This window comes from Bradyrhizobium sp. 14AA, assembly GCF_054185205.1.
Genome location: NZ_JAVAYM010000003.1, coordinates 286,914 through 342,896 on the forward strand (window position 1 = coordinate 286,914; position 55,983 = coordinate 342,896).

Sequence of the window (55,983 nt, forward strand, 5' to 3'; positions counted from 1 at the left end):
GCATATTCAACTTGCGAGCGGAGCGCCGGACCTGATCGAGGCAGCCATACGCGAACTCGGCGTTGAGACTGGCGGCATGGACACCTGCATCTCTCTTCTGCCAGAGACCGGTCGACCGTGGCGCCCCCGTTTCGACGCCAAGACGCTCGCCCAAGAGGAGCGGATGCTGCAAACAGCGGCCTATGTCCTGTGCGCGTATCTGAGCGGCATGCGCGACTGCGAAGTTCAAGCAATGCAGCGCGGGTGTCTCTCCACTACCCGCAGCGAAGATGGTCTGATCATGCGCCACCGCGTCCGATCGGTCGCCTACAAAGGCAAGTCGAGCCATGGCCAAGCCGCCGAATGGATCACGATCGAACCCGTCGCCAAAGCCGTCGAGGTATTGGAGCGCCTATCGTTCCCGGCGGCAACCGCCCGCGGACTCACGACACTCTGGCCGGTCCTGGCCGCTAAATCCGTGTGCAAGGATCACCTCTCTGCCGAGATCGTGCGGCAGCTCAATCTTTTCCGCGATCACCTCAATAAGCTGTTCGGCACGGTCAACGAGCTGGTTATTCCCACCAGCCCCGAAGGCAAACCTTGGCGCATCACAACACGGCAATTTCGCCGAACGATCGCATGGCATATCGCCAACCGTCCCTTCGGGACAATCGCCGGCATGATCCAGTATAAGCACGCCTCCGTCGCTGCCTTCGAGGGCTATGCCGGCTCCAGCAAGTCCGGCTTTCGCGCCGAGGTCGAGAGCCAGCGTGCGCTTGGACAACTCGATGATCTGCTGGTTTACTTCGATGAGCGACAGACTGGCTCGACGCTGTCCGGACCAGCGGCGCCGCGCATATCGAAGGCGCTTGATGCTGCGGCGGCAGAACTTGATCCCCTTCCAGTCATGATTGCAGATCGCGCGCGGCTCCGCACGATGCTCGCCAGTCTCGCGCGCACATTGCACGTCGGCGTGCTCGCCGATTGCTTCTTCGATCCCGGGACCGCCCTATGCCTGAAGCAGGCAACCAACGCCGACAACAAGACGCCGCTGACGGCGCTTTGCCAACCAAAACGTTGTCCAAACGCCTGCATCACCGCCAGGCACCGGCCAACATGGGCGCGTTCCGCAGATGAGGCGAGAGCCGTCCTCAAAGAGAAGCGGTTGTCCTCGCTACAGCGCTCCGCTCTGCAACAGGATCTCGCGCGCATCGAGGCTGTCCTCCACGATATCGACTGCAGCACCTGACGTCGGTACTCTAGGCCTCATGTTGTAACCGCGTCGGATCGCTCTCGTCGGCGTCCGTCCCGGCATAGTCGGAGCGCGCGATGCCCCGCACGGCCGCGCAACGGCTGATCGCCGTCCTCCGCTGTCGCTTCGGCTCTGCGAGTGCGCGGTCGCGCTTTCGGGCATCGCAGGTAGCTGCTCCGCCGCCGGGGACGGACCCCGGCCGAACGGGAGCACCCATCATGATGAGACAGCACAGAACCAAAGACGGCCGCCCTGTCGGGCGGCGGGAGAGGACGAGGAAGGCCGGAATCGGGCGGCCGGTTGAGGGAGTGAGAGAGGCTTGCTCCGCCGGCCGCGGAGATTCTCCCATGTCCCATACATCGAGTTCGGCAGACCGCGCCGATGTCTATACGCGCATCACCGCCGAGATCGTCGCCGCTATCGAAGCTGGTGCCGGCGAATGGCGCATGCCCTGGCATCACGACGGCACCGCCATCACCCGCCCTCAGAACATCTCGTCAGGCAAACGATACCGTGGTGTCAACGTGCTCGCGCTCTGGATCGCTGCGCAAGATCAGGGCTACGCCGACGGCCTCTGGGGAACCTATCGGCAATGGCTCGCCATCGGCGCGCAGGTACGCAAGGGCGAACGAGGAACGACGGTTGTTCTCTGGAAGCAGGCAAAGGCGGCTACTAACGACGATGCAGACGACGGTGACGATAACGTTCGTCACCGCGTCTTCGCACGTGCCTTCACAGTGTTCAATGTCGCCCAAGTGGATGGCTACGAACCGCAGATCGTCGAGAAGCTTCCTGAGAGCGAGCGCCTCACTCATGTCGACGCATTCATCGATGCACTGAAAATCCCGATCGTCACCGGCAATTACAATGCGCACTACCGCATCGACCTCGACACGATCTTCATGCCGGAATACGCAGTGTTCACGAGCTCAGCGGCCCAAGCCGGCACCTTAATACATGAGGCAGCGCATGCCACAGGCGCAAAGCACAGGCTCGACCGGGACCTTCAGGAACGGTTCAAGCGCGATTGGCTGCCGATCGAAGAAGCCACCGCCGAATTGGCAGCGTCATTCATCCTGGCAGATTTGGGTGTCGCCCATCATCCCAGGCGCGATCATGCCGCCTACGTGGCATCCTGGTTGCGCCTCCTCAAGGACGATCCTCGGGCCATCTTCACCGCCGCCAGCAAGGCCCAGCAGGCGGCCGACTGGATGCACGCCCAGCAGGGCAACACCCATCAACCTGACGACTGCGGCGCCACGTAGGCGCCGCAGTCGTTCCGGAGCTTCATCCGATCTCCAGATCGTGCTGTGCGCGGGAGAGCGAGAGGAGGTGCTGGAATTTTCGTGAGGGGGGAAGTTCAGAGAGAGTCTGGGCTGCCGCGACAAGGCCCTATTCGATCTTCGCCATCTGCGGTCTTTATGGTACAGATCCACTCGTCAAACTTGCAAAGCTGCACCGAGCGGTCCACACTCTGGGTATCTTTGGTCCTCGATCCTCGTGCGGTCGAGATACCGAACCGCCGGTCTTTTCGTCGTCGTTGCCACTTTCGACGATTTGTCCGAGTCTCGCCAAGACAGAGCCGGAGGAACGTATGTCGCGCTACATCATCGCCGATCCCGCCCAAGGTATGGGTTGGGGCCATATCTTCAGCGAAAAGGGAAGCGAACGCGAGCGCATGACCCGATTCGTGTTCGACAAGGAAACGGCCAGTCTCATCTATGTTGACGTCGATCGGATGGGCATGGCGCCGACCACCAACACGGAGATCGCCGACCTGGAGGACAGCCTCAAGAACGCCAACCCCGAGGCGCTGGAAGATCCGGAATCGTGGGAGCTGGTCGAGAGCGACGCGCTCCCAGCCTGGTGTGCTGAGGCGTTTCCTCTTATGGAGTGAGTGCCATGCATACCGAGGAACATTCTGACCTTCGCCGTTTCGCCGTTACCGTCGAGTTCCTGGCCGATCACGCGGTCTATGACGTTGAGCAATACGTGGTGGATGCCACGGATGCGCGCGAAGCGAAGCGAATCGCGCTCAAACGTTCGGAGAATAGTCGTTACGGTGTCGACCGCATTCCTGGCCGCAGACGGAAAGCGTACGCAAAACTCATCAGCAAAGATCCGTCAGAGCAAGTGGGTCGCGACGGTAAATTGCTTTTGCCTGAAGGCAGCAAAGTGACTGGATGTATCCTACTCACTGGTAGGGCCGACCTGACGACCCTGCCAAGCTACCTGCACGTCACAGGCAGTCTGAGCGTGGCCGGCACTAGCATCGAACAATTACCGCGCGGGCTCCGGGTCGGCCTGTCTCTTGACATTAGCGATACGGCCATCGCGGAGTTGCCTGAAGATTTGCATGTGGGCGGGTTTCTCTACGCCCGACGCACGGCAATCAAGCAAATCCCCCCGACGGTCAGGATTGGCCTCGAAGTAATCGGATTGGACGAGACGACCTGATTACCGAACTAGTGCGCTCAACTCCGCCATCGTTCAAGCGCTTCAACCCGGATGCTTCTGACAGGCCCGACCACGCAAGGGTGTCTCATTTCCAGCATCGTCCGAAACAGCTCGAAAAAGCCTGACGATAGCTATCAAAAGTAGTTTGCAGAACTGGCCAGCAGGTTCGTAATGGCCGATCTTGGCCTCCCTCGCGCCGAGCACGCCGCCTATATCTCTTCGTGGCTCAGGGTCCTGAAGCACGATCCGCGAGCGATCTTCACCGCGCGGCAAGCGCAGGCGGTAGCCAACTAGCTAGCTGAGGCTTGACTGTCAGGATAAGTCGCGGAATTGTGCGCAGCATTTTCCTGCGCTTCACTCGGCATCGTGCCGACCGTGCGGCACGCCGACTATATCGGTTCCTGGCTGGAAGTCCTGCGTGAAGACAACCGTGCGATCGTGCGGGCGGCCTCTCAGGCGAGCAAAGCCGCGGATTATCTGCTTGGCTTCCTGCCAGCAGATAGTCCAACCGCTTCGGCCGATTGTGCCGCGGCAGATCAGGAGGCGGCGTGAGCGGAGTTGAGCTGCCAAACAGAGGAAGAGGGCGCCGCCGAGCGCCACGACGGGTTGGAAGTCGAGAGAGAGGCTTTCGGACCGCCCGTCGTGGAGACAAAAAATGACCAAGGCAGTCCAAAAGATCACGCTGTCGCCCTCGCGTGACATTCCCTTCAACAAGCTGGTGCTGAGCCAGTCCAACGTTCGGCGCGTCAAGGCGGGCGTCTCAATCGAGCAGCTTGCCGAGAGCATCGCCCACCGAACGCTTTTGCAAAGTCTCAATGTCCGCGCCATCGTGGATGCCGCGGGCAACGAGACAGGCATGTTCGAGGTGCCGGCCGGCGGCAGGCGTTACCGTGCTCTCGAGCTCCTGGTCCGGCAGAATCGCATGTCGTTCTCGGTGAGCGGCGATCACGCGCGCCAGGAGCAGGTCTGCGACAATATCGGCCGGTCCGGCTCTGATGAGCCGTACCAGATCCGCCGCACGCTGACCGAGAATCTTTCAATTATCCACCCAGCGCGATATCGGTGAGGCGTGACAACCCGCACCATAGCCCGCCGCGCCCGCGCGCCCGCGTCAATCAGGCAGTCTTCGTCGTATGCATACCTGGGGTCTGAGCAAAGAGCTGAACGCGTCTCAGAAAATTATCGCAGCTAGCGTGCCAAGCGCGCCGAACACCAGCCCGATCAGCGAACCGGCTGTCGGCACGTCTCGAAAGAGCAGAAGCGCCAGAATCGGTTCCACAACTAGAATTGCTCCCACCGATACTGCGACAATGATCCAGATATTCTTGAGATACATGTAGCCGAGTGCGTATCCGCAGACGAGCAGGATACCGCCCACCGATATCAACAGGAACATCGGCAGGAGCGTTGTGAAATGCCCGCCAGCTTTCCCAAACTGCTTTGAGGCAATCAACTCGGCGACTATCGAAAGGGCTTCTCCAAAGAAAATCGCCCCCACCGCCACAATTTTCAATATTGAGCTCATCGCCTGATGCAAAAGCAAGGTGAAAGGTACCTTCTAATATTGGAATTTATCTGGCGCTGCCTTTTACAACTGGAGTCATTATCATTGCGAAGCCATCGCATTGCTCGCGATGTACTCCAACCAGAATTGCAAGGTGCTCGAAGTTGCAATCTCCATCCAATGGTCGACGCTTAAGAGCGCAATTTTGGGCATAGGCAGCGCATGATCCGGGCATCCGTACTCAAGAGACTTCATGGCCATGCCGCGGCTCCCGACGCTTGCCGCGGGTTCGCGGTCGCGCTGGCGACAACAACAGCCTATCGCAAGCGAGCGCAAGTGGTTGTGAAGGCTATTCCGACGTCACAACCTCGTAGGTGGGGTTTGCTAAGGGAGCCGGCCGCATGGGTTCAGCGCGCGATTCATGATCTCTATATGAACCACACCAGAACCAAAAAAGGCAGCTGCGGCTGGAATCGTCATGATGGCGATCGGACGTCTTGAGATGCGCGACGAATAGCCTGCTGGTGACCTTAGTGAGTAGGCCGCTCGAAGGTCCTGACCGGCTTGGCATCGCTGGGCTCGACGCCTTTGATCGCGAAGCCCCACACCTGGCCGCTGTCGGACTGGGTGACGTAGAGCCCGGTTGGAGCGCAGATCCACGCCATTGGTGGAGCACCCATGGTACGCGGCGGGATCATGACCTCGCCATGTCCCGTCAGCAGTGCGTGCGATTCCGAGTGTGATCAACCCGCCTCATAGAAATGGTCCACGACCTGAGGCCTGACAGCCTGAGCTTATGAAGTCATCCCCAAAACTTCCCGGAATCGCGAGCATTGTTGGCTCGGCGGCGCCCCCGAAGATTCCGCACTGGACCGTTCAAGACAACAGGTCAGGCCAAGCCGAAAGGTGCAGCGTCCGGAATTGTACCCCACCAAAACAGAGAGGCGACGGCATGTTTTGTGTGTGGCAAACTTCTTTGCCAATGTTTGAAAGGGACAATCCGTCCACCAGAGCCGCTCGCAGCGCTCACGCTCAGGAGCAGTCGGATGATTACGCCGGTTCGACGGAACTGGAGTCCAAAAGAAATGTTCAATGCTCTTACGCCGGCGATGTTCAGCGCCGAACCGTCGGTTGTGCGCGCACGTTGGAATAAATTGTGGCCTGACCTGTACACGGAATATGACGCCAGGCATTTGAAAACCGAGTTATCCGTCCGCAATCTGATCGCTACCGATGAAGCTCGGGCGTTTTTTACTGTCTGGGCCGCAGACGAAGAGCGTCACACCGATGGCTTTATCCGCATCATTGAACTTGTCGCCAATGGATCCGAGAGGAACCTCCGAGAGAGGTTGGAGGCTCGACCGCATGATTTCGGTGCGATCAATGACCACCTCGCCGACGAATTCTCTGTGATGGTTATGATCGCATTTGATGAGATGTGCACTTGCCACGCCTATGCCGCCGAGAAGCCGTTCTATACCGAACTTCGCAACGACATTTTCCATCATTGGCTGCGAGAGGTGATTGCCGACGAGGCGGTTCACTCGATGAACGCCGTTAACGTGATCCGCGCACGCTATCGCGACCGCGTTGGAGAAATTGGTGCAATGCTCAATAGGATAATCAGCGGCATTGATGATCTGAGCTATGCTGGCACCTTCCTGCTGGACTATTTCGGCGCCGTATACACGAAGGAATTGCTCGACAAATGCCGCGTCGCGATCCTGAGAAATGTGGAAAAGCCTCTCCCGGCCGTGGAGCGAGACAGATGGAGCCATCGCCCAAATTGAGGTCGACGCCGTGACCCCGTTGCGGAGTAATTCCGGCAATTTAGAATCCGCTCCGATTCCATCAGAATGGAAAAGGCTCTAGACGCTCCTCTTAGCATAGCAGTGCGGATCAGGTCGACCGCCGTGAGGTCGCCACGCTGAAGGCCGCCGAGTGGGACAGAAACTGACAGCAGCTCACACCTTGGTTCCTGCCAGGCGCTGCGGCCGTTTCGGCCAATGCACGCCCGGTGCCGCAGCAGCGGGATTCAAACCGCAAGAGAGAGAGGAAGAGGGCAGCGTGGAGTGCTACGACGGGTTGGAAGTCGAGAGAGAGGCTTTCGGCTGCCCGTTGTGGAGAACCGAAATGACCAAGGCAGTCCAAAAGATCACGCTGTCGCCCTCGCGTGACATTCCCTTCAACAAGCTGGTGCTGAGCCAGTCCAACGTTCGGCGCGTCAAGGCGGGCGTCTCGATCGAGCAGCTTGCCGAGAGCATCGCCCACCGCACGCTTTTGCAAAGTCTCAATGTCCGCGCTATCGTGGATGCCGAGGGCAACGAGACAGGCATGTTCGAGGTGCCGGCCGGCGGAAGGCGTTACCGTGCTCTCGAACTCCTGGTCAAGCAGAAGCGTATGTCCAAGACGCAAGCCGTGCCCTGCGTTGTTCGCGAGGGAGGCATTGCGGAAGACGATTCGATCGCAGAGAACGATGAGCGCGTCGGCCTGCATCCGCTCGATCAGTTTCGCGCATTCCGGACGCTCCGCGACCTCGGCATGAGCGAAGAGGACATTGCTGCGCGGCATTTCGTGGCGGCCGCAATCGTCAAGCAGCGCCTGCGCCTCGCCTCAGTCTCGCCGAAGCTGCATGAGGTCTATGCCGATGACGGCATGACACTGGAGCAGCTCATGGCATTCTCGGTGAGCGGCGATCACGCGCGCCAGGAGCAGGTCTGGGACAATGTCAGCCGGTCCGGCTATGACGAGCCGTACCAGATCCGCCGCATGCTGACCGAGAACACCGTGCGTGGGTCCGATCGCCGTGCGCACTATGTCGGCGTCGACGCCTACGAGCGCGCCGGAGGTCCGGTCCTGCATGATCTGTTCGAGCATGACGACGGTGGCTGGCTCCAGGACGTGGCCCTGCTCGATCGTCTTGTCACGGAGAAGCTCAAGCAGGACGCCGAGGTGATCGCAGCCGAAGGGTGGAAGTGGATCTCAGTGGCAGTCGATTTTCCATTCGGCCACACCAGCGGCTTGCGGGAATTGGAGGGAGCGCCGTCGTCGCTCAGCATCGAGGAGCAGGGCACGATCGATGCGCTCAATGCCGAGCGTGACAGGCTCGAAGCCGAGTACCAGGATGCTGACGAACTCCCCGATGAGATCGACCTCCGCCTTGGAGAGATCGAGGCGGCATTGCTCGCGTTCGAGGAGCGGCCAATGATCTACGATCCGGCCGAGATCGCCCGCGGCGGAGTCTTCATCAGCATCGATTCCGAGGGACGGCTCTCGGTGGATCGCGGCTACGTCCGGCCGGAGGATGAACCAACGGTCGTCGATACTGAGCACGGACAGGGCAGCACAACGATTGAGGGCGAGAATGCCGTTGGTCCGGTGCAGCGTACCGCCATCACCGTCGGTGGCGCACCAACCGAGCCGGCCGAAGAGGATGAGGATGATGCTGCAAGACCGCTGCCGGACCGTCTGATCACCGAGCTGACGGCCTATCGAACGCTGGCGTTGCGCGACGCGCTTGCCGAGCATCCCTCGATCACGTTCCTGGCGGTGCTGCACAGTTTCGTGCTGGCAACCTTTTACAGGTTTGCATCGTCCGCCAGTTGCCTCGAGATCGCGGTTCACACGCCGACATTTCCGGCCCAGGCTCCGGGATTGAAGGACAGCGCGCCGGCCAAGGCGATCGATACCAGGCACGAAGCCTGGAAAGCGCGGCTGCCCAACGATGCGAAGGAGCTTTGGGATACGCTCTGCGCATTGGACGGCAATGCGCAAGCAGCCCTGTTCGCCCATTGTGCGTCGTTCTCGGTCAACGCCCTCTATGAACCCGTGAACCGCTATGCCCAGGGGCGGGTATCGGCTGATGGGCTCGCGCGCAGGCTCGGCCAGGCCGACGTGCTGGCGCGGGCGGTCGGGCTCGACATGGTGCAGGCCGGCTGGAGGCCGACCGTCGACAACTACCTCGGCCGCGTCACCAAGCCACGTATTCTGGAAGCGGTGAGGCAGGCAAAGGGCGGAGCCTCGGCAGAACTGATCGACCATCTGAAGAAGGCCGATATGGCCAGCGAAGCCGAGCGCCTTCTCGAGGGCACGGGATGGCTGCCGGAGCCATTGCGCCTCACTGACGCTATCCAATCGGCAGGCCAGGACGCAGACGCGGGCCCGCTTCCCGAGTTCCTCGCTGGCGATGAGGACGGTACCGGCGCCGCAGACGACGTTCAGCCACACGGCATTGCCGCTGAATGAATGTTCGGACGTAGCGCGGCAATCCCGCCGTGCGCTTCCTTCGAAGTTGCTTCCGAAGCCCGGCATCACGCCGGGCTTCTCATTTTGGAATGCGGCTGCGGCGCACCAGGCCTTGCGCGCGGCATGGCCGCGTCCGCCTCCTGCGGTGGAGGCAAGGGGTGAAGAGAGTGAGAGATCGGCCGGGACAGGTTTGAGCCGGTCGGGTCGAGAGAGCGCCCGTCGGCTTGAACCGTTCCCGCTCTCCTCGAAAGCTCAACCCCCATGATCAATCTGTCCTGCTCCGCGACCGCCGCGGCTGCGTCCTCCATCGCCCAAGCCGCGCGGCTTATCCTCTGTGACCTCGAACATGGCCGGCGAATCGATGCAGCAAGTGTTCTGCGTTCCGCCATGGAAAGCGCCTTCGGTGGCTCGGATGCCGCCGGCGCCTGGCATTGGAAGGCCGCCTATGAAGCCTGTGAGGCGGCAACCGTTCTTTTCCTGCGCAAGCATGGCGCCGCCATGCGGACCAAGGCGGGATCGCCGGCAGCGCAACTCTCGATGCTGGCCAAGGTCGCAAGCCTGCTTCCAAGCCATACGCGCAGGTCCGAAGAAAGCGAGGCGTTTCAGCAATTCTCGACGCCGATTCCGCTTGGCTTTGTCGCCTGCACAGCCGCCGGCATCACCAACACAGACCTCGTGCTGGAGCCCTCGGCGGGCACCGGACTTCTCGCCATTCTCGCTCAGATCTCCGGCGGCACACTTGCGCTGAACGAGCTCGCCGAAACGCGCGCCGGGCTGCTCGACCTCCTGTTTCCCAACGTGACCGTCACGCGCTACGACGCGGCGCAGATCGACGATCATCTCGAGGCGGCTGTTGCCCCGAGCGTCGTGCTGATGAATCCGCCATTTTCGGCTCTGCCCAATGTGGATCGGCGGATGGCGGACGCAGCACTGCGCCATCTCTCCTCGGCATTGGCCAGGCTTCGCGACGGCGGTCGCCTCGTGGCGGTGACCGGCGCAGGTCTCGCCCCCGACCATCCAAGCTGCATCGACGCCTTCACCCGTCTCCAGGAGCGCGGCCGCGTGGTATTTTCGGCTGTGATTGCAGGGGCAGTTTTTGCCAGGCACGGGACGGCGATCGAGACGCGGCTCACCGTGATCGACAAGCAGCCCGCGCCGGACAGAAGCGTCTTTCCAGCATCTCTGGGCGTGGCGCCGGACGCAGCCACGCTGCTGGCATGGGTCCTCGAACATGTGCCGCCGCGGCTTCCGATTGCTTCACCTGTTCTCGCTCCCGTCAGCTCAACCGCGCCGGTTCGGCGATCCGCTCCCACCTTCACGATGCGTCTCTCGCCCGGTCAGGGGCTCGACGATCCGCAGAGCGCAGAACTCACCTACCAGACGGTCGACTGGAGCCCTCCGGACGGAGCTCATCTGACCGATGCCCTCTATGAGGACTACACCCTGCAATCGATCCGCATTCACGGATCGCAGCCGCATCCGACCAAACTGGTGCAGTCGGCCGCGATGGCCTCGGTTGCTCCGCCGAAGCCGTCATACCGGCCCCATCTTCCGGTCAACCTCGCTATCGACGGCCTGTTGTCGGACGCCCAGCTTGAAAGCGTGGTCTACGCCGGCGAAGCACATTCGGCCTTCCTTGCAGGCGCCTGGACGGTCGATGCGACCTTCGACGTTGTGGCTGCTGCGCGCGACGACGCTCCACATGCCGTCCGCTTCCGCCGCGGCTGGTTTCTGGGCGACGGCACCGGCGCGGGCAAGGGCCGGCAGGTCGCCGGCATCCTTCTTGATAACTGGCTGAAGGGCCGGCGCCGGGCGGTCTGGATCTCCAAGAGCGACAAGCTGATCGAGGACGCACAGCGCGACTGGTCGGCGCTCGGCATGGAGCGGCTCCTGGTCACGCCGCTCTCACGCTTCCGCCAGGGCACCCCGATCCGGCTGTCGGAAGGCATCCTATTCACCACCTACGCTACGCTGCGCAGCGATGAGCGCGGCGAAAAGCTTTCGCGTGTCCGGCAGATCGTCGAATGGTTGGGCTCCGATTTCGACGGAGTGGTTGTTTTCGACGAGAGCCACGCCATGCAGAACGCCGTGGGCGGCAAGGGCGAGCGCGGCGAGCAGGCCGCCTCGCAGCAGGGACGCGCAGGTCTGCGGCTGCAGCACGCCCTGCCCAATGCACGAGTGGTCTACGTTTCCGCGACCGGCGCCACGACCGTTCACAACCTCGCTTATGCCCAGCGGCTCGGCTTGTGGGGCGGCGAGGACTTTCCGTTCGCCACGCGCGCCGAGTTCGTCGAGGCGATCGAGGCGGGCGGTGTTGCGGCGATGGAGGTGCTGGCACGCGACCTCAAGGCACTCGGTCTGTATGCGGCGCGTTCGCTTTCCTACGAAGGCGTCGAATATGAACTGATCGAGCATGAGCTCACCCCCGAACAGATCCGCATCTATGACGCCTATGCGGCCGCGTTCAGCATCATTCACAACAATCTCAATGCCGCGATGCGAGCGGCCAACATCACCGGCGAAACCGGGACCTTGAACGCCCAGGCGAAGTCCGCGGCCCGGTCGGCCTTCGAATCCGCAAAGCAGCGCTTCTTCGGCCATTTGCTGACGTCGATGAAGACGCCTTCATTGATCTGCGCCATCGAGCGCGACCTCGGGCAGGGGCATGCCGCCGTCATCCAGATCGTGTCGACCGGCGAAGCGCTGATGGAGCGCCGGCTCGCGGAAATCCCGACCGAGGAATGGGGTGATGTCCAGGTCGACATCACACCGCGCGAATATGTGCTAGACTACCTCGCCCATTCCTTCCCGGTCCAGCTTTACGAGCCTTTCACCGACTCCGAAGGCAACCTCTCCTCCCGGCCTGTGTACCGTGATGGTCAGCCCGTCGAGAGCCGGGATGCGGTTGCGCGTCGCGACCGGCTGATCGAGAAGCTTGCCTCGCTCGCGCCCGTGCCCGGCGCGCTCGACCAGATCGTCCAGCGCTTCGGTACTGACAGGGTCGCCGAAGTCACCGGGCGCTCACGCCGGATCATCCGGAAACATGACCGCCTGATGGTCGAGAACCGCGCCGGTTCGGCAAACCTCGCCGAAACCGCAGCCTTCATGGATGACCTCAAGCGCATCCTCGTCTTCTCGGATGCCGGCGGCACGGGGCGCAGTTACCACGCCGAGCTGTCGGCGCGGAATCGCCGTCTGCGGGTGCACTATTTGCTCGAACCCGGCTGGAAGGCCGATGCAGCAATCCAGGGGCTCGGCCGGACCAACCGGACCAATCAGGCGCAACCGCCGCTGTTTCGTCCGATTGCGACCGACGTGAAGGCCGAGAAGCGCTTTCTCAGCACGATTGCGCGCCGCCTCGATACGCTCGGCGCCATCACCCGCGGTCAGCGTCAGACCGGGGGGCAGGGACTGTTTCGGCCCGAGGATAATCTCGAAAGCATCTATGGCCGTGATGCTCTGCGCCAACTCTATTTGCTCCTGGTTCGCGGCAAGGTGGATGGTTGCTCTCTTGAGATGTTCGAGAATGCGACCGGGCTGAAGCTCGTCGACTCCAATGGCATCAGGGATGACCTGCCGCCGATCACGACTTTCCTCAACCGTCTGCTGGCGCTGACCATCGAGCTGCAAAACGTGCTGTTCACCGCCTTCGAGCAGTTGCTAACGGCGCGGATCGAAGGCGCAATCGCCTCCGGAATCTATGATGCAGGTCTCGAGACCCTTCGCGCCGAAAGCTTCGTCGTCGCGCAGCGGCGCACCATCTACACCCATCCCGCGACCAGCGCCGAGACACGGCTGCTCACGATCATCCAGCGCGAACGCAACCGGCCGCTCACGCTGGATGATGCCCTCGGCCTTCTGTCGGATCGCCGCGCAGTCCTGCTGGTGAACGAACGTTCCGGCCGCGCGGCGGTGCAAGTTCCGGCTCCAAGCCTGATGCTGGACGATGGCGACATCGAGCAGCGCGTCAAATTGGTTCGGCCCATGGAAAGCCACAGTACCTCGCTGAAGGCCATGGCCGAAAGTCATTGGATCGAGACAGACCGTGAGCAATTCAGTGCAGCCTGGACAGCTGAGCTTAAAGATGTGCCGGAGTTCACCGAGAGCACGATCCACGTCGTCGCCGGGCTGCTCCTGCCGATCTGGAAGCGGCTGCCGAAGGAATCGGCCCGCGTCTACCGCCTCCAGACCGACGCCGGCGAGCGGATCATTGGGCGGAAGGTCTCGCCCGCCTGGGTCGCCGACGCGCTTTTGGGTGAGCGGCCGACACTCGAGCCCGAGGACGTCTTCGCCGCCTTGCGCGACGGTCGCGCGTTCGTCGAGCTCGCCGAGGGCCTAACACTGCGGCGGGTTCGCGTCATGGGGGCGCATCGTATTGAGCTTGCGGACTTCAACGACACCATGCGCGAGCGCTTGCGGACCTATGGACTGTTCAGTGAGATCATCTCCTGGAAGCTGCGCATGTTCGTGCCCACCGATGCAAGCGGGGCCGTCGTGCTGGGCAAGGTGCTCGAATGCTACCCGGTCGAGCGCATCTGCGAACGCGAGGCCGCCTGATGCGGCGCGATGCTTTCGAACTGGCATGCCGCCTCGCGCGCGAGGCCGAGGCTGTGTGCCGCCACTCTCTCTCCAGCCGCAAGCGCGAGGGACGCGGCTGGCTGCCGGGCTATGTCCACAACCGGCCTGGCCGCTCCTTGTTTGGACGGCGGCACTGCTCGCACAAAGGACTGGCCGACAAGTGGGCCGAACAGAGTGCGCGGCGGATTTGCTTGCGCGTTTGCGCTTGGGTGCTGTCTCACAGACGGTTGACAGCTCTTGCGCAACCAACTGCCAGCGCAGTGCGGGAGGTTGCGTGATGTCCCGCGACGCTTCTGAGCTGGCGCGCCGCCTCGCCCGTGATGCCGAGGCGGTCTGCCGCCATTACCTGTCCAATGGACGGCGCCAGGGCCGCTATTGGATCGTCGGCGACGTCCGCAATGCGCCCGGCCGCTCGATGTTCGTCCGGCTCAGCGGACCGGACTCCGGTCCCGGCGCCGCCGGGCATTGGACCGATGCTGCCTCGGGCGAACATGGCGATCTCCTCGACGTGATCCGCGAGAGCTGCGGTTTCGTCGACTTTCGCGATGTCGCCGGGGAGGCACGACGCTTTCTGAGTCTGCCGCGCGCCGAACCGGGCGGCAGCCCCAAGCATGTGTGCACGCCTGTCCCCGCCGGATCGCCGGAGGCGGCACGGCGGCTGATCGCCATGTCGCAGCCGATCCGCCGCACGCTTGTCGAGACCTACCTGTGCCATCGTGGCATCGAGGCTGTCCACGACGCGGGCGCGCTGCGGTTTCATCCGCGCTGCTACTATCGCCCGGACGACGGTTCGCCGACTGAGACCTGGCCGGCGATGATCGCTGCCGTGACCGATCTTGCCGGTCGCATCACCGGCGCACATCGCACCTGGCTCGCGCCGGACGGCTCTGGCAAGGCGCCGGTCGACACACCGCGACGGGCCAGGGGCGGTCTCCTCGGCCATGCCGTGCGCTTTGGGGCGGCCGACGACGTCCTCGCTGCCGGCGAAGGTATCGAGACGATGCTGTCGCTGCGCTGTGCGCTGCCTGCCATGCCGATGGCGGCCGCGCTCTCGGCCAACCATCTTGCCGCCCTTCTGCTGCCGCCGACGTTGCGCCGGCTCTACATCGCCCGCGATGCCGACGCCGCGGGTGACACGGCGGTCGCGGCATTGACCCAATGCGCCGAAGCAGCGGGCATTGAGGCGCTTGTCCTGTCTCCGCGGACGGGCGACTTCAACGAGGACCTGCACGCATTCGGCCTCGGCGCCCTGCGGGCGGCGCTGCGCATCCAACTCGCGCCGCAGGATGTCGTTCGGTTTATGCTGTTCGCCGATGCCGGGACGGTGTGACCGATCGACCTGCGGCGCCGCCGGCAACTGCGCAGATCATGTCGTGTTGTCGGTTATGTTGCGGACCGCGGTCGAGCTTGGACGAGCGCTGCAGCCGGCCTTGCCCACCTCTGCCGACATGCGCGGTGCAGCCATCCGGCAGCGATCCCGAGCTGCAGCGACCGTGGGCTACCGCATTTGGTAGGCAGCCTTTGACCAAAACAGAACGGTTGATGGTCGCAATCGACATGCGGTCTGTGCTACGCGACGCCTGACGAAAGGGATATTTGATGGCGTGGGTGTACATACTTCTGGCGGACATATTCGAGATCGCATGGCCCTTCTTTTTGAAGCGCTCGGTCGGGCTTCCGAAATGGACAACAGTTTTGTCGGCGGTGGTCTTCACTCTTCCGATTTTTCTTCTGTTGGGTGAATCTGTAAAGTGCTTGCCCGCTTCGACGGTTTACGCGGGCTTCGCCGGAATTGCGACCGTGGGAACAGCGATTGTTGGCATTGCATTTTTCGGTGAGAGCGCAAATCCTGCTCGCCTCTGTTCTGTCATGTTGGTTGTTGTCGGTCTGGTCGGCGTGAAGCTCTTTTCCGAATAATCTGCACCTGCTCTTCGTAGACGGATCATCGGCCATGGAGAACCGTGGCTGTCGTGTGCTGTCGAAGCGAGCCCATTGCGGGAGTTGACGCGCTATGGAAAAACGCATTCGCCGATGACAAGAGTTGAAATGTCGCAGCCCACAGACATCCCGAAAAAAGACCCACTTCCAGCCGGATCTCATGTTGCTGGCTTTCGAAGGGTGGATTCAACTCTGATTTGCGACCCTGTTGCTGAGTTCCTCTCAGAAAAACTTCGAGGGGCGTTCTGAATCCGAGTCTCTTGCGTGGTCGGTCGCAGAGGCGTTGCTCGCTCCATCGCAGGCGCTCTTCGGTGATGGTGCTGAAGTCGGTGTGCCGTGGCAAGTTACTTGCGTGTCAGTCCATTTGCGTTTTCGTTGCTGCCGCGTTGCCAAGCAGAGTATGGATCGGCAAAGTAGAGCTCGGCCTGCAGGGCTGTGGCAATGAGCCCCCGTCCTTGCGCCGGCTCAGGGCGGTATCGCTCATGCTCGCTCCATCCGTCGCATCGGGCGACGGCGTTGCGTCAGATCGGACCGACAGCAGCGCGCGCACCCTGCCGCTTCCCTCGCGTTCAGGTCGGCGCACGCTTGCCTCCCCCCGCAGCGTCGCTGCGGTAGCGGCCGGTCGAGGTCTGGTAGTACTGCGCGCGCATGGCCGCCATGGCCTCGATCAACGGTCCCCACGGCGCGGGAAAGCGTTCTTCCGCCATCACCCGGTGCAGCATGCGCGTATGGCCGGCCAGCTCGTCGTTGAGGAACTCCACCACAGGCATAGCCGGATAGCGCTGCAGCAGCAGGATCGCCGCGTTGTCGGCCTCGCCGGCCGACCTGTCCTTGTCGCGTCCATGCAGATCGTTCTGCAGGCGCCCTATCGCGCAGATGAGCCGCAGGACCTGGCGAAACGCCGGTCGCGCGCGCAAGGTCGCCATGTCCAGTCCCCACAGCAATGACAGGCAACAGAACACGTTCGCGTAGGCGATCGAATCGATGCCGTTGTGCAGGTACTCGGCGTAGGACCAGCGTTCCGCCCCCGCCGCCTGCGCGTGTCCGGCGCGCAGCGCCGCGCAGTAGCGCAGGGTATCGTCGAGAAGCTGAGCATAGTCGCGACGATCGTAGGCGAGCGCGGCCAGCGAGGCGCGCAGCACAGCGCAGCCCTCGAATCCGGGGAGCGCGCACGGCACGCCCTGCGTCAGCGCCTGCTCCACCGCCGCGAGCTGCTCCGGCGCGATCAGGCCAAGGTCGTTGCAATCGTCGAGCCAGAACAGCAGCGCCAGTTCGCGATAGAACGCCACGATCAGCGTTTCGTCCTGCGGATCGCGGCCGGTGCGGGCGCTGGTGTCGCGCAGGCTCGGGTGGATGCGCTGCAGGATGTACTGGCCGCCCCTGACCGCTTCCACGGCATGCTCGTCGGCGAACCCGGTCAGGGAACGCCCCCACTCCAGCACCTGCTGCAGCGCGCGTTCGGTCTGGTTCATGGCGGCGCTCCTGCTCCCTCGGCCAGGACGCCCCGCCGCCAATGAAGCGCCAGCCACAACCCGGCGAGTTCGGCCACACGCACGACCCGGGTGGGGCAAAACAGTTCCTTACCGATCCACAGCGGCGTCTGCGGCAATGCATGCGCCGCATGGCGGGCGAGCATCCACTCCAGCGCACGCGCCACCGCCTGCGCGATGCGCCGGCGCCCTGTCGGCTCTTCGCTCCCGTCCATCACGTGCAACGCGAACAGCGCATAGGCGGTTTCCTCGAATGTGGACGCGCGACCGGCGCCCCAGCCGCCGTCGTCGCGCTGCGCCTGCAGCAGCGCCGCCAGCGCGCGCTCGTCGTGCCACTGGGGCTTGCCTTGCGCCAGCGCAGTGACCGCATGCGCGGTGGGATACAGCCACGAAGCGTGCCATTTTTCGTTGTCCCATAGACCGTGTGGGTTGCGATTGGCCTCGACGTAGGCGCTGGTGCCGGCGGCGGGCTTTCCCAAAAGTCGCAACGCATGCAGGGCATGGATGTTGGTCGACACCGAGGCATTGCGCTCGCCGGGGAAGGTGACGAACAGCTCGCCGATTTCGAATTGGCGCAACGCATCGACCGCCGGGTCGCGGCCTGCAAGGCGCAGGACGCACAACGCAATTGCGGTGTCGTCCGCATCGGCCGCGAAGTGCAAGGCCGGGCCCAGACCGCGCACGCCCAGGCGGGCGTCGAGCTGCGCGACGATCACGCGCACCGCCTCGGCGAGCGCGGGATGCGCGAACAGCCCGGCCAGATGCAGGGTGTACAGCGACCAGCATGGCTCGAACACATTGATCGGCCAGACGTTGGGAACGACACCTTCGATGCCGCTGCGCGTCGCCCGCGATGCCGCCTGCAGATACGCGTCGGCGCGCCCGACCTGCGGCGTGCTCCCCTGTGTCACGGCGTGCGCACGCCACGCGGCGGTGGCCGCCGGACTGATGCCGATGCTGCCGTCGTCATCCGGGCATGCGGTGGTCGGCGACGTCCCCCAGGCTTCCCAGGAGTGCAGTAACGGATGGCCGCTCGGCAACGTCGCCGCGGCCCCCAGGTTGGCCCCCAGCTTGACCAGGCACGCGTGCCGCAACGGCAACAGCGCCCGGTGGCGCGGAAACGCCACGCCGCCCGGCACGGATGCGGCCTCGCCGCAAAACTGCGGCAAAATCAGCTCCGCGCCGATCGGCGCGTCTTCCGGCACCGCATGCGCGTAGGGATCGGGCTGGCGCTGGAGAAACCGGGTTGCAGCCTGGACTGCGTCGGCTGCGCCGGGAAGAGGATCGGCACGCTGCAATGCCAGCAACGCCGCCCATGTGGGCGCATGGCGGAACAGCGGGAAGTCTGCGCTTCCCCATCCGCCATCGGCCTGTTGCTGCGCGACGAGCCACGCGTATGCGTCCTGCCGACCGGTGACGTTGCCGCGGAACTGCAGAGCTCGCGCCGTGTCGTAGACGGATGGACCGACGCTGCCGCCATCGCTCATCTCGCTCAGCAGGTGGCGCAATTCGGAAAGGATCTGTTCGGACAGCGCGTTCACGCGGGGTGTTCCTTCTGCAGACGGTTGACGAGGACCAGGATCGGGCAGACGCCGCGCACGTCGCCGCAGGCCCGTCGCGGCCCGGCGCATGTTCGGCGTAGAGAAGACGCGCCAGCGCCTGTTCGATCCGCTTTGCGCCGTCCTCATCGAGATCTCCGGCAGCAGCCTGCTGGATGCGCCGCGCGCCTGCGCGCGCAATCCGCCGAGCGCGGAAACGCCAGTTCGGTCGTCGTGTAGCGTCGAACCGGTCTGCATGTTGTTCATGTCCTCGTACCTGACAGGAGACGGCCACGGCGAGCGGCGAGCCGCCGCGGTGTTGCCGGCGTCGCACCGAGCGCGCGCGCCGAGTGCAGCAATGCCGCGCGTCGCCGGTACCGCTGCCTCGTCACACGGGGCATGCGATGCCAGCTCATGAGAATCCGATGCGGATTGTCATGGACGGATGTGCGGTCGGGTAATAGCGCTGGCCGTTTTCGACGCCGCTCAGCAACCGCGGCCGCACCCCTGCCTTGTGCATGGTCAGCGCCAAGGCGATAGAGAACTGCACCAGTTCCAGCCACACCAGGTGGTAGCCGATGCAGACGTGTGGGCCGGTACCGAACTGCAGCATGTCCACCGGCCGGATCGGCTCCGTGCGTTGCAGCCACCGCGCCAGGCGGAACTGATCAGGCGCCTCGTGCAGCTGCGCCGAGGTCGAGAAATGCAGCAGCGGGATGCACAGATCGGTGCCCGCGGGAATGCGCCGTTGGCCGAGTTGCAAGTCCTGCAGCGCGCGACGCGGCAGGACCGTGGTCGCCGGATGCAGGCGCAGCGTCTCGCGGAACAGCGCCTCGGCGACCGGACACAGCGCCAGGTCCGCGTGCCGGGTCGGCACCGTCCCCACGCGTTGCGCCTCCTCGACCAGGGCGTCCCACAGCATAGGCTGCCGCGCCAGCTCGATCACCATCCAGGCCATCGTCGAGGCGGTGGTGTCGTGACCGCCAAGCAGCAGCAAGCGGATATTGGCGACCAGGACGTCATCGGAGAGCGCATCGTCGCTGCGATCGAAGGCGCTCACCATGTCGTTGATCAACCCGGTGCGCGCGGCATGCGCGCGCGCGTCGCGGACATACTGGCGCAACTGCGTGTCGATCCAGTCGCGGGCGGCGCGGCCGCGCCGCAAGGGCAGTCCGGGCAGGTCGACCGGGGGCGCGACGATCAACTGCAGCAGTTGCCGGTACTTGCGATGCCATCCCGGCAGGTCCTGCGCGGGGATTCCCATGAGGCTGAAGATGAGCTTGAGCATCAGGTCGCCGGTTTCGCGCAGGATGGTGACGTCGCCGCGGTCGCGCCACGCCTGCACCCGCGCCCGGATGACGGGCGCGAACAGATCGCCGATGCCGGCCTGGGTCAGCCCCTTGGGCAGGAACGCCGCCTTGATCGCATCGCGCGCCTGCCGGTGCGCGCCGCCGTCCTGGGTGACCAACGTTCCGCTAAACAATTCGGGCGCGATGTCTTCGATCAGCGCGGAGGACACGTCCTTGTGCCGGAGCAGTGCGAACGCATCCGGATCCACGCAGGTCATCAGGTGTCCGGCAGGGCCGAAATCCAGCCAGAAGTGGCTGCCCAGCGTCCGTTCCGCGCGCCGCAGCAGGCGCGGCAGGTCGCAGACGATGGCGGGAAGATGCCCGACCAGGGGGAAAGCGCCGGGCACGACCGGGATGTCGCACCGCAGCCGGTGCCGACGGTTCAGCGGGTTGAGCAGCATGTCCATCAGCAGCGCGCCGCCGCGGCCGCTTCGGCGGTGTCGCCGGCGGGCCGCGCGGCGGGGCTGTTGCCACCGTCAGCGTATGTCGGCACATGCGCCAGCATGCCGCCGTCGATGCACACCACCTGGCCGGTGATGAACGCAGCATCGTCGGAGAGCAGGAACACCACCAGCGCGGCCACGTCCTCGGGGCGGCCGACGCGCGGCAGGAGCTGGTGCCGGCGCAGATGCCGTTGCATGTACGCGTCCAGCTTGGCGAGGAGACGCTCGGTCATGATGAGACCCGGCGCAACCGCGTTGCAGCGGATCTGCGCATGACCGTACTGGGTGGCGAGCGAGGCCGACAGCATGTTCATCGCCGCCTTCGACGCAGCGTAGGACGTCAGCGCGGTGTCACCGCTGAGCCCCTGGCACGACGACATGTTGACGATCGCGCCACCGCCGCGGGCGATCATCCGTGGGATGGCCTGCCGGCAGCAGAGCAGCGTGCCGCGCAGATTGGTCGCCATCGTCTGATCCCAGACCGCCAGGTCCAGGTCGAGGATCGCGCGGTCGCGCGGGGTCAGATGCATGGCGCTCGCGTTGTTCACCAGCAGGTCGACCCCGCCGAAGTGCCGCTCCGCCGTCTCGAACAGCGTTGCCACCGCCTGCGCATCGGCGATGTCCATGGCCAGAGCCAACGCGTGGCCCGCTTCGGCCGCGATCTGCGCGGTGCAGGCGATGGCCGCCGAGCCATCAATGTCGGCCACCACCACTCTGCCGTCCTCGCGCGCGATGGCGAGGGCGCATGCCTTGCCGATGCCGGCGCCGGCGCCGGTCACCACGGCCACCTTGCCTTCAAACCGTCCCATCGTGTCCTCCTGGATTGCGTTGGTCTTTCGCGGCATGCCGCTCGGCCTCCGCCGGAGAAGCCGCAGGGTCGGCCCTGGCGCGCTCGTCATCGCCAGCGTCGCTTTCGATGACCCGAATGGCGGCGACCGGGCACTGGCTGGCCGCGAGCCGCACGGCGGCGTGCAGCGCCTGCGGGACCGTCGCCACGCACACTTCGGCCACGCCGTCCGGCTCGCGCTGGCGAAAGGTGCCCGGCAGCGTCAGCACGCACTGCCCGGTGGTTCCGCACAGATCCTGGTCGACCACGACGCGTATCTCAGCCTCCCCGCGCATGCAGTCGCACCGGCAGCGCGCGGAACGTCCTAAGGAACGCGGAGGGCTCCCGGGTCGGCTGCTCGGCCAATGCCAGTGTGGGGAAGCGCGCCTCGATCCGCGGCAGGCTCTCGGCCAATTGCACCCGGGCCAGTTGCGCACCGAGGCAGAAGTGGATGCCGTGGCCGAAGCTCAGCATGATCTTCCCGTCGGTCGACATGCCAGGACTGGTGCCGTAGAACCGCGCGGGATCGAAGCGGTCGGGATCGGCGAAGGCGTCCGGGTCGCGATTGCCGGCCGCGATCAGCACGCGCACGTCCGCGTTCTTCGGGATCACCACGCCGCCCAGTTCGATGTCGCGCTGGGCGATACGCGGAATGGAGCTGAACATGGCGGGCGCGTCGCAGCGCAGGACTTCTTCGACGAAGGCCTTCACCCCCACGGCGTCTCCCTGCAGCCAGTGCCGCTGTTCGGGATACGCCAGCATCGCCAGGACCGCATGGTCGATGGCCGCAGCCGTGGTAGCGAAGCCGCCCAGCAGCATGCCCCACAGCATGCTGATCAACTCCGCATCCGACAGCGTGTCGGCATCGTCGTCGTGTGCGCCGACCAGCATCGACACGATGTCGTGGCGGGGATCGGTGCGCTTGCGCTGTATGAGGTCGCCGAAGTAGGCCTTTACCCTGGCGCTCGCCGCGTCCGCCGCGGCGAGTTGGGGATCGCTGGCGTGCGGGCTCAGGCCTTCCAGAATGGCGCCGATGCCGGCGGCGAGCCCGAACATGTCCTCCTGGGGCATGCCGAACAGTTCGGCGAAGACCAGCATGGGCAAGGCCAGCGCGAATTCCCGATGCAGGTCCACCGCCTCCCCGCGCTCCAGCGCGGGCGCCATGCCGTCCAGGCGCGCTGCGACGATGCGCGCGATGCTCGGCCGCAGGTTGTCGATCTGGCGTATGGTGAAATCGCGCGAGATCAACCGGCGCAGACGCGTATGCGTCGGTGGGTCCTTCATCGCTAGCGTGGACGCCAGCAGATTGAGCGACAGGCTGGTCGCCGCACGCGGGAAATAGCGCTCCAGTTCGCCCGGCGCCGGTCCCCGAAACGCATCGCCCGTGGCCTCGAGCGCCCAGTAGATGTCGGCGTGGCGGCTCAACAGAAAGCGGCCCGATGCCGCGCGATGCACCGGATCGTGCTCGCGCAACCACCGCATGAATGGATACGGGTCGTGGATGCACGCTGGCGACGCCAGTTCGGCGAAGGCGTCCCGGCATGCGGCCGTGGAGTCTGGCACGTCCATCTTGTTACCTGTTGGCTGGCTGATCTGACCGGCGCGCGCCAGGCGCGCCGGCAAATTGCGGAGAAGGTCGCGATCCGCGGCGGCGTTCGCGCATCACCAGAGCACCGGGAACTCCTCGAACCCGCCAGTGATGATCTCCTTGCGCGACTTCAGTTCTTCGGGCGCCACAGCCAGGCGCAGCGCGGGAAAGCGCTGGAAGATCGAACCGAACACCAATTTGAGTTCGAGCCTCGCCAGCGCCACGCCGATGCACTGGTGCGGCCCGTGGGAGAACGCCAGGTGCGGCTTCCCGTCGCGTCCGATGTCGAAGATTTCCGGGTTGTCGAAATGGCGCGGATCGAACGACGTCGCCGGCAGGCCGACCAGCACCTTGCTCTCCGCGGGAATATGCACGCCCGCGATGGTCACGTCGGTTCTCGGATAGCGCATGATGCCGTCCCAGCCCGCGCCCGGCGGGTACATGCGCAGGATTTCCTCCACCGCCTTATCCACCAGGGATGGATCGCCGACCAGGCGTTCGCGCTGTTGCGGATGGCGGAGCATGGCCAGCAGGCCGAATTCGATCTGCGCGACGGTGCTCTCGTGCCCCGCCACCAGCATGCCCGCCGCCAGGCCGATCGCCTCTTCCTCGGTCGCCTCGCCCTGGTCGACCGCCGCGAGCAGATCCGTCAGCAGGTTGTCGCCCGGATCCTGGCGCTTGTCCCGCATCTTGCCGCGAATGTAGGCGCGCAGTTCGTCCCAGGCCAGGCGCGACGCGCTGCGCGGGCCGCTTTCATGCTGGTGCGTCATCACCTCGTCGGACAGCCCGGCGAAAAAGACGTGATCCTCGTAGGGCACGCCCATCAGCGCGCTGATGACCATGGCCGGAAGCGGAAAGGAGAGGTGGCGCCGCAGGTCGGCGGGCTGGGGCTGGGCCGCCAGCGTCTCGAACAAGTGCGCGGCGATCGCTTCGGCCTGCTGTGTTAGCAGCTTCATCCTGCGGTTGCCGAAGGCCGGCGCCACGATCGTGCGTAACCGGGCATGCTCGCCCCCCTCGTGCGAGACCAGCCATCCCGGCGAACCGAGAATCACCGAATCCGGGGTGAATGCCGCCGGCGGCATTCCCGCGGGCCGGTACGCCGCGTCGGACAGCACCGCCTTGGCCTCGTCGTAGCCTGTCACCCACCAGCCTTCGTGCCCGGACGGGAAGCGCACGCGGTGGATCGGACCGTTGGCGCTTAGCGCCAACATCTCGGGCGAGGGCTCGATGTGATCGACGCGCCACATCGGCAGCGTCGGCAAGGGTTGTTCGGACATCAAGGGTTGTTCGGACATGGTGGCACTTCACTCTCTCAGCGATGGAAGGGCGGTAGGTGACCGGCAGGCGCTGCGGGCAGCGAATGACGTAAGACGGCATGTCGACGACGTCCTCCGCGGCGATGGTCGGCGCCAGATCCTCCGGCCGCACGAACACCGCGGGGAAGGCGCATCGCAATTCCAGGCGCGCTAGCCGCGGCGCCAGGCAGACATGCGGCCCCTAGCCGAACGACAAATGCGGGTTGTGCCGCCGGGTGACATCGAACCTGTCGGCATCGCCATAGATCGACTGACCGTAGGGATTGGTGAAGGAGGATCGAGCGCACCCGCCACCGACGTGTCCGCCAATATAGCCTCCGGACCAGTCCCACACCGCCGGTGGCAGTTTCACGCCTGGCTCAAGGTCTGCCGCTTTGGTTGCATCGCTCGCGACGGGCGCAATTGTCGTGGCTCCCAAAAGAAGAACTCCAGATCGCATCCAACACTTCCCTGCATTTTTCTCGGTCCACAACCGAGCGCCAAGTCATTGCCACAGCAAACCGCCGGAACGGACCAGACGCGACAGCGACGCGCGCCGTGTCCGTCCCGAAGACCATCGCACTGCGATTGGTAATGATGCCTGAACAGAGCAAATCGCGTGCCGAAGTGAATTCGCAGGCCGAGCAGGCACTTCGTAGCGGCGCGTAGTGCCAGGTTTCCGGCATCGAGTCTCAATGCCGACAACCGGCGCAGCAAGTGCCCGACAAAGGCCTGCTCTTGCGGAATATGCGCGAGCATGTCGTCGAATACTTCAAGGCGGCGGTCACGCGTCAGATCGATGGTCTGTAGAGATTGCCGAGAACAGAGCAACTGTCATGCCGGGGACGAAAATGCTGATACTCCAAGGATGAGCATCACGGATGAGCATCGAATCGACGGCAATGGACGCAAAGCTGACAATCGTGTGCGATTGCGCACATTCTCAGGCTGGTTCGATCAGTTGGGATGACTCGGAGGCAGCACACCGCGAGCTGCTTGTAGGTCCTGGAAACGGCATGATGCGAGCGCCGCGTGCTGCATTTGAAAGGTGCTCGACCTGATTAGCTCGCATATTGCTGCGTTGTCCTTCAGACTGGTCGCTCGGAGATTTGACGGTGTTCATCCGTATCTGGCCGGTGACACAATGTCCGCAACTCAACCCTGAACCTCGGGGATCGCACCGGCGAGGCGCACCCTTCGTCGCCATTGAAGCATTCGCTGCACAAATGCTCTGGTGGCACACCAATTGCTAATTAGGTCCCAGATCCCTGACCGGTCAGTCGTTCCGGTCCAAACTCCAGTCGCGACTATCAACCATGATCAATAGCTTGAGATGTCAGCCCATCTGCACAAGCTCTTTCGCGCAAAGGGTAAGGCGAGCAAGCATCGTCAACTTCATCGACCGCTGAGCTGAAGGAGTTGATTATCAAAGGTTCGAGATTCGGCCGTCCCATCAGGCTCTACGGTTTCTCGATTGAAAAGCGTCATGATCCGCTGGCGTCGCCGCGTCGCGCCGTACGAACCGAGCTTGTCAGCGATCATCACGCGCGGCGGCGTGCCGGCGGATTTAAAGAGCTTCGTCATGAGCCGCTGCGCAGCGCGCGAGTCTCTTCGGCTTTGGATCAAGACGTCGAAGAACGACGCCATTCTGGTCGACAACGCGCCGGAGCCAATGTTGTTCGCGCGATCGAGATAACGAAGTCGTCCAGATGCCATGTCGCCGCGAGTGGGGGAATCCCGATGGGAGAACGCCTTGCCGGATTTACGTCCCCACTGGCGCACGGTTTCATAGGTCACGCCAATGCCACGCGCCGCCAGCGTTTCCTCGACCATGCGAAAGCTTAAGCAAAGCCGGAAATACAACCAAACGGCATAGCTGATCACTTCCGACGGGAAGCGATGCGCCGATAAAGAGGGCCCCGTGCGGTCGGCATGCCGGTCGTCTACCCCTTGGCCGTTCCAATTCGTTAACTTGACGGTGCCCCAGAACCTGAAGAGACGAAAAATTGGCCTTTCATTCGGCACCGGTTGAACCACGCCTAATTCCGGTTTTTGTCTCAAAAGTGGAGATGCGATATGATTTCGAGTCACCCTGTCGATGTGGTTGGCGGTAGCGACGAACTCATCGAGCAGGCGCTGCGAGCTGCGATGGGTAGTGCTCTGAGTCCGGAGTCGCCGACTCACCTGCGGGAAGCGCTAGAAGCGGCGGTGTTTCCAGGTGGCGCCCGGATGCGCCCCAAGCTCTGCTTGAAAGTCTTCAATGCATCCGGCGCAAGCCATCCGGAGCTGGCTGCAAGAGCTGCGGCAGCAATCGAATTGCTGCACTGTGCCTCGTTGGTCCATGACGACCTGCCTTGCTTCGATAACGCCGCGCTGCGCCGCGGCAAACCGACGGTGCACCGGCTATTCGGAGAGCCGACCGCCGTTCTGGCCGGCGATGCCTTGATCGTGACGGCTTTCAAACACCTCAGCCGGCAGGCTGCGCGGGCACCTGAGTTGGTCGCGCGCATGATCGAGGTGGTCGCGGAGGCGGTCGGCCCCAGTCATGGGCTGATCGCCGGACAGTCGATGGAGGCCGCGACGCACGTCCCAATCGACCGCTATCACCATTACAAGACCGGCTCCCTCTTTGTGGCGGCGGCCACGTGCGGCGCCCTGACAGGTGGTGCTGACCCGGCCCCATGGGCGAAGGTGGGGGAACTGCTCGGGCATGCGTACCAGATCGCCGACGACATCGCAGACACGGTCGGCCGCGCCGAGGTGCTTGGCAAATTGCGTGCCGTGGACACGCAACTGAATCGACCCAATATCGTTCGCAGCCAAGGGTTGGATAGCGCAGCCGCCAAATTTTACGCGTATCTCGAGCAGATAAGTGACACCATTCCTGCCGGCCCTCACAAAGGGTCCCTCGTTGACTGGCTGAACCAGGCGCTTTGCAAGGGCGTAGCGGGCCCGGGAAAAGCCGGACTGATACAACAAGCGGCGCTGGAATGCGTCCAACCTTTATGAGAAATGAATCACAGCAAGGAAATCCGGTCGTTGGCTCCGTCATGGCTGGATACGATCGACATCGAGGCTGGATCTTTCTGATCGCCGTGCTGAAGTCTCACCGGAAAAGCTAGAGGGCAGGCGCTCATTGCTCGTGCAAAAGCGCGACTTGCGACATTCGGCTGCGTCAAAGTCAATCTCCTGGTGTCGAAATCCAACTCAGCCTTGCGCGCACAACTCGTGCCCGAGGATATCGCCCGCTGTCTGCCGCCTCCGAGGGTCGCTACGGGATTAGCGCCCAAGCAATTTGAATTTGCTATCGTCATGACCGGTCATTGCGTGGGCTGCCTTTGCCGGGTACCGCCGCGCCCAGGGCCTTCTAGCGGGCGATCGGACGGCAAGCGGCCCGGCCCGGCAATGGCAGAGGTGCGGCTATTTTCCGCCGGCGCTCACGCGCCTTTGCATCGCGAAACAAAATAGCCGCACCTCTGCCATCCTCCGCTTCGCTCCGGCCCGTCGGCTGACGCCTCCGGGTTCTGGTCCGTTCCGCCCGCCGTCTGGTGATCGCCACGAAGGCCGCGATGGGCGCGGCCGAACGGCAAAGGACCCTAAGCCATGATGACCGAACACGACGATAGCCAGTTCGAACCGCCGCACGGCTCATCACCGACCGATCATATCCTCAACGAGCTTCAGCTCTATGGCCATCGTCCCTTTCACGACGAGCCTGACCCAAGGCCGCTCCCGGAAGCCAAGGCCATCACAGGCGCGATCGCCGACATCTTTGATGCGCTCGTGGCGACCCTGAGCGACACACGGCTTGAACCCGACCTCGAAGATCTCCTCTGGTCGACCGTCAATCTCTTCCATCGCGCCACGGGCCGCATCGAGCGCGAACTCGATGACAACGAAAAAGCCCAGCAAAAGAGCCAGCGCGAGCAGAATGGATCGGAGGTGCGATCGGTCGAACTGGAAAGGCTCACGGCCGAAGGCGTCACATTGATCGAACGCCGCAACGCCATGGAGCTGTTCCGCGATCTGGCGACTGAGCAATTCGAGCTTCATACCGGCTCGCCCTGGCGCCCCCGTTCCGGGTCACTCGTCAATCATCGCACGCTCACCTCTGCGATGATTGATAGCCGCGATTTCCTGGCTGCCAAACGTCGCGCGGACACCGAGGCGTTGCTGCCGTCGGGACCCAAGATCGGGCTCACCGGTGGACTCGATTTTAACGACGTCGCCCTGATCTGGGACCGCCTCGACAAGGCCCATGCCAAGCACCGGGACATGGTGCTGCTCCACGGTGGCTCGCCGAAGGGCGCCGAGCGGATCGCCGCAAAATGGGCCACCAACCGCAAGGTTCCCCAGGTCGCCTTCAAGCCGGACTGGACCAAGCACGGTAAGGCAGCTCCGTTCAAGCGCAACGACGCCATGCTTGCAGTGCTGCCGATCGGTCTCATGCACTTTCCGGGCACCGGGATACAGGACAACCTTGCCGACAAGGCCAGGAAGCTCGGCATTCCCGTCTGGAAGTTCGGCGGCGCGTAAGCGCCGTCGCCCATCGGCGCATCTTCGTCGAGGACCAAGTTCGCCAGCGCAGATCAGTGCAAATTCTCTGATGCGACCGTATAGCGCTCGAGCAGAAAGCTTCGGTTCTTGTCCGATTCGACGAACGAGGTCACGCACTCGCACAGCGCTGCATTCTGCGCTATTATTCTTGTCGCGCCGTGGTGGTGGTGGAAGGCGCGATGCGTCATGTCTTTTGTCGCGGAGCCACCACCATGCTTATCATCGCACTCGCCCTCAATATGCTTGGCATCGGCCTGTTCTGCTGGCTGGGTCTCATCCTTGCTGTCTACGCGCTGCCATATTTCGTTGCGCTTTCCGCAGGATTTGCGGCTGTTCACGCTGGGGCAAGCATTGCCTCGGCAGCTCTGGTCGCAATTCTTGCCGGCGCCGTGGTCGTTCTCATCGGTCAAACGCCTTGATCTGGGCTCGATCCAGCTTCGTGCGCGCGGTGATTGCCGGCAGCGTTCACCGTCCCGGCGGCTGTCGCGGGCTATCACCTCGCCCATGGCCTGTCGCAAATCGCGATGCCATCCTCACTTTGGCAGGATATCTTCAGCTGGACCGGCGCCTTTGCCATCGCCGGCATGGCGTGGAGACGGATAACCAGCTTTGCCGAGCCTCCGGCATTGGGCGAGGCTTTGCTGGAGGAACATCAGTAGCCCCTCTCGGCCGAGACGCGAAAGGAATGATCCTTGGGTCTCGACGCTGAGGCCGCTCAGGTCCAAGCGTTGGTTGGGTCGATGAGCTTGAGCGAGAGATAGTCGCGGCGTTCTCGAAGGCTTGGCACCCGGCACCTGACCTCCCGGCGGAAGGCAGGCCAGCCAGGGGGCGTCTCATCGCGGCTGGTTCACGGCAGTCGCGTTGGCCCTTTTCTTCGCTTTTGCTTCCAACTCTACGCCTGAGCGCAGCGACCTCTTGTGCAGCCCAACCGAGCGGCGCCACAACTTCTCTGGGGTTGCTGTTCAGCGCACGGACCACCTGGCCTCTTGATGGCTCGATCTGGCCGAAGAGCGGCTGCGCCTCGATCGCCTGAACGCAACGCCAGCGGCTCGACTTTCTTCCCCTGGGCTACGCCCATTCCTCGCGCGGCAAGAAAGTCGCCCCGCTGGCGTCCTCCGCTGCGCTACGGCCCGCGGGCGGGTGCGTCGTCGATCGTCTTCGGCCTGTAGATCGCCATCGAGGCCGCGGTGGTCGCGGCTCGAAACAGCAAGGAGAAGTAACATGGCTACCATCGGTTCTTTCAAGAAGATCGGCAGCGACTTCCAGGGCGAGATCGTCACCCTCAGCCTCCAGACCAAGGGCGTCCGCATCGTGCCCGAGGCCAACCGCACCAACGAGAACGCCCCGAGCCACCGCGTCTTCGTCGGCCGGGCCGAGATCGGGGCCGCCTGGTCGAAGCGCTCCGAGGAGGGCCGCGACTATCTCTCGCTCAAGCTCGACGACCCCTCGTTCAACGCACCGATCTACGCGAACCTGTTCAACGACGAGGACGGCGACGGCTTCAGCCTGATCTGGTCCCGGCCCCGTAAGAACGGCGACTGAGGTCGCCAAAAAGCCCCGTCCGGTCTGCCGGGCGGGGCTTTTCAATTAAGCGCCCCTCCGGCCGTGCGGACCTGTCAATACTGATTCCAGCCGCTCGGCCGGTATTGGGCTATTCAGTCTGTCCGCGCGTCTTTTTCTTGGCGCCTGCGCCTGGCGGCCGTGTCAACAGGTCTGCTGCTTCGACTCCCAAACTGCGCGCCAGCCGGTCGACAACGTCGATGCCGGCCGCATAGACGCTCCGTTCGAGTGCGCTGATATAGGTGCGGTCAATTTCTGCTCGATGTGCCAATTCCTCCTGCGACAAGCCGCGAGCTTGTCGCAGCTTGCGCAAATTGATTGCAAGTATCCCGCGTATATCCATACGCGAGACGGCACGTCCTTGAAGAGTATTTCACCACGGAGTATTCTCGACAAAACGTTCGCGCGGAAGCCTACCACCAAATTTTTACGCTTCTGCTCCTTCCGGCGTGTTAGAATTTGTCAAATCTGAGGCGTGGAGTTTCATGAGGAAGCCGCCGCTCGATCCCGACGTCGCCGACGCTGCCCCCACCGATCAAGCTCTGACGGTTTATGACGAGGAGCACGTCGTGACGTACACGCGCCTTTTGCAAGCCGAAAGCGAAGGGGCCGACTGGCGGGAGGTCGCGCGAATAGTGTTGCATATCGATCCGGAGCGCGAACCTGATCGTGCGCGAAATGCATACCTGTCTCATCTTAAGCGCGCTAAGTGGGCTACCGAACAGGGACGTTTCTTGCGCGGTGCCGGGTCAAATTAGGAAAATCTCACCGGTGAAGTGTTTCTCAAGAACACGATCTTCTTCTCCTCGTTGGTGGTCACTTTAGAGCATCGCGTGGTGCCAAAGTAAGGACTTCCTACAACCCAATCGATCAGAATTATTGCGGCGCAATCCTTGTTATCCGACTGGACAAAGGGGCGTAAGCAATGCCGACATTCGACTGGCGGTCGCCGGATTCGTACAAGAGCCTACAGGACGCTGAAAGAACCGACATCGCCTGGGAATTTCTTCGCCGAAACAAAGACTACGAACGCGACTACGAAGAGACTGTGAGGAACAGCCCGGACGGCGAAGTATCTCCGGAGTTCAGGAGGAGGTGGGGCATCTGCTTTCGCCCATGACCCGCAGATATCCTTCGAGGAACAGGTCGTCATTTGGGCGCCTGAGGTTCTGCCGACGGTCGTTCCAATCGCGGCGATCGCGTCGACGGTCAGTGGGGACAGCTCTCTTCAGCTACTGCTCGATCTTGCTGCTGGCCGGGCGCGGCGTGCCTCCGATGGCTGGCACGCTGTGCTACGGATAGGCGTCGTAGAGCATCGAGTCTGGCTGAAGGATCTGCCAGCCGCCAGCGCCAATTACGCAGTTCAATTGGAATTCGACCGCGATTTCGACGCGCGCGCCCTTGCAGCGCAGCGGCTGTGGCGCGCGATGAATGAACGCGCTGTCGGTCCCGCCTCTCACGGATTGTCAAAACAGAGATGCGAACGGCTGCGCGCCGCCATTCAGGCGCTCGATGCCCATGACGCCGGTGGCACGTATCGGATCATTGCCGAAGCTCTATTCGGCAAGAAGCGCATCTCCGATCGTGCCTGGAAAACGCACGATCTGCGCAATCGTACAATTCGCCTCGTGCAGAGCGGCCTCGCATTGATGCGAGGCGGCTATCGCGAATTGCTGCGCCCCAAGCACAAGAACAAATAGCCGCCTTCAGCTAGAGGCGGCTTCCGGCGGCGACGCGTGGGCGCAGAACGCCGAACGGTTTGTGGCTGGCATTAGGGATGAGGAACGCCTTCTACTAGGAGCCACTCAGAACGCGTTGGCATTCCTTGGCTCGATCGATCAACTTCGTGGCCAAGCGCTTGATTATGGTATTGTCGAGCCCCTCCGCTTCCGCGGTAGCGCAGACATCGGTTACATTGTCGGGAAGCAACTCAGCCAGAGAATTCAATCCGGCAATCATTTTGTCGGCGTCGAGGCGGGTTTCGCGGGCGAACTTCTGCCATTCGCGCGCACCAATCTGGCTAAGCTTGTATTCGCCGCCGATCTTCATCGCGAGCTTCATTTTCTGAAACTCGACATCGTTATAGGGAAGGATGCTGGCGATATCGTAGAGCGGCGCAAGTCGCACTGTAGGGCCGCTGGCGAGGAGCAGCGAGTAATTCTTGGCGTGTGCATCGGTACCGCCGATGAGCCAGTTGAAGCCGAGGGCATCGATGAAAGTATCTAGGTCATCCACGCTATTGGTGGAGTAGGTGCGTAGGAGTTCGATAATGTCGGCGGGGGCTGGTCCGCCCTCGCTTTGGTATTTCTTAGTTGGCATGATGCCGCGTGCTTGGCAGATGTCCTCTTGATGGACACGAACGACGTCATTGCCGCTGAATTGCCGGTCATAGCGTTCGACGACAATGGCGATTTCTTTCTCAAATCGCATGACCTTAGTTTCGGCGACGGGTAAGCCGAGATTGCGTGCAAGATTGAGGCAGATATGTTCGTTCTCGGCATGGCCGTCGAAATGGCCGGTCGGGGGTTTCAAGATATGAGTTGTCGGGATTCGTCCAGAGGGAATTCCCCATCGGTCTTTTTGCAGGAGCAGCGCAGTTTTCGGTTGAGTCCCGGCGAGGCTGAATTGCCCCGTATCGCGCGGCAACCGCCATGCGGCGTGATCCTCTCTCAACGCTTGCAAACGTTTGGCAATCGCGGCTTCGTCAAGCCATTCAACTTTGTCGTCCGCACCGCTTTGTAATACCTTCAAACGATCGGGGGTGACGAACTGAATGGCGCCGGCGCAATCCTCGCCGACATGGGAAATCAGAGCAAACACGTTGCGGGCCGAGACCTGAAATTTCTTGGCCCAACGATCGAGGACGCGCTCGTTGTCCGGCAGAAGTCCCCATAGAAAGGCTTGCACAGCGGCGGGACCGTGCTCCTCGGCCGCGAGTGGCATGGAGAGCGAAATCGGATACGCGCCCCTCGCTTCGCGCCAATTGGTGTCATAGACAAAGGTAAGGCGGCTGCGCGTGTCGTTATGCACGCGGCCGACTTCCTTCCCGTCCAAGAGGGCCACGAGTTCGTTTGTCATGCCCTCCTCTTCTTGGCTTTGGCCACGATTGCGTTGATATCGACGCCGGACTTTTCTGAACTGCGGCTGTTGGATTGTTCACTGTTTGCGTCCAGGCTGATACCGAGAGCGTCAAGAGCGCGGAGCACCAGGCCGAGTTCGGCGCGTGCGTGGCCATGTTCGACTTCGATGACCCACTGACGGCTGACACCAATACGCTTGGCGAAGCTCGACTGGTCGAGCTTGAGTCGTTTGCGCCTGTCTCGAATGATGGCCCCGAGATCGGTGGATGTGCGTACAAGCATGGTGCGCCTAGAATGTCGACGTTCGCCTACATTACCATATGTCAGCGTTCGGCGACAATATGAAATGTCGGCGAACGACGACACGGAAAGATGTTGCCGTTCGACGACATTGAATGGGTTGAAGCGGCCATATTTCGTTGCGTTTTCCGCAGGATTTGCGGCTGTTCACGCTGGGGCAAGCATTGCCTCGGCAGCTCTGGTCGCAATTCTTGCCGGCGCCGTGGTCGTTCTCATCGGTCAAACCGCCTTGATCTGGGCTCGATCCAGCTTCGTGCGCGCGGTGATTGCCGCAGCGTTCACCGTCCCGGCGGCTGTCGCGGGCTATCACCTCGCCCATGGCCTGTCGCAAATCGCGATGCCATCCTCACTTTGGCAGGATATCTTCAGCTGGACCGGCGCCTTTGCCATCGCCGGCATGGCGTGGAGACGGATAACCAGCTTTGCCGAGCCTCCGGCATTGGGCGAGGCTTTGCTGGAGGAACATCAGTAGCCCCTCTCGGCCGAGACGCGAAAGGAATGATCCTTGGGTCTCGACGCTGAGGCCGCTCAGGTCCAAGCGTTGGTTGGGTCGATGAGCTTGAGCGAGAGATAGTCGCGGCGTTCTCGAAGGCTTGGCACCCGGCACCTGACCTCCCGGCGGAAGGCAGGCCAGCCAGGGGGCGTCTCATCGCGGCTGGTTCACGGCAGTCGCGTTGGCCCTTTTCTTCGCTTTTGCTTCCAACTCTACGCCTGAGCGCAGCGACCTCTTGTGCAGCCCAACCGAGCGGCGCCACAACTTCTCTGGGGTTGCTGTTCAGCGCACGGACCACCTGGCCTCTTGATGGCTCGATCTGGCCGAAGAGCGGCTGCGCCTCGATCGCCTGAACGCAACGCCAGCGGCTCGACTTTCTTCCCCTGGGCTACGCCCATTCCTCGCGCGGCAAGAAAGTCGCCCCGCTGGCGTCCTCCGCTGCGCTACGGCCCGCGGGCGGGTGCGTCGTCGATCGTCTTCGGCCTGTAGATCGCCATCGAGGCCGCGGTGGTCGCGGCTCGAAACAGCAAGGAGAAGTAACATGGCTACCATCGGTTCTTTCAAGAAGATCGGCAGCGACTTCCAGGGCGAGATCGTCACCCTCAGCCTCCAGACCAAGGGCGTCCGCATCGTGCCCGAGGCCAACCGCACCAACGAGAACGCCCCGAGCCACCGCGTCTTCGTCGGCCGGGCCGAGATCGGGGCCGCCTGGTCGAAGCGCTCCGAGGAGGGCCGCGACTATCTCTCGCTCAAGCTCGACGACCCCTCGTTCAACGCACCGATCTACGCGAACCTGTTCAACGACGAGGACGGCGACGGCTTCAGCCTGATCTGGTCCCGGCCCCGTAAGAACGGCGACTGAGGTCGCCAAAAAGCCCCGTCCGGTCTGCCGGGCGGGGCTTCTCTCAGGTGCGCATCAAAGCATTGTTGAGGCCACTGCGCTTCGGCGCCTCTCACTGGTCGCCTTTCGCGGTCATTTCCGTGAACGTCGTCCGGCATACGTCGTCGGGATTTTAGCTATCGTCGCGGTTGGCTCCAGCGGGAATCTATTCAGCGCCCGGAGGGGTAGCCACGCCCAGTGTGCGATGTCTGCCTTTCAACGCAATTCGACTGGATCGAAGCATCCGGGGAAACGTCCATAGCTGGACGCGAACGCATCCTGCCTTCCTGCCAGTTTTCAATCCAGACCTCCCCCTATGTTCTGGTCACGGTCGATCTTGAAGAAGGACCCCGCATGAACGCGCGCCTACGTTGCTATGGACAAGACCCTGCGATCGGCACTCGTTGTCTGTCGATTTGAGGTGCATGAGGAAAGCTGGACGTTTCCGATTTTCGTTCTGGCTTAGCGTCAACGCCGGCTGTCGATACAACGTCCATCTGGGGATCCCTGCGATTCCATTCCGCATGGGATCGAAACTTGATTCCGAAATTCTCCTGCAGTCGGTTGTAGAGGTGAGCAGAAACTCACGCAGTACAACGCGGTCAGAATCATTCAAGCCTGAACCGCTTGCCGCATCCTCGTTGGATTCAACATTGCTGCATCGAAGTGCGACTTCGAATCATTTGGTAGTTGGGAGATGCTTGTCCCAGCAATGGGCTTATTCGCCGAGTCCAGATTATCGATGCCAGTCGCCACTACCGAGACACGGACGAGACCCTGCAGCCGTTCATCGAAAGTGGCGCCGACGATGACGTTAGCGTCCGGGTCGGCTCCTTCGCGAATGCGGCTAGCAGCTTCGTCGACCTCGAATAGCGTCAGGTCCTTGCCGCCGGTGATCGAGATTATGAGGCCACTGGCGCGCTTGATCGAGGGGGCCTCGATCAATGGATTGGAGATCGCGGCCATAGCGGCGGTGAGCACGCGCTTCTCGCCAGAAGCCTCACCCCCGCCCATCATGGCTTTGCCCTTCTCGCGCATGACGGAGAGAACGTCGGCAAAATCGAGATTGATCAAACCTTCTTTGACTATAAGGTCGCTGATGCAGGCCACACCCGAATAGAGAACTTGATCGGCGATGGCGAAGGCATCGTTAAATGTGGTCTTCTCATTGGCCACTCGGAGCAGATTCTGGTTTGGGATGATCAGCAGGGTGTCAACCGCGTTCAGCAGTTCCGCAATGCCCGCTTCAGCAACGCGCATACGGCGCTGGCCCTCGAAGTCGAAGGGCTTGCTGACGACGCCGATGGTGAGAATGCCAAGTTCACGCGCGATCCTGGCTATAACAGGCGCCGCCCCAGTTCCCGTACCGCCGCCCATGCCAGCGGTAACGAACACCATGTTTGCGCCGGTCAAATGATCCTGGATCGCATGAACTGCCTCTTCGGCCGCGGCGCACCCTACTTTGGAGTTCGAGCCGGCGCCAAGGCCTTCGGTCACCTTTGTGCCTAACTGGATGAGGCGCTTGGCCTTGGACATGCTGAGTGCTTGTGCGTCGGTATTGGCGACGACGAAGTCGACGCCTTCCAGCCCGGCCGCGATCATGTTGTTGACGGCATTGCCTCCGGCGCCACCGACTCCAAACACAATAATACGCGCTTTCATCTCGCGAATGTCGCTGATGTCGGTCACTTTTACCTCACGATTTCTTCGGCACGTTGGGATAGCGGACCCGGATTGCTACCGACGAACCTTGTGGTCTGTCTCTACCAGGAGCGCAGCTAGATAGCCTAGTCGACGTGCGGCCTGTCCGTGGCTGTCGATCGAGGCGCCAACTCGGTCACCGGTCCGTAGAGCCGCTGCCTCGTCCTCAAGCCGCGCTGTCGCCTCTCTAGCGGCATGGTCTTTGCGGTCGCCTGCAGCACTTCAACCATCAGGCGTTCGGCGCGCTCGCGTTTGCGCTCGAAATCCGCGCCGTAACCGGCCGCCCTTGCGTCGAGCTGCACAATTTCCGTCTGCGACGCCTCAATGTTTTCCACTAATGGGACAATGTCGCCCGCGCGACGACCACCTCGTGGGCAGGGAGTATGCCTGACTTCAGCGAGATCAACGCTCACTAGCGCTTTGCTATTATCCGAAAGCGAGCGCGGCAATCTGAGTCGCTTGGCAACCGATCGGGCGGCCTCAGGTGAGATTTTCGGCCGGGCACCAAGTGCGACATATGTCTGGGCCTCAATGGGCATCGACTGTTCTCCTAGAACGAACCGGGAGGCAATCGGCTGTTAACCGAAAAGTAACCGCAAGGTAGGCTGCGTTGGTTAACAAGTCGTTAACAGCTCCGGCGAAGAAACAGGTCGCGTATCCATGCGGACTGACTTTTCAAAGCAGGTGTTCCGCAACGAGTCGTGATCTGATCAAAAGGCTATTGCGGACCATTTTCGCGTACCTTCTTTCCGCGGCTGGGTTTCATGTTTCGCCAGTGATGCGTCGTTCCAAGCCGAGCGGCACGATCCAGCCGCCTGCGCGGTCGTACGGGCAAATTCATCAGGATGTACCGCAGCCAGGCGATTGCGCACGGCGTTTGGGTCTTCGTCGATGGCTGCGCGAATGAGATCGCGCTCGATCCCGACAAAGACCGGCCGGAGGTTGAGGCGAGCGAGCGCTTCCTGGTCGACGGCGGTGACATCGGCGTCGGTGACTGGTCCCGCGCGGGTAACGATGCCGCCGACAAGCCCTCCGATGGCGCCTGTCTTTTCCACTTCCCTTACCGCGGCGGCGTCGAGCAGCGCTCGCGCGCGTGCGAGATCGTCCTGGAGCCTTCGGGCAAAAGGTTGATGCGTGAGACGATGGAGAACGCCCGCCAATTCGGCATGTCCGAGCGGCTTGATCAAGTTGGCGACATGCAGCCGAAGAAGGCCGATGAAGAGCGCGTTTTTCTCTTCGGAAGCGATGGGCTCGCCTTCATCGACGGGATCGCGGACCGAGAGATGGACATCGGCTGGACCAGCTACAGCCATTCCCCAGCGCGTTGCGATCGCGATGCGCTTCAACGTGACTTTGCGGCCTTGGGCGGTGACATCGATCCGTGCAGCTTGCGTCCACGCGCGATCCAGGGCCTTCGCGGGTCCTCCCACATCATGGCAGCCTTTCGCCTCGGCGACCGTCAGGGAGGATAGGTCAGAGGCGCAGGCGATCCAATCGGGCAGGTCGCCGCGAAAAAGGCGCTTGACCTTGAGCTGCCTGCGGCGGTCCAGGTCGATGGTTCGGCTACCGAGATGCGCAAAGATCGAAAGATTGAAGTGTCGCTCGAGATAGGCGCGGGCGACGAAGCGTCCAAACAGGCCTGAGAGCGCGACTTTGACTTCGCGCGCCTGCCCAAGCGGCTCCCTGAAGATGAAAGGCGTTCCCGCGCCGGTCGGCGCCAGCAGCGCGTCGAGAATAGACCACGCGCCATAGGCGGCGCCGGGTGTCTGCAGCACCTCCCGAATGCCGGCATCCTCGATCTCGGAGACTTCAAGGTCGACGGTAGGGCCGGCGATGGGGCTCGCCGCCGCAGGATCGAAGCTATGAAGGAATGTCCCTGTCAAAGCGCCAGCGCTCGTTTGAGATCGTCGTGCTCGAAAGCGCTGGCCATGCGATTGATCTCGGCCGCGCGGGCGCCGACTGCTTTGGCCGTGTCGCGCCAGGTCGCGGTCGCTGTCGCGACTTCCTTAATGATCGTGCGGGCCTGCGGCAACGTGCGCCCAAAATACTCCGACGCGGCCTCAAGCAGGTCGAGCGAGCAGGTGCCTTCGTCGAGGTCGATGTTCGTCGTCAGCACCCGCGCCTTCACATCGGTAGGCACGGGATTGAGATCGTAAGCCGGAGAGAGCGACCATCCCGCCTTTCCCAACCACAGGAAACCGTGGTTGCGCAGATGATCATCGACATTGGAGATCAGCACATTGAAGACGACGCGCCTGTAGAGGGCATGGGCGTCCGTCTTTCCTTGCGCACCATGTTGCGAGAGAGCGTCGACAATCTCCGGGTAGCTGCCGCGCTCGCCGTCTTTGGCGCCCATCATCGCCATGGCGGACAGGAACGGGATGCGGACGGCGTCATTGCGATCGAAGCGGCGCGACAGCATGACGGCCTTGCCGGCCACCTCGATCAGTTCGTGTTGCGGGGTGGCGATGCCGGCCTTGCTGGCGAGCCGCAGCGCAATCTCCTCCCAGGTCTCCATGCTGTAGTCGTCGGTCTCCTTTGGAAACTTGGCGATCGAGAGATTGCCGTGTTGATCGATGACCGAGGCCTTCGGCCGCCCGCCACCGAGGGAGGAGCCGGGCGCGAAGATGAGCTGAAGATCTTCGTCCGTTTCCTCGTCGCGGAGAATGCGCTCGGTGATCTGGAGCAGCCGCCCGAGTTCGATGAGGGCCGGTACACCAGCGCGGGTCGGCGTCTGGAAAGTTTCTTCGCCGACCCAGCGGAAGCGAAGTGCGCCAAGTCGCGTTTCATCGGCAACGCCCAGCAAATAGTCGCTTTCTGCAAGCGTGCGAACAGCGCGGCCTTCGCGGTCGGCGAGGCGGCGTTCGGCGCGCTGCATGAGGCGGCGGCCCCAGGTGTCAGGCGCGGAGTCGCCAATGGAGCCGAAAGTCGCCAGTCCGGCAGGAGGAGCAAAGGCGCCGCGCGTCAGGGCGAGGGCGGGTTCCAGCGAGAACCGGTCCGAGTCATTAAGCCATGCGCCATCATACTCGAAGAGGATGGTCTCCGAGCCTCGAGCACGGTTGCTCCTCGCCAGTCCGATGCGGCGCGTGCGGCCGCCGAGATCGATATGCACCTCGAAGTCAGCCATCACGTGAGGCCCCGGTCTTGCGTTTGAGGTGGATATGTTTGGGCAGCTCGGCGCTGGCGAGCGCTTGGCCGACGCTGTCGTTGCTGATGTCGGCGAGCTTGATCAGGCCGTCGAGCAGGCCGAGCGCCTGGAGAACGCCGGCATAGATGCCGATGCTGACATTGGTGTCGCCGGCTTCGACTCTCTGCAGCGTCGAGCGGGACGTGAAGGCGCGCTCGGCGACGACGGCCATCGGCAGCCGCCGACGCCGACGGGCATCGTGGATGTCCGCGCCGAGCTTGCGCAGGGCCCGCCGAACAGCGGCAGGGGGATTGTGGGGGGTAGGCATTTGTAGCCTTCATACTACATATTTGACGAATATGTAGCACGAAGATTACATATTTTTCTAGCCCATTAGGGTCGGTACCTCAGTAAGGGGGACGGCTAAGCATTAACCCGAGTCCCCGAAGAATGCGCGCAAGACCCCGCACAGTGAGGCGGCGATCGAAGCTGCGAGCGTCGCCGCCAAGTTATCTTGCAGAATCTGGTGGTCGAACCGGAGTTGGACAGAGAAGGGGGGCCACCGGGTTTTCAGACGGCCTGCCCGGCTTCTGAGAATGAAGAAGGAGATCAACAAGACCGAGCCGAACCGCAGCATCATCGATACCGCGAACGATCCGCTCGATCAGCCTAGACGAGAACGTCACGCGGGAAAATGTGCATCCCGCCGATCAGTTCGAGGCCTTCAAGAAGCTGGCGGAAGAGCGCGGTTTTGGTGCGGAAGAATTGCCGCCCGCTTCGGCATGACGTCGCATGTTGTCCTGCGGCTCGGCGCGGTCTCTCCGAAACTGATGCAGATCTATCGCGATGGCGATCTGACCCTTGAACATCATCGAAACCGTTTTGGGCGAAGAACATCGCAAACCGGAAAGCATCTTTGATTTCGTGCAAGTCATTACCCACTTGCCCGCGGCAGGCCTCATCAGGATGCGCGCCTCGAACTGGAGGGCAAAGCAAAGCGCTTGATGAAGCGGGCCATTTGATGACATGAGCCGCGCAGTCGGGAACGTTCGCGCGGCCTCGCTTCCAAGGCCCAATGCATCGCCGCCAATCGGCAAGCCGGATCGGCGGCGGCGACGCGTATCCACGTCCGGCGCGCTCGTCGGGCCTCCAGCCCGGCTGTCGCGAGAGTCATGGGTTACGATGACTTAAAATGATTTTGCCGACCCGATCATTTCCGTTTAGCCGGCTTTGATCGGTCGCTTCGCGCGTCTTCGTCAGGAACTACCAATTCAACGTGACTGACACCTAACGTGCTGGCGAGCTCAAAAAGGGTTACGACAGTTGGGTTACGGCGGCCGCGCTCCAGGTCACTGATATATTGCTGAGTGAAGCCGGACATTTCGGCGAATTTCTCCTGCGTGAAGCGCTTCTGCTTCCGCAGTCTTGCGAAATTCCGGCCGACCAGCTTGCGCATGTCCATCGGCGCAAGTTGCGTCTTTACATACTATGAGGTTTATCTCCTATAGTATGTATTTCGAGCGGCTCGCTGGTCGGCTAGGTCCCAATGAGGCTAAAATGAGACGTCGGGACAATCTCGGCCTTCTAGGGAGATTAGAATCATTCGCTGTTTGTTGGGGTGGTCATGACAAAACCGCAGCTAGATCCTGACGTCGCGGATGTAGCGCCGAACGAGGCAACGCTGACCGCCTATGACGAACAGCATGTTGTCACGTACATTCGCCTTTTGCAGGCGGAAGGTCAGGGAGCGGACTGGCGGGAGGTTGCTCGAATCGTCTTGCACATCGACCCGGAGCGAGAGCCGGACCGTGCGCGGACTGCATATCAGAGTCATCTTGCGCGCGCAAAATGGCTGACCGAGCAGGGGCGTCTCTTACGCGGCGCCGGCTCAAAATAGAAGAAAATCGCCAGCTAACTTTTGTGGCCAAAACAATTTTCTCCCGCTAACCGGTGGTCATTCTCATGCACCACGTGGTGCCAAACTAGAGGCTTCCTACAACCGCTTCGTTCATAACTATTGCGCCGCAATCTTTGTTGGCTGCATGCAATGGGACGGAAGCAATGCCTGAATTCGACTGGCGATCGCCGGATTCGTTTAAGAGCCTGGAGAACGCTGAGATCACTCACATCGCCTGGGAAGGCCTGCGTATGAACGTGGACTACCAACGCGACTACCAAGCAATGGTTGCGAGCAGCCCCGATGGCGAAGTGACCGAGGAATTCAGGAGGAGATGGGGCATCTGCTTTCGCCCATGATCCGCAAAAGTCCTCCAAAGAGCAGGCGATCTTTTGGACACCTGAGGTTCTGGCGTCCGTCGTCCCGGTGACAAGTGCGCCGGCGGTTTCTCGCAAGTCAGCGCCTCCGCCACTGCTCGACTTCAGTGCCGGACAGGTGTGCCGCGCCGCCGACGGGTGGCACCTGGTGCTGCACATCGGGTCGGCGGAGCATCGGATCTGGTCAAAACAGCCGCTGACTGCAGGCACTTACTATGCGGCTGAGTTGCCGCTTGACCGCGACTTCGAAGCGCGCGCGCACGCTGCCACGCGGCTATGGCGCGCGATGAATGGACGCGCGCCAGGACCTGCCTTCCGTCGCTTGTCAAAACAGCGGCGCGAACGATTATGCGCAGCCCTTCGCGCAGTCGCCGCGTATCTCGCGGGCGCGACCTATCGCAGCATCGCAGAGGCTCTGTTCGGCGAAAAGCGCATCCCCGATCGTGCCTGGAAAACGCACGATTTGCGCAGCCGAACAATCCGCCTCGTACAAAGCGGCCTTGCGCTTGTGCGCGGAGGCTATCGCAAACTTCTGCGGCCCGGGCGCAGGGACGAGTAGCGCTGCCTCCAGGGGTGCCGAAAATCCGCCCCCAGATATTCGGCATCCTCCTCCGAGAACTTGCTTCTCCATGATGGCCGCAGACACGCCGATGCCGCCATCCGCAGTTCGCTGTCCTCTTGGAGTTCTCAAATGCCCGATCCGATGGCCGGTCTGCCCCCGCGCTTCCTGCGTACATCGGAGGCCGCGCGTTATCTTGGCCTTTCCGGTCGCACGCTGGAGAAGCACCGCACGTACGGCACCGGGCCGACGTATCGGAAGATTGGCGGGCGTGTGGTCTACGCCGTAGATGACCTGAAAGCATGGGCTGATCTCGGCGCCAAAACCTCGACCTCCGATCCCGGCAAAGGGACTGTGCTGCCCGCAAAGAAGCACCCGACGCTGCGCCCCTATGCGGGCCAGGAACGTCGCTGATCCCTGTTTGAGAGCGATGGTCATGCGACGCAAACACCATTCCGAGCGCAACCAGCTTGAGCTCTTCCGCGCACTGCCCGGTGATCTCGCGCCCCGCGACGCGCAGGATCTGATGGCTTATCCATTCTTCTCGCTCGCGAAAACAAAGCGCATTGTGCCGATCGATTTTCGTACTGGTGCGATCGCAATTCGGGTCGAAGCGGTGCCGGAACACGGCATGGCGACCATTTGGGATGCGGATGTTTTGATCTGGGCCGCTTCCCAGATCGTCGAAGCCCGTGACGCCGGCTTGAAGACGTCGCGCCTGATGGCTGCAACGCCTTACGAGATTCTGACGTTCGCCGGCCGTGGCACCAGCTCGCGCGACTACGACCGCCTGAAGGCGGGGCTCGACAGGTTGCAATCGACGACCGTGTTGACGTCAATTCGCCAGATTGCGGAACGACGGCGGCATCGTTTCTCGTGGATCAACGAATGGAAGGAGACCGCTGACGCAAACGGACGCCCGTTCGGGCTCGAACTGATCTTGCCCGATTGGTTCTATTCCGGCGTGATCGATGACGCGCTCGTGCTCACGATTGATCGCGCGTATTTCGATCTGACGGGCGGACTTGAGCGCTGGCTTTACCGCCTCGTGCGCAAGCATGGCGGCCGGCAGCAGGGCGGCTGGAGTTTCGATCTTGTGCATCTCCATGCCAAGTCCGGCAGTCTCTCGCCACTCAAGCATTTTGCATACGACGTGCGCCAGATTGTCCAGCGCCAGGCATTGCCTGGCTACCAACTCGTGCTCACGCGCGATCGCGACGGCGCCGAGCGGTTGAGGTTCGCGCCCGCGCCCATCAATCCATTCACCGAGAGGCTTCGCAAGCGCGGTCTCCATCCGAAATCGGGAGGCAACCTGTGAATCAGCTCGTGCTATCGAGGACCGCAACCCTCGTGCCATCAAGGACCCGACCCTCGTGCTATCGGGGACAGGAATCGGATCGAAGTCCTTGTCCTTTAGCGCTTTCCAGCCGCCGTAACTCTTCTAACCAGAAATCCTTCGGATTTCTTCTAACGGACCGCGCCTTCGGGCCTGATGAGGATAACCACCACGGTCCGCCTGTTCTGCCTCGCCACAGTGACGGCGAGGGCGAGGACGCGCTGTCGCAATTCCGCTCCCGCCAGGCAACCAGAACCTTTCTGTACTCGGAGCGCACCATGAACAATTTCACTGAAGTCGAACTCCTTTGGCTCGAGAAGCGCATTGAGAACCGCATCCGGTTCGGCCACTCCGTCGAGGAGAGAATCCTCGATCGCCGCCGACGCGTGCTGTCCTTTGCGCCCGGCAGCATCTTCGCGTTCGTACGCTGGACATCAAACGACTTCGGAACGGCAATCTCACGGATCGATATTCTGCGCGCGGTGGTACCGGGACAACGATGCTCCACGGTGCCCTATGTGAAGCCCGGCGGGGACATTCTCCTGCGCCTATCCGGCTGGCCCAAGGTCGAACGGGTGCTTCAGTTGATCGACGCTGTCGAGGCACTCGACATCGATCCCGCGGACGCTGCGCCCGATTACTGGCATCATGTTCATAACCGCATGTCGGTCAATGAAAACCCCCGCCCCTACACGAAAGCGAGACACCAGGCGTGGCTTCAACGGCAGAGGACCATGCGATGACAGGTCCGTGGAAGACCTTGGTCACGATGTTCGGCGGCGCTGCTGCTCTTCTCGTACCGATAGTTCTCGACCTGACACCACTCTACGTCTGGAATGCATCTGACAGCGTGCCAATCGGCCTGTATCGCTTGCAACCTGCGGAAAAGCTGTTCGTGACCGAGTTGCTCGCCGTTCAGCCGCCGGAGCCGCTTGCAACCTTCCTTGACGCGAGCGGCTATCTGCCGGCCGGGATACCAATGCTCAAGCGCGTGCTGGCGCTTCCGGGGCAGACCGTCTGTAGAACCGGGCTCGCAGTTACCGTCGACGCGATCGAAATGGGCGAGGCAAGGGATCGCGATGGCCGCGGCCGTCCCCTCCCGAAATGGCAGGGTTGCCGCGTCGTCGGCGAGGGCGAACTCTTTGTCATGAACTGGCAATCCGCCGACTCGCTGGACGGAAGATACTTCGGCTTTCTGCCGGCATCCGCCGTCCTTGGGCGTGCGCTCCCCGTGTGGACCTGGGAGGACTGATGCGGGTGTTGGGATTCCGATCTGCTATTCCGCTGTTCGACCGAATGTCGCCCCATTCCTCCGTCCCGGCCAACGATCGCGGAGCCCTCGCGCGCAGGGCCGGTCCAGCGCCCGCCCCGGACTTCGTCCGTGGGCGGCCGATGGGCCGGCGCCAGGCGACCTTAGCCCGGAGGAGCACGAACACAAGGGCATGCTGGCGTTCAGTCGAAACAAGCCTTCGCTCCGTCGTGCCGTTGTTCCTTGCGCTGACGATCAGTGATGCTGCGGCTTTCGCCGAGACACGATCGGCAGAGCATACAGCGAACTCTCAAACCAGCGAAGCGTTTGCACCGATCATTGACGAGGCCTCGCGCCGCTTCGGCTTACCAGTGTACTGGATACGCGCCGTCTTGGAAGTCGAGAGCGCTGGAGACGTGTGCGCCAAATCCCCGAAAGGTGCCATGGGGCTGATGCAGATCATGCCGCAGACTTGGGCCGAGCTTCGCCTGCGATACCAGCTTGGCAACGATCCCTACGATCCCCACGACAACATCCTTGCTGGTGCGGCCTATCTCCGGGAACTGCAGGACCGATACGGTTCGCCGGGCTTCCTCGCAGCCTACAATGCGGGACCTGGTCGCTACGAAGAACATCTCGCTGGTCGAGCATTGCCAGCTGAAACCCGAGCTTATTTGCAGAAGCTTGCACCAACGATCGGCAGCGATATTTCCGTTCCTGGGGCGGTCGCCAGGTTGCAGCCGTCGGGAACGACGCTATTCGCTGTGCGGTCCGAAAGCCTCAAGAGCACCACGTCGGCGCAGCGCGGCCTCATGCTGGATCACACTCCGATCGCGGGCGTTGCACACGACATTTCAGCCATCGTACCCCAAGCAACCGGGCTTTTTTCCGCGAGCTTTGTTGCGGGAGGTCGGCGATGAGCGAATGCATAAGCGCGCATGCATTAGCGTTCCGTAGAGAGAAATGGGCGGAAAGGAGGGGACGGTCGGAAGACACGAGTAAGCGTTCGGCGGCTGCACATCGGGCAGCTCGTGATATCAGTCGTCAGTTTCCACGTCGCGGGCGCCCCGTGACGGACATTCGGTTTACATTCGAAACGCCGCAACACGATCATGACGCTAAGACGTTCGGGTTTGCTACTGAAGGACCCTCGCTCACGCGGCAAGAGTTCGCTGAGGAGTGCGATAATAACGTGCTGATGGCATACGGGCGATGCCTTCGGCCCGCGCTCTACTCGTCGCTTCGCTCCTCACCGAGCCACCCTACGGGTGTCTCGGCCCTTCGGGTAACGATCGCTATCGCAAACGCTCGCAAACAGTGGGGGCTTCGCAAGTCAACTGCGAAGTCGCGGCGGCTCTTTCGCAATGAATCGGCCACCAGCCGAGGTGTTCGGGCAGGCGCTATTAGAGGATCCACCGCAACGACCCGAACTGCATTTTGTCGCAAACCGCCGCGAGCACCGACAGCCTGTTGGCTTGGAAGTTGGGCCCTGGGAACCAGGGACCGGGAGAACATGAGCATGACGGCAGGACGGCGAGATAAAAGGGGCTCGCCGGTCGAACCGCAAGCCATTGACATGGCTTGGGTTCTGGCGTGCCGGTCGGTCGGGGCGCGTGCCGCGCCGTACATTTTGAACAGCGCAATCAAGCAGATTTTCGGCACTGTAGCGGCCTTGGCGCCTTTCGCGGTCCGGCAATGACCCTGCGTGACAGCGATCTGCGCATTCGGCCCGGGCGCATCCGCAGCACCCGCGCGCCCAAGCCGAAGAGCTTCATCAACCAGGTGCTACGTGCCGCGAAGAAAGCCGGACACACGTCGGGTCAGGGCAGGTTTGGCAGGCGTTCTGCGGCCTATGGGCGCTCGACGTTTGGCCGCGGCCGGCTGTCCTTTGGTCGCAGCCGGTTGTTCAGTCCGACGCGGCGCGTTGTGGTGAAGGCGCGCATCGTGCGTCACAAGGGACGTTCGTTCCGCTCGGCGCCGCTGACGGCTCATCTTTCATACCTCAAGCGCGACGGAGTAACCCGGAACGGCGAGCGGGCCGAGATGTTTGATGCTGGCAGCGATCGAGCTGACGGTGCGGCCTTCGCAGAACGCTGCGAGGGCGACCGCCATCATTTTCGATTCATTGTCTCGCCCGAGGATGCCGCCGACATGACTGACCTCAAGGCCTTCACCCGTGATCTGGCCAAGCAGATGGAGATCGATCTCGGAACGCAGCTCGAATGGGTGGCCGTCGATCACTGGAATACGGACAACCCTCACATCCATCTTCTCGTTCGGGGAGTCGATGAGACAGGCGCAGACCTCGTGATCTCCCGCGACTACGTCAGCCGCGGCCTGCGCTCACGCGCCGAGGAGTTGGTCGGCATCGAACTGGGTCCAAGACCTGAGCATGAAATCCGCAATGCGCTGGAGAGAGAAGTCACGGCAGAGCGATGGACGCGGCTCGACCGGGAGATCTGGCAGGTCGCCGACGAAACCGGCTATATCGATCTTCGCCCCGACAATCCCGGCAGCTCCGATCCCGAAATCCGGCGCCTGATGGTCGGCCGCCTTCAGCACCTGGAGAAGATGGGCCTTGCTGCGTCAGCTGCGCCAGGGGAGTGGATGGTCGGGCTCGAGGCTGAACGTAATCTCCGCGACCTCGGCATGCGCGGCGACATCATCAAGACCATGCATCGCGCCTTCAGCGAGCGTGGGGAAGCGCGTGGCGTGTCCGACTACGTCATCGAAGGTGGACAGCCAAGCTCCCAGATTATCGGACGACTGGTCGATCATGGATTGCATGACGAGCTCACCGGCGAGGCCTACGCCCTGATCGACGGAACAGACGGGCGCGCGCACCACGTCCGGTTCCGAGGAATCGAAGCTTTCGAACATGCGCCATCCGTCGGCGGTATGGTCGAGGTCCGGCGCTTCGGTCCGGCCGATGATCCGCGCCCGACATTGGTCCTTGCGGCCCGTTCTGATCTCGATCTTGGCGAGCAGGTCGCCGCGAAAGGCGCCACCTGGCTCGACCACCGGCTGGTTGAATCCAACCCCATGCCGCTCGCCATGGGCGGCTTCGGTCGCCAGACGCGCGACGCTCTCGAAGCTCGCACAGAGCATCTGGTTCGGGAAGGTCTGGCGCGACGGCAGGGCCAGCGCATCACATTCCAGCGTGATCTCCTGAACACGTTGCGCCGACGCGAGCTGGACGAGGTGGCGGCAAGAATCTCGGCGCAGACCGGCCTGCCTCACGTGAAGGGCGCCTCGGGCGAGCACGTAGCGGGCACGTATCGTCAGCGGTTGACGCTCGCCTCGGGGCGTTTCGCCATGATCGACGACGGGCTCGGATTTCAGCTGGTGCCCTGGTCGCGCGAGCTTGAGAAAAGGTTGGGCCAGCACGTTGCCGGCACCACGAAGGAGGGCGGCGGGATCGAATGGAGCTTCGGCCGGAAGCGCGACCTCAGCCTGTAGCTATCTTGTCAATTGCTCGAAAGGTGTTCGGGATGTCCGGAACCAAAATCCTATGGGGACAGGTGATTGTCGTCGGCCTGATCGTCTTGCTCGCCATATGGGGTGCGACCGAGTGGACGGCCTGGCGCCTCGCCTATCAGCCGGAGCTTGGGCAGCCGTGGTTCGAGTTGTCGGGCTTCAAGATCTATTACCCGCCCGTCTTCTTCTGGTGGTGGTTCGTCTACGACGCCTATGCCCCTCAGGTCTTTGTCGAAGGTGCATTCATCGTGGCCTCGGGGACCTTTGTTTCGATCGCGGTCGCGATCGGCATGTCGGTCTGGCGGGCGCGCGAGGCCAAGAATGTCCAGACCTACGGCTCGGCGCGGTGGGCCGATCCGCGGGAGGTGCAGGCGGCCGGACTTTTGGGTGGGGACGGGGTCGTGCTTGGCAGGCTGGCGGAGGATTACCTCCGCCACAACGGACCGGAGCATGTGCTCTGCTTTGCGCCGACCCGGTCCGGCAAGGGCGTTGGCCTTGTTGTTCCTTCCCTCCTCACGTGGCCAGACTCGGCAATCGTGCACGACATCAAGGGCGAGAACTGGCAGCTCACGGCCGGGTTTCGGTCCCGACATGGCCGGGTGTTGCTGTTCGATCCGACCAATCCAAAATCGTCTGCCTACAACCCACTTCTCGAAGTACGCCGCGGCGAATGGGAGGTTCGGGACGTCCAGAATGTTGCGGACGTGCTGGTCGATCCGGAAGGGTCGCTCGACAAGCGGAACCACTGGGAGAAGACCAGCCATTCGCTGCTTGTCGGTGCCATCCTGCACGTCCTCTATGCAGAACTTGACAAGACGCTCGCCGGGGTCGCGGCCTTTTTGTCGGACCCGAAGCGCCCAATCGAAGTCACGCTGAAGGCAATGATGACAAGCTCGCACCTTGGTGAGCAGGGTCCACATCCCGTTGTCGCCTCAACCGCGCGAGAACTGCTGAATAAGTCTGAGAACGAACGCTCTGGCGTGCTCTCGACCGCGATGTCGTTTCTTGGACTCTATCGGGACCCGGTGGTGGCGCAGGTCACGAGCCGATGCGATTGGCGGATCGCGGACCTGATTGCCGATGCTCGTCCGACGACGCTCTACCTTGTCGTGCCTCCGTCCGACATCTCCCGGACGAAGCCGCTCATACGTCTCGTGCTCAATCAAATTGGCCGTCGCATCACCGAAGATCTGCAAGCCAACAACCGCCGCCACCGCGTCCTGATGATGCTGGACGAGTTCCCGGCACTGGGACGTCTCGATTTTTTCGAGTCGGCGCTCGCGTTCATGGCCGGATACGGGATCAAGGCCTTCCTGATTGCACAGTCGTTGAACCAGATCGAGAAGGCCTACGGCCCCAACAATGCGATTTTGGACAATTGCCATGTCCGCGTGAGCTTCGCAACAAACGACGAGCGGACCGCAAGACGCGTTTCGGACGCGCTTGGGACTGCGACCGAGATGCGAGCCATGAAGAACTATGCCGGCCATCGGCTGAACCCGTGGCTTGGCCATCTGATGGTCTCGCGGCAGGAGACCGCACGCGCCTTGCTCACGCCCGGCGAGGTGATGCAGCTTCCTCCCACCGACGAAATCGTGATGGTGGCCGGGACGGCGCCGATCCGAGCCAGGAAGGTGCGCTACTACGAAGACAGACGGCTTACCGAGCGCATTCTCTCACCGCCAGAGCCGGCCAGGCTGGGGCGGTCTTCCCGGGAAGATAGTTGGTCCAGCCTCAAGCTCCCCGCGCGGAATGGCGCAACCGTCCAGACCGAAGACTCCGAAACCGATGCCGCCAACAGCGGTCTGCGCCGGGAACCCGAACTTCCTGACCACGTCGCCATCGTCAAAGAGACAACCGATGTGACGCCGACAGAAGAGTTTGCCGTCCTGGACGACGACGATGAGGCCGTGCGTCAAGCCCGGCTTCTTCGCCAGCAGATGCGGGGCGTGGCCCGCCAGGCGGCGCTTGACCCGAACGATGGCATTGATCTCTGAGGTCCCATGCGCAACCGCATGAACGTGTATTTCCCCCCGGAGCTTCTGAAGCAGATTTCCGACCTTGCCGATCGCAAAAAGCTCTCGCGATCGGCCATCGTCGAGGCGGCCGTCATCTCGTTTCTGTCACCGGATGGAGTCGATCGCAGAGAGGCGGCGTTCGCCCGCCGGCTGGACCGGTTGTCCCGGCAAGTGCAGAGACTTGAGCGGGATGTCGGGCTGACAGCCGAGACCCTGGCCCTGTTTGTTCGGTTTTGGCTGACGATCACGCCTCCCTTGCCGAACGAAGCCCAGGCCGCCGCTCAGATCAAGGGACGTGAGCGCTTTGAAGGCTTCGTCGAGACATTGGGCCGCCGCCTGCAAAAGGGCCAAAGCTTCTTGCGGGAGATTCCGGACGATGTCGTTCATGGAGCGCCCGAGGATTCCACCAAATGATTGCGCCGGCCTTGCTGGTTGCTCCGGCCTTTCTCTTTCTACGCCAGACTACGACGGAGATGATCGCCTGGTTGCAGGAAGGTCGTTGGTGGTTTTTCTAATCATCCCCATCCGAGGGCGCTGCTTTAGCCCTCGATCGGTGGGGGGCAGGCAGTGGCAATCCATTCTCTTCAGTCGGAGGCGATCTCGCGTGGCGCGCGGATGCTCCGCAGCGCGCTGGGGCTCGCCATCGCGCGCTACCTCGAAGACGATGCGATCGTCGAGGTCATGCTGAACCCTGACGGCCGGTTGTGGATCGACCGGCTCTCCAGCGGACTGACTGATACAGGTGAACAACTCTCCGCCGCCGATGGCGAGCGCATCATTCGCCTGGTGGCACATCATGTGGGGGCCGAGGTCCACGCCGCCGCGCCCCGTATTTCTGCTGAATTACCCGAGACCGGAGAGCGCTTCGAAGGCCTATTGCCTCCTGTCGTCGCGGCACCAGCGTTCGCCATTCGCAAGCCCGCCGTCGCCGTCTTCACGCTCGACGACTATGCCAAGGCGGGCATCATGACGGCCGATCACGCCATGGCACTGCGCCAGGCCGTCGCCTCGCGCAAAAACATCCTGGTCGCTGGCGGCACATCAACGGGCAAGACCACGCTCACAAACGCATTGCTTGCCGAGGTCGCGAAGACCAGTGACCGGGTCGTGCTGATCGAGGACACCCGCGAGTTGCAATGCAAAGCACCGAATCTGGTCGCGCTGCGCACCAAGGATGGCGTGGTCTCGCTCTCGGATCTCGTGCGCTCCTCACTTCGACTGCGTCCAGACCGCATTCCCATTGGCGAGGTGCGGGGCGCTGAGGCGCTTGATCTGCTCAAGGCCTGGGGAACCGGTCACCCCGGCGGTATCGGCACCATCCATGCGGGCACTGCGCTCGGCGCTTTACGCCGGCTGGAGCAGCTCATCCAGGAAGCCGTGATGACCGTGCCGCGCGCCCTGATTGCCGACACCATCAACGTCGTTGCGGTCCTGTCCGGGCGCGGTTCCGAGCGCCGGCTTGCCGAACTCGCGCGCGTCAACGGCCTCGGAGCGGCCGGGGATTACAGCCTTTCACCAGCAGGAGACCTCACATGAGCAATCGAAACATGAGCAATCGAAACCGAGTTCCGCATTGGAGCGTTTCCATCGCCGCGCTGGGTGCGGTCCTGCTCATAAGTCCGCCCGCCTGGGCCGCCGGCTCCAACATGCCATGGGAGCAGCCGCTCAATCAGATCCTGCAGTCGGTTGAAGGACCGGTCGCCAAAATCATCGCCGTCATCATCATCGTCGTCACGGGCCTGACGCTTGCCTTTGGCGATTCCTCGGGCGGCTTTCGCAGGCTGATCCAGATCGTGTTCGGGCTTTCGATCGCGTTCGCAGCTTCGAGCTTCTTCCTGTCGTTCTTTTCGTTCGGCGGCGGCGTGGTGGTGTGATGGACGAGCCCGTCGCAGGATTTATCGCGCCGGTGCATCGGGCTCTGACTGAGCCGATCCTGATGGGCGGAGCACCCCGGTCGGTCGCCATCGTTAACGGGACGCTCGCCGCAGCCCTTGGGCTGGGATTGCGCTTGTGGATCGCCGGTCTCCTGCTCTGGGCCATTGGGCACGCGGCGGCTGTATGGGCTGCCAAGCGAGACCCGGCATTCGTCGAAGTGGTGCGCCGTCACCTGCGCGTCCCAGCCCATCTCAACATCTAGAGCTCTTTCCATGATGAATCTCGCGGAATACCGCCGATCGAGCACGCGGCTTGCCGATTTCCTGCCTTGGGTGGCCCTGGTCGACGCGGGCATCGTCCTGAACAAGGACGGCTCATTCCAGCGAACGGCCAGATTCCGCGGACCAGACCTCGACAGTGCCGTTCCGGCCGAGCTCGTGGCCGTGGCCGGTCGTCTCAACAACGCTCTGCGCCGCCTGGGATCCGGCTGGGCCGTCTTCGTGGAGGCGCAGCGCCATTCCGCAGGAGCGTATCCGCCCAACGCTTTTCCGGACGTCGCATCCGCGCTGGTTGATGCCGAGCGCCGGGCGCAGTTCGAGGAAGAGGGCGCCCATTACGACTCGAGCTATTATCTGACTTTCGCTTACCTGCCGCCGGCCGAGGATGCGGCCAGGGCGGAGCGGCTTCTTTATGAAGGCAGCAGTCGCACGCCAAGTGCCGACGCGCGCGAGGTGCTCAGCGGCTTTGTCGACCGAACCGACCGCGTGCTGCAGCTTGTCGAGGGCTTTATGCCTGAATGCGCCTGGCTCGACGACGAGGAGACGCTGACTTACCTGCATTCGACGATCTCGACCAAACGGCATCGGGTTCGTGTGCCCGAGATCCCCATGTATCTCGACGCGCTGCTCGCTGACCAGCCGTTGACCGGCGGTCTCGAGCCGATGTTGGGCACAGCGTACCTGCGCGTTCTGACCGTCGTCGGATTTCCGACAGCGACCACGCCCGGAATTCTCGACGACCTCAATCGTCTCGCTTTCCCGTACCGCTGGTCGACCCGGGCGATCATGCTCGACAAAACGGATGCCACAAAGCTCCTGACGAAAATCCGGCGCCAGTGGTTCGCCAAGCGGAAGTCAATCGCCGCGATCCTGAAGGAGGTGATGACCAACGAGGCATCCACGCTTCTCGATACCGACGCTCACAACAAGGCGATGGATGCGGACGCGGCCCTTCAGGAGCTTGGTTCGGACCAGATCGGAGAGGCCTTCGTGACGGCGAGCGTTACCGTTTGGGGCCGGGATGCGCGCTCGGCCGACGAGAGATTGCGACTCGTCGAGAAGGTCATTCAGGGGCGCGACTTCACTTGCATGATCGAGACGGTGAACGCCATCGAAGCGTGGCTCGGCAGCCTGCCTGGACAGGTATATGCCAACGTCCGGCAGCCGCCCCTCTCGACCCTCAACCTTGCTCACATGATTCCGCTGTCGGCCGTATGGTCCGGAGAGGCGCGGGATCAGCATTTCAAGGCTCCACCCCTGCTTTTTGGCAAGACAGAAGGATCAACTCCGTTCCGTTTCGCGCTTCACGTCGGCGACGTCGGACACACGCTTGTGGTTGGCCCGACCGGTGCCGGCAAGTCGGTCCTGCTGGCGCTGATGGCGCTCCAGTTCCGCCGCTATCCCCAGTCTCAGGTCTTCGCCTTTGATTTTGGAGGCTCAATCCGGGCGGCAGCCCTCGCTATGGGCGGCGATTGGCACGATCTCGGCGGCGCGCTGTCGCAAGATGCGTCCGAGCCGGTCGCGTTGCAGCCATTGGCCTGGATCGACGACACGGCGGAACGGGCCTGGGCCACGGACTGGGTTGCCTCGATCCTTGCCCGCGAGAAGATCGAGATCACGCCGGAGGCGAAGGATCATTTATGGTCCGCGCTGACCTCCCTTGCGTCAGCGCGCCTCCCGGAGCGGACCCTGACAGGGCTGTCCGTTCTGCTCCAGTCGACGACCCTGAAACGCGCTTTGCAACCCTATTGCCTCGGTGGGCCCTATGGGCGGCTGCTCGATGCAGAATTCGAACGAATTGGCGAGGGGTCGGTCCAGGCGTTCGAGACCGAAGGACTGATTGGAACGGACGCGGCGCCCGCGGTGCTGGCCTATCTGTTCCACCGCATTGGCGACCGCCTCGATGGCAGGCCGACGCTCATGATCGTCGACGAAGGCTGGCTTGCGCTTGATGACGCGGATTTTGCCGGCCAGCTCCGCGAATGGTTGAAGACGCTGCGCAAGAAGAACGCGTCTGTGGTTTTCGCCACACAGTCTTTGTCGGACATCGATGGATCCGACATCGCTCCTGCCATCATCGAGAGCTGTCCGACTCGATTGCTTCTGCCGAACGAGCGTGCGATCGAGCCTCAGATCACCGCGATCTATCGCCGTTTTGGGCTCAACGATCGCCAGATCGAGCTCTTGAGCCGCGCGACGCCGAAACGGGACTACTACTGCCAATCCCGTCGCGGCAACCGCATGTTCGAGCTCGGGCTCGGTGAAGTCGCACTCGCCTTTGCGGCTGCATCATCCAAGACAGACCAGGCCGCAATCGACCGACTGGTTACAGAGCACGGCCGCGAGGCCTTTGTACCTGCTTGGCTCCAGCACCGCGGAGCCGGTTGGGCCGTGGACCTCATTCCCAATCTTGGCAATCTGGAGAAGTCGCAATGAGCCGTCGTCGTCTCGGTCTGGCGATCAGCATCGTTGCTGCCTCGCTTCTGGCAGCCGTGCCTAGCAGGGCGCAATGGATCGTCTTTGATCCCAACAACTACGTCCAGAATGTCCTGACCGCAGCACGAGAGCTGCAGCAGATCAACAATCAGATCACCTCGTTGCAGAACGAGGCGCAAATGTTGATCAACCAGGCGAAGAACCTGGCAAGCCTGCCATATTCCTCGCTGCAGCAGCTCCAGAGCTCGATTCAACGCACCCAGCAGCTTCTCAGCCAGGCCCAGCGCATCGGCTATGACGT

At 62.6% G+C, this 55,983-nt stretch carries 57 protein-coding genes and 6 pseudogenes (2 of these 63 running past the window's edge); 40 read left to right on the forward strand and 23 right to left on the reverse strand.

Annotated elements, in window-relative coordinates; translation table 11 throughout:
- The 7 genes and pseudogenes from RAD15_RS09085 to RAD15_RS09115 all read left to right on the forward strand — a co-directional run.
- Window positions 1–1,228: the 3' portion of an integrase gene (locus RAD15_RS09085; protein WP_458176504.1), read on the forward strand. The gene continues 935 nt to the left of window position 1, outside the view; only the last 1,228 of its 2,163 coding nucleotides appear in the window; its start codon lies off the left edge, out of view; it ends in the stop codon at window positions 1,226–1,228.
- Between the two features lie 350 nt (window positions 1,229–1,578).
- Window positions 1,579–2,496, forward strand: coding sequence for an ArdC family protein (locus RAD15_RS09090; protein WP_458176506.1), 918 nt, complete (start codon window positions 1,579–1,581; stop codon window positions 2,494–2,496).
- Window positions 2,497–2,825: 329 nt separating this feature from the next.
- Window positions 2,826–3,128 carry a hypothetical protein gene (locus RAD15_RS09095; protein ID WP_458176509.1) on the forward strand — a complete coding sequence of 101 codons (303 nt, stop codon included), beginning with the start codon at window positions 2,826–2,828 and terminating at the stop codon, window positions 3,126–3,128.
- A 5-nt stretch (window positions 3,129–3,133) separates the two neighbouring features.
- Window positions 3,134–3,688, forward strand: coding sequence for a hypothetical protein (locus RAD15_RS09100; RefSeq protein ID WP_458176511.1), 555 nt, complete (start codon window positions 3,134–3,136; stop codon window positions 3,686–3,688).
- A 153-nt stretch (window positions 3,689–3,841) separates the two neighbouring features.
- The gene (locus RAD15_RS09105) at window positions 3,842–3,982 is read left to right on the forward strand and encodes a zincin-like metallopeptidase domain-containing protein (RefSeq protein WP_458176771.1); all 141 of its coding nucleotides are present in this window, start codon (window positions 3,842–3,844) and stop codon (window positions 3,980–3,982) included.
- A gap of 27 nt (window positions 3,983–4,009) precedes the next feature.
- Window positions 4,010–4,240 (forward strand): annotated as a pseudogene (locus tag RAD15_RS09110) (zincin-like metallopeptidase domain-containing protein); the annotation flags it as partial.
- A 103-nt stretch (window positions 4,241–4,343) separates the two neighbouring features.
- Window positions 4,344–4,721 (forward strand): annotated as a pseudogene (locus RAD15_RS09115) (ParB/Srx family N-terminal domain-containing protein); the annotation flags it as partial.
- A 138-nt stretch (window positions 4,722–4,859) separates the two neighbouring features.
- On the opposite strand, the gene RAD15_RS09120 reads toward RAD15_RS09115, so the two are convergent.
- From RAD15_RS09120 to RAD15_RS09130, 3 genes are all read right to left on the reverse strand, one after another.
- The gene (locus tag RAD15_RS09120) at window positions 4,860–5,192 is read right to left on the reverse strand and encodes a hypothetical protein (RefSeq protein ID WP_426426383.1); all 333 of its coding nucleotides are present in this window, start codon (window positions 5,190–5,192) and stop codon (window positions 4,860–4,862) included.
- A gap of 102 nt (window positions 5,193–5,294) precedes the next feature.
- Window positions 5,295–5,453, reverse strand: a complete 159-nt coding sequence (locus RAD15_RS09125) for a hypothetical protein (protein ID WP_270163355.1) — start codon at window positions 5,451–5,453, stop codon at window positions 5,295–5,297.
- A gap of 269 nt (window positions 5,454–5,722) precedes the next feature.
- Window positions 5,723–5,857 (reverse strand): hypothetical protein, encoded by a 135-nt coding sequence (locus RAD15_RS09130; protein WP_375865340.1) that lies wholly within the window; start codon window positions 5,855–5,857, stop codon window positions 5,723–5,725.
- A 381-nt stretch (window positions 5,858–6,238) separates the two neighbouring features.
- Here RAD15_RS09130 and RAD15_RS09135 point away from each other — a divergent pair, with 381 nt between their 5' ends.
- The 5 genes from RAD15_RS09135 to RAD15_RS09155 all read left to right on the forward strand — a co-directional run bounded on the left by RAD15_RS09135 (window position 6,239) and on the right by RAD15_RS09155 (window position 15,932).
- Window positions 6,239–6,982 carry a hypothetical protein gene (locus RAD15_RS09135; RefSeq protein WP_426420889.1) on the forward strand — a complete coding sequence of 248 codons (744 nt, stop codon included), beginning with the start codon at window positions 6,239–6,241 and terminating at the stop codon, window positions 6,980–6,982.
- A 343-nt stretch (window positions 6,983–7,325) separates the two neighbouring features.
- Window positions 7,326–9,437, forward strand: coding sequence for a ParB/RepB/Spo0J family partition protein (locus RAD15_RS09140; RefSeq protein WP_458176514.1), 2,112 nt, complete (start codon window positions 7,326–7,328; stop codon window positions 9,435–9,437).
- Window positions 9,438–9,698: 261 nt separating this feature from the next.
- Window positions 9,699–13,994, forward strand: a complete 4,296-nt coding sequence (locus RAD15_RS09145; protein ID WP_458176516.1) for a strawberry notch-like NTP hydrolase domain-containing protein — start codon at window positions 9,699–9,701, stop codon at window positions 13,992–13,994.
- Between the two features lie 298 nt (window positions 13,995–14,292).
- Entirely contained in the window at window positions 14,293–15,345 is a 1,053-nt protein-coding gene (locus tag RAD15_RS09150) for a DUF7146 domain-containing protein (RefSeq protein WP_458176518.1), read from the forward strand.
- A gap of 269 nt (window positions 15,346–15,614) precedes the next feature.
- Window positions 15,615–15,932, forward strand: coding sequence for a DMT family transporter (locus RAD15_RS09155; protein WP_375848186.1), 318 nt, complete (start codon window positions 15,615–15,617; stop codon window positions 15,930–15,932).
- Between the two features lie 207 nt (window positions 15,933–16,139).
- Here RAD15_RS09155 and RAD15_RS09160 read toward each other — a convergent pair.
- From RAD15_RS09160 to RAD15_RS09210, 11 genes and pseudogenes are all read right to left on the reverse strand, one after another.
- A pseudogene (locus tag RAD15_RS09160) lies at window positions 16,140–16,402 on the reverse strand (transposase); the annotation flags it as partial.
- 120 nt (window positions 16,403–16,522) lie between these two features.
- The gene (locus RAD15_RS09165) at window positions 16,523–17,425 is read right to left on the reverse strand and encodes a terpene synthase family protein (RefSeq protein WP_458176520.1); all 903 of its coding nucleotides are present in this window, start codon (window positions 17,423–17,425) and stop codon (window positions 16,523–16,525) included.
- Window positions 17,422–18,984 (reverse strand): hypothetical protein, encoded by a 1,563-nt coding sequence (locus tag RAD15_RS09170; RefSeq protein ID WP_458176522.1) that lies wholly within the window; start codon window positions 18,982–18,984, stop codon window positions 17,422–17,424. Before RAD15_RS09170 ends, RAD15_RS09165 begins: the two co-directional genes overlap by 4 nt.
- A gap of 91 nt (window positions 18,985–19,075) precedes the next feature.
- Window positions 19,076–19,239, reverse strand: a pseudogene (locus RAD15_RS09175) (polyprenyl synthetase family protein); the annotation flags it as partial.
- A 154-nt stretch (window positions 19,240–19,393) separates the two neighbouring features.
- Entirely contained in the window at window positions 19,394–20,737 is a 1,344-nt protein-coding gene (locus RAD15_RS09180) for a cytochrome P450 (RefSeq protein ID WP_375848189.1), read from the reverse strand.
- Window positions 20,737–21,582, reverse strand: coding sequence for an SDR family oxidoreductase (locus RAD15_RS09185; RefSeq protein WP_458176773.1), 846 nt, complete (start codon window positions 21,580–21,582; stop codon window positions 20,737–20,739). The genes RAD15_RS09180 and RAD15_RS09185 overlap by 1 nt, the downstream gene beginning before the upstream one ends.
- On the reverse strand, window positions 21,569–21,877 hold the full coding sequence (locus RAD15_RS09190) for a ferredoxin (protein WP_458176775.1): 309 nt from the start codon (window positions 21,875–21,877) through the stop codon (window positions 21,569–21,571). The genes RAD15_RS09185 and RAD15_RS09190 overlap by 14 nt, the downstream gene beginning before the upstream one ends.
- Before the next feature lies 1 nt (window position 21,878).
- Window positions 21,879–23,168, reverse strand: a complete 1,290-nt coding sequence (locus tag RAD15_RS09195; RefSeq protein ID WP_458176524.1) for a cytochrome P450 — start codon at window positions 23,166–23,168, stop codon at window positions 21,879–21,881.
- 93 nt (window positions 23,169–23,261) lie between these two features.
- Window positions 23,262–24,464, reverse strand: coding sequence for a cytochrome P450 (locus RAD15_RS09200; protein ID WP_458176777.1), 1,203 nt, complete (start codon window positions 24,462–24,464; stop codon window positions 23,262–23,264).
- 220 nt (window positions 24,465–24,684) lie between these two features.
- Window positions 24,685–24,855, reverse strand: a complete 171-nt coding sequence (locus RAD15_RS09205; RefSeq protein ID WP_458176526.1) for a hypothetical protein — start codon at window positions 24,853–24,855, stop codon at window positions 24,685–24,687.
- A gap of 1,103 nt (window positions 24,856–25,958) precedes the next feature.
- Window positions 25,959–26,416 (reverse strand): annotated as a pseudogene (locus tag RAD15_RS09210) (IS6 family transposase); the annotation flags it as partial.
- A 142-nt stretch (window positions 26,417–26,558) separates the two neighbouring features.
- On the opposite strand from RAD15_RS09210, the gene RAD15_RS09215 reads away from it, so the two are divergent.
- From RAD15_RS09215 to RAD15_RS09235, 5 genes are all read left to right on the forward strand, one after another.
- A complete protein-coding gene (locus RAD15_RS09215; protein WP_458176528.1) occupies window positions 26,559–27,491 on the forward strand; it encodes a polyprenyl synthetase family protein in 933 nt (310 codons plus the stop codon).
- Between the two features lie 597 nt (window positions 27,492–28,088).
- Window positions 28,089–29,018: a DUF2493 domain-containing protein gene (locus RAD15_RS09220; protein ID WP_270172964.1), complete on the forward strand. Its 930-nt coding sequence runs from the start codon at window positions 28,089–28,091 to the stop codon at window positions 29,016–29,018.
- Between the two features lie 233 nt (window positions 29,019–29,251).
- Complete coding sequence (locus RAD15_RS09225; RefSeq protein WP_458176530.1) at window positions 29,252–29,458, forward strand: hypothetical protein; 207 nt, start codon at window positions 29,252–29,254, stop codon at window positions 29,456–29,458.
- Between the two features lie 33 nt (window positions 29,459–29,491).
- Complete coding sequence (locus RAD15_RS09230) at window positions 29,492–29,698, forward strand: hypothetical protein (protein ID WP_458176532.1); 207 nt, start codon at window positions 29,492–29,494, stop codon at window positions 29,696–29,698.
- 562 nt (window positions 29,699–30,260) lie between these two features.
- Window positions 30,261–30,581 carry a DUF736 domain-containing protein gene (locus RAD15_RS09235; RefSeq protein ID WP_270163333.1) on the forward strand — a complete coding sequence of 107 codons (321 nt, stop codon included), beginning with the start codon at window positions 30,261–30,263 and terminating at the stop codon, window positions 30,579–30,581.
- Window positions 30,582–30,690: 109 nt separating this feature from the next.
- On the opposite strand, the gene RAD15_RS09240 is transcribed toward RAD15_RS09235, so the two are convergent.
- Window positions 30,691–30,942 (reverse strand): helix-turn-helix domain-containing protein, encoded by a 252-nt coding sequence (locus RAD15_RS09240; protein ID WP_270163340.1) that lies wholly within the window; start codon window positions 30,940–30,942, stop codon window positions 30,691–30,693.
- A 142-nt stretch (window positions 30,943–31,084) separates the two neighbouring features.
- Here RAD15_RS09240 and RAD15_RS09245 point away from each other — a divergent pair, with 142 nt between their 5' ends.
- From RAD15_RS09245 to RAD15_RS09255, 3 genes are all read left to right on the forward strand, one after another.
- Entirely contained in the window at window positions 31,085–31,357 is a 273-nt protein-coding gene (locus RAD15_RS09245; protein ID WP_270163339.1) for a DUF2285 domain-containing protein, read from the forward strand.
- 167 nt (window positions 31,358–31,524) lie between these two features.
- Complete coding sequence (locus RAD15_RS09250) at window positions 31,525–31,719, forward strand: transcriptional regulator domain-containing protein (RefSeq protein ID WP_270163338.1); 195 nt, start codon at window positions 31,525–31,527, stop codon at window positions 31,717–31,719.
- 247 nt (window positions 31,720–31,966) lie between these two features.
- The gene (locus tag RAD15_RS09255; protein WP_458176535.1) at window positions 31,967–32,299 is read left to right on the forward strand and encodes a DUF2285 domain-containing protein; all 333 of its coding nucleotides are present in this window, start codon (window positions 31,967–31,969) and stop codon (window positions 32,297–32,299) included.
- Window positions 32,300–32,393: 94 nt separating this feature from the next.
- On the opposite strand, the gene RAD15_RS09260 is transcribed toward RAD15_RS09255, so the two are convergent.
- Both RAD15_RS09260 and RAD15_RS09265 read right to left on the reverse strand, forming a co-directional pair.
- Window positions 32,394–33,677, reverse strand: a complete 1,284-nt coding sequence (locus RAD15_RS09260; protein WP_270163336.1) for a type II toxin-antitoxin system HipA family toxin — start codon at window positions 33,675–33,677, stop codon at window positions 32,394–32,396.
- Window positions 33,674–33,961 (reverse strand): helix-turn-helix domain-containing protein, encoded by a 288-nt coding sequence (locus tag RAD15_RS09265; protein WP_270163335.1) that lies wholly within the window; start codon window positions 33,959–33,961, stop codon window positions 33,674–33,676. Before RAD15_RS09265 ends, RAD15_RS09260 begins: the two co-directional genes overlap by 4 nt.
- A 64-nt stretch (window positions 33,962–34,025) precedes the next feature.
- On the opposite strand from RAD15_RS09265, the gene RAD15_RS09270 reads away from it, so the two are divergent.
- From RAD15_RS09270 to RAD15_RS09280, 3 genes are all read left to right on the forward strand, one after another.
- A complete protein-coding gene (locus RAD15_RS09270; RefSeq protein ID WP_458176538.1) occupies window positions 34,026–34,451 on the forward strand; it encodes a hypothetical protein in 426 nt (141 codons plus the stop codon).
- Between the two features lie 562 nt (window positions 34,452–35,013).
- Window positions 35,014–35,334: a DUF736 domain-containing protein gene (locus RAD15_RS09275; RefSeq protein ID WP_270163333.1), complete on the forward strand. Its 321-nt coding sequence runs from the start codon at window positions 35,014–35,016 to the stop codon at window positions 35,332–35,334.
- Between the two features lie 216 nt (window positions 35,335–35,550).
- The gene (locus RAD15_RS09280) at window positions 35,551–35,772 is read left to right on the forward strand and encodes an OB-fold domain-containing protein (protein ID WP_458176540.1); all 222 of its coding nucleotides are present in this window, start codon (window positions 35,551–35,553) and stop codon (window positions 35,770–35,772) included.
- A 192-nt stretch (window positions 35,773–35,964) separates the two neighbouring features.
- Here RAD15_RS09280 and ftsZ read toward each other — a convergent pair whose 3' ends face one another.
- From ftsZ to RAD15_RS09305, 5 genes are all read right to left on the reverse strand, one after another.
- A complete protein-coding gene (ftsZ, locus tag RAD15_RS09285; RefSeq protein WP_458176542.1) occupies window positions 35,965–37,041 on the reverse strand; it encodes a cell division protein FtsZ in 1,077 nt (358 codons plus the stop codon).
- A 98-nt stretch (window positions 37,042–37,139) separates the two neighbouring features.
- Window positions 37,140–37,592, reverse strand: a complete 453-nt coding sequence (locus tag RAD15_RS09290; RefSeq protein WP_270163331.1) for a hypothetical protein — start codon at window positions 37,590–37,592, stop codon at window positions 37,140–37,142.
- 171 nt (window positions 37,593–37,763) lie between these two features.
- Window positions 37,764–38,936, reverse strand: coding sequence for a hypothetical protein (locus RAD15_RS09295; RefSeq protein WP_458176544.1), 1,173 nt, complete (start codon window positions 38,934–38,936; stop codon window positions 37,764–37,766).
- Entirely contained in the window at window positions 38,933–40,180 is a 1,248-nt protein-coding gene (locus tag RAD15_RS09300; protein WP_458176546.1) for a type II toxin-antitoxin system HipA family toxin, read from the reverse strand. The genes RAD15_RS09295 and RAD15_RS09300 overlap by 4 nt, the downstream gene beginning before the upstream one ends.
- The gene (locus RAD15_RS09305) at window positions 40,173–40,508 is read right to left on the reverse strand and encodes a helix-turn-helix domain-containing protein (protein WP_027545516.1); all 336 of its coding nucleotides are present in this window, start codon (window positions 40,506–40,508) and stop codon (window positions 40,173–40,175) included. Before RAD15_RS09305 ends, RAD15_RS09300 begins: the two co-directional genes overlap by 8 nt.
- A 539-nt stretch (window positions 40,509–41,047) precedes the next feature.
- Between RAD15_RS09305 and RAD15_RS09310 the strand changes: the two are divergent.
- Window positions 41,048–41,202: pseudogene (locus tag RAD15_RS09310) on the forward strand (DUF932 domain-containing protein); the annotation flags it as partial.
- A gap of 188 nt (window positions 41,203–41,390) precedes the next feature.
- Here the strand turns inward: RAD15_RS09310 and RAD15_RS09315 are convergent.
- Window positions 41,391–41,642 (reverse strand): helix-turn-helix domain-containing protein, encoded by a 252-nt coding sequence (locus tag RAD15_RS09315; protein ID WP_027545514.1) that lies wholly within the window; start codon window positions 41,640–41,642, stop codon window positions 41,391–41,393.
- A gap of 162 nt (window positions 41,643–41,804) precedes the next feature.
- Here RAD15_RS09315 and RAD15_RS09320 point away from each other — a divergent pair, with 162 nt between their 5' ends.
- The 16 genes from RAD15_RS09320 to trbJ form a co-directional block, all read left to right on the forward strand.
- Complete coding sequence (locus RAD15_RS09320; RefSeq protein ID WP_458176549.1) at window positions 41,805–42,077, forward strand: DUF2285 domain-containing protein; 273 nt, start codon at window positions 41,805–41,807, stop codon at window positions 42,075–42,077.
- Between the two features lie 164 nt (window positions 42,078–42,241).
- The gene (locus tag RAD15_RS09325; protein WP_458176551.1) at window positions 42,242–42,436 is read left to right on the forward strand and encodes a transcriptional regulator domain-containing protein; all 195 of its coding nucleotides are present in this window, start codon (window positions 42,242–42,244) and stop codon (window positions 42,434–42,436) included.
- Window positions 42,437–42,602: 166 nt separating this feature from the next.
- Window positions 42,603–43,013, forward strand: a complete 411-nt coding sequence (locus tag RAD15_RS09330; protein ID WP_458176553.1) for a DUF2285 domain-containing protein — start codon at window positions 42,603–42,605, stop codon at window positions 43,011–43,013.
- A gap of 132 nt (window positions 43,014–43,145) precedes the next feature.
- Window positions 43,146–43,427 (forward strand): helix-turn-helix transcriptional regulator, encoded by a 282-nt coding sequence (locus RAD15_RS09335; protein ID WP_027534820.1) that lies wholly within the window; start codon window positions 43,146–43,148, stop codon window positions 43,425–43,427.
- Between the two features lie 22 nt (window positions 43,428–43,449).
- Window positions 43,450–44,331 (forward strand): replication initiator protein A, encoded by an 882-nt coding sequence (locus RAD15_RS09340; protein WP_458176555.1) that lies wholly within the window; start codon window positions 43,450–43,452, stop codon window positions 44,329–44,331.
- 296 nt (window positions 44,332–44,627) lie between these two features.
- A complete protein-coding gene (locus RAD15_RS09345; RefSeq protein ID WP_270163323.1) occupies window positions 44,628–45,092 on the forward strand; it encodes a DUF2840 domain-containing protein in 465 nt (154 codons plus the stop codon).
- Window positions 45,089–45,601: a S26 family signal peptidase gene (locus RAD15_RS09350; protein WP_458176557.1), complete on the forward strand. Its 513-nt coding sequence runs from the start codon at window positions 45,089–45,091 to the stop codon at window positions 45,599–45,601. Before RAD15_RS09345 ends, RAD15_RS09350 begins: the two co-directional genes overlap by 4 nt.
- A 140-nt stretch (window positions 45,602–45,741) precedes the next feature.
- Entirely contained in the window at window positions 45,742–46,518 is a 777-nt protein-coding gene (locus tag RAD15_RS09355; protein WP_370691913.1) for a lytic transglycosylase domain-containing protein, read from the forward strand.
- Between the two features lie 775 nt (window positions 46,519–47,293).
- Window positions 47,294–49,057 (forward strand): relaxase/mobilization nuclease domain-containing protein, encoded by a 1,764-nt coding sequence (locus tag RAD15_RS09360; protein WP_270163319.1) that lies wholly within the window; start codon window positions 47,294–47,296, stop codon window positions 49,055–49,057.
- A gap of 32 nt (window positions 49,058–49,089) precedes the next feature.
- Complete coding sequence (locus RAD15_RS09365; RefSeq protein WP_375859680.1) at window positions 49,090–51,072, forward strand: conjugal transfer protein TraG; 1,983 nt, start codon at window positions 49,090–49,092, stop codon at window positions 51,070–51,072.
- 6 nt (window positions 51,073–51,078) lie between these two features.
- Complete coding sequence (locus tag RAD15_RS09370; RefSeq protein ID WP_270163317.1) at window positions 51,079–51,507, forward strand: ribbon-helix-helix domain-containing protein; 429 nt, start codon at window positions 51,079–51,081, stop codon at window positions 51,505–51,507.
- A gap of 201 nt (window positions 51,508–51,708) precedes the next feature.
- Window positions 51,709–52,629 (forward strand): P-type conjugative transfer ATPase TrbB, encoded by a 921-nt coding sequence (gene trbB, locus RAD15_RS09375; RefSeq protein ID WP_458176779.1) that lies wholly within the window; start codon window positions 51,709–51,711, stop codon window positions 52,627–52,629.
- A gap of 11 nt (window positions 52,630–52,640) precedes the next feature.
- Window positions 52,641–52,967, forward strand: coding sequence for a TrbC/VirB2 family type IV secretion system protein (locus tag RAD15_RS09380; RefSeq protein ID WP_375859820.1), 327 nt, complete (start codon window positions 52,641–52,643; stop codon window positions 52,965–52,967).
- Window positions 52,967–53,230 carry a VirB3 family type IV secretion system protein gene (locus tag RAD15_RS09385; RefSeq protein WP_027534830.1) on the forward strand — a complete coding sequence of 88 codons (264 nt, stop codon included), beginning with the start codon at window positions 52,967–52,969 and terminating at the stop codon, window positions 53,228–53,230. Before RAD15_RS09380 ends, RAD15_RS09385 begins: the two co-directional genes overlap by 1 nt.
- 10 nt (window positions 53,231–53,240) lie before the next feature.
- Window positions 53,241–55,682 carry a conjugal transfer protein TrbE gene (gene trbE / locus RAD15_RS09390; RefSeq protein ID WP_458176782.1) on the forward strand — a complete coding sequence of 814 codons (2,442 nt, stop codon included), beginning with the start codon at window positions 53,241–53,243 and terminating at the stop codon, window positions 55,680–55,682.
- Window positions 55,679–55,983 carry the 5' end (the start) of a P-type conjugative transfer protein TrbJ gene (gene trbJ / locus RAD15_RS09395; RefSeq protein ID WP_458176560.1) on the forward strand. Its footprint extends 427 nt past the window's final position, so 305 of the gene's 732 nt are visible here — the first part of the coding sequence; the start codon lies at window positions 55,679–55,681; the stop codon falls past the right edge of the window. Before trbE ends, trbJ begins: the two co-directional genes overlap by 4 nt.

Bases quoted from the DNA above. Each gene is read 5' to 3' on its own strand.
- RAD15_RS09090 (WP_458176506.1), top strand. From the start codon at position 1,579: ATGTCCCATACATCGAGTTCGGCAGACCGCGCCGATGTCTATACGCGC.
- RAD15_RS09095 (WP_458176509.1), top strand. From the start codon at position 2,826: ATGTCGCGCTACATCATCGCCGATCCCGCCCAAGGTATGGGTTGGGGC.
- RAD15_RS09100 (WP_458176511.1), top strand. From the start codon at position 3,134: ATGCATACCGAGGAACATTCTGACCTTCGCCGTTTCGCCGTTACCGTC.
- RAD15_RS09125 (WP_270163355.1), bottom strand. From the start codon at position 5,453: ATGGCCATGAAGTCTCTTGAGTACGGATGCCCGGATCATGCGCTGCCT.
- RAD15_RS09130 (WP_375865340.1), bottom strand. From the start codon at position 5,857: ATGGCGTGGATCTGCGCTCCAACCGGGCTCTACGTCACCCAGTCCGAC.
- RAD15_RS09135 (WP_426420889.1), top strand. From the start codon at position 6,239: ATGATTACGCCGGTTCGACGGAACTGGAGTCCAAAAGAAATGTTCAAT.
- RAD15_RS09140 (WP_458176514.1), top strand. From the start codon at position 7,326: ATGACCAAGGCAGTCCAAAAGATCACGCTGTCGCCCTCGCGTGACATT.
- RAD15_RS09145 (WP_458176516.1), top strand. From the start codon at position 9,699: ATGATCAATCTGTCCTGCTCCGCGACCGCCGCGGCTGCGTCCTCCATC.
- RAD15_RS09150 (WP_458176518.1), top strand. From the start codon at position 14,293: ATGTCCCGCGACGCTTCTGAGCTGGCGCGCCGCCTCGCCCGTGATGCC.
- RAD15_RS09155 (WP_375848186.1), top strand. From the start codon at position 15,615: ATGGCGTGGGTGTACATACTTCTGGCGGACATATTCGAGATCGCATGG.
- RAD15_RS09165 (WP_458176520.1), bottom strand. From the start codon at position 17,425: ATGAACCAGACCGAACGCGCGCTGCAGCAGGTGCTGGAGTGGGGGCGT.
- RAD15_RS09180 (WP_375848189.1), bottom strand. From the start codon at position 20,737: ATGGACATGCTGCTCAACCCGCTGAACCGTCGGCACCGGCTGCGGTGC.
- RAD15_RS09185 (WP_458176773.1), bottom strand. From the start codon at position 21,582: ATGGGACGGTTTGAAGGCAAGGTGGCCGTGGTGACCGGCGCCGGCGCC.
- RAD15_RS09195 (WP_458176524.1), bottom strand. From the start codon at position 23,168: ATGGACGTGCCAGACTCCACGGCCGCATGCCGGGACGCCTTCGCCGAA.
- RAD15_RS09200 (WP_458176777.1), bottom strand. From the start codon at position 24,464: ATGTCCGAACAACCCTTGCCGACGCTGCCGATGTGGCGCGTCGATCAC.
- RAD15_RS09215 (WP_458176528.1), top strand. From the start codon at position 26,559: ATGATTTCGAGTCACCCTGTCGATGTGGTTGGCGGTAGCGACGAACTC.
- RAD15_RS09220 (WP_270172964.1), top strand. From the start codon at position 28,089: ATGACCGAACACGACGATAGCCAGTTCGAACCGCCGCACGGCTCATCA.
- RAD15_RS09225 (WP_458176530.1), top strand. From the start codon at position 29,252: ATGCTTATCATCGCACTCGCCCTCAATATGCTTGGCATCGGCCTGTTC.
- RAD15_RS09235 (WP_270163333.1), top strand. From the start codon at position 30,261: ATGGCTACCATCGGTTCTTTCAAGAAGATCGGCAGCGACTTCCAGGGC.
- RAD15_RS09240 (WP_270163340.1), bottom strand. From the start codon at position 30,942: ATGGATATACGCGGGATACTTGCAATCAATTTGCGCAAGCTGCGACAA.
- RAD15_RS09245 (WP_270163339.1), top strand. From the start codon at position 31,085: ATGAGGAAGCCGCCGCTCGATCCCGACGTCGCCGACGCTGCCCCCACC.
- RAD15_RS09250 (WP_270163338.1), top strand. From the start codon at position 31,525: ATGCCGACATTCGACTGGCGGTCGCCGGATTCGTACAAGAGCCTACAG.
- RAD15_RS09260 (WP_270163336.1), bottom strand. From the start codon at position 33,677: ATGACAAACGAACTCGTGGCCCTCTTGGACGGGAAGGAAGTCGGCCGC.
- RAD15_RS09265 (WP_270163335.1), bottom strand. From the start codon at position 33,961: ATGCTTGTACGCACATCCACCGATCTCGGGGCCATCATTCGAGACAGG.
- RAD15_RS09270 (WP_458176538.1), top strand. From the start codon at position 34,026: ATGTCGGCGAACGACGACACGGAAAGATGTTGCCGTTCGACGACATTG.
- RAD15_RS09275 (WP_270163333.1), top strand. From the start codon at position 35,014: ATGGCTACCATCGGTTCTTTCAAGAAGATCGGCAGCGACTTCCAGGGC.
- RAD15_RS09290 (WP_270163331.1), bottom strand. From the start codon at position 37,592: ATGCCCATTGAGGCCCAGACATATGTCGCACTTGGTGCCCGGCCGAAA.
- RAD15_RS09300 (WP_458176546.1), bottom strand. From the start codon at position 40,180: ATGGCTGACTTCGAGGTGCATATCGATCTCGGCGGCCGCACGCGCCGC.
- RAD15_RS09305 (WP_027545516.1), bottom strand. From the start codon at position 40,508: ATGCCTACCCCCCACAATCCCCCTGCCGCTGTTCGGCGGGCCCTGCGC.
- RAD15_RS09315 (WP_027545514.1), bottom strand. From the start codon at position 41,642: ATGGACATGCGCAAGCTGGTCGGCCGGAATTTCGCAAGACTGCGGAAG.
- RAD15_RS09320 (WP_458176549.1), top strand. From the start codon at position 41,805: ATGACAAAACCGCAGCTAGATCCTGACGTCGCGGATGTAGCGCCGAAC.
- RAD15_RS09325 (WP_458176551.1), top strand. From the start codon at position 42,242: ATGCCTGAATTCGACTGGCGATCGCCGGATTCGTTTAAGAGCCTGGAG.
- RAD15_RS09335 (WP_027534820.1), top strand. From the start codon at position 43,146: ATGCCCGATCCGATGGCCGGTCTGCCCCCGCGCTTCCTGCGTACATCG.
- RAD15_RS09340 (WP_458176555.1), top strand. From the start codon at position 43,450: ATGCGACGCAAACACCATTCCGAGCGCAACCAGCTTGAGCTCTTCCGC.
- RAD15_RS09345 (WP_270163323.1), top strand. From the start codon at position 44,628: ATGAACAATTTCACTGAAGTCGAACTCCTTTGGCTCGAGAAGCGCATT.
- RAD15_RS09350 (WP_458176557.1), top strand. From the start codon at position 45,089: ATGACAGGTCCGTGGAAGACCTTGGTCACGATGTTCGGCGGCGCTGCT.
- RAD15_RS09355 (WP_370691913.1), top strand. From the start codon at position 45,742: ATGGGCCGGCGCCAGGCGACCTTAGCCCGGAGGAGCACGAACACAAGG.
- RAD15_RS09360 (WP_270163319.1), top strand. From the start codon at position 47,294: ATGACCCTGCGTGACAGCGATCTGCGCATTCGGCCCGGGCGCATCCGC.
- RAD15_RS09365 (WP_375859680.1), top strand. From the start codon at position 49,090: ATGTCCGGAACCAAAATCCTATGGGGACAGGTGATTGTCGTCGGCCTG.
- RAD15_RS09370 (WP_270163317.1), top strand. From the start codon at position 51,079: ATGCGCAACCGCATGAACGTGTATTTCCCCCCGGAGCTTCTGAAGCAG.
- trbB (WP_458176779.1), top strand. From the start codon at position 51,709: ATGCTCCGCAGCGCGCTGGGGCTCGCCATCGCGCGCTACCTCGAAGAC.
- RAD15_RS09380 (WP_375859820.1), top strand. From the start codon at position 52,641: ATGAGCAATCGAAACCGAGTTCCGCATTGGAGCGTTTCCATCGCCGCG.
- RAD15_RS09385 (WP_027534830.1), top strand. From the start codon at position 52,967: ATGGACGAGCCCGTCGCAGGATTTATCGCGCCGGTGCATCGGGCTCTG.
- trbE (WP_458176782.1), top strand. From the start codon at position 53,241: ATGATGAATCTCGCGGAATACCGCCGATCGAGCACGCGGCTTGCCGAT.